General features: G+C 69.4%; 58 protein-coding genes, 4 tRNA genes, 1 other RNA gene and 1 pseudogene (1 of these 64 only partly in view). 31 read left to right on the plus strand and 33 right to left on the minus strand.

Translation table 11 applies throughout. The features are described from left to right. Positions 1 to 335, plus strand: a 335-nt coding sequence (locus KBZ12_RS13155; protein WP_254958437.1) for a transposase, incomplete at its 5' end; no start/stop codon positions are given. 857 nt (positions 336 to 1,192) lie between these two features. Further along, positions 1,193 to 2,347, plus strand: coding sequence for an aminotransferase class V-fold PLP-dependent enzyme (locus tag KBZ12_RS13160; RefSeq protein ID WP_254958438.1), 1,155 nt, complete (start codon positions 1,193 to 1,195; stop codon positions 2,345 to 2,347). A 31-nt stretch (positions 2,348 to 2,378) separates the two neighbouring features. Here KBZ12_RS13160 and KBZ12_RS13165 read toward each other — a convergent pair whose 3' ends face one another. Continuing rightward, on the minus strand, positions 2,379 to 3,185 hold the full coding sequence (locus KBZ12_RS13165; RefSeq protein ID WP_254958439.1) for a mechanosensitive ion channel family protein: 807 nt from the start codon (positions 3,183 to 3,185) through the stop codon (positions 2,379 to 2,381). Between the two features lie 1,015 nt (positions 3,186 to 4,200). Then, complete coding sequence (gene aqpZ / locus KBZ12_RS13170) at positions 4,201 to 4,974, minus strand: aquaporin Z (protein WP_254958440.1); 774 nt, start codon at positions 4,972 to 4,974, stop codon at positions 4,201 to 4,203. Between the two features lie 350 nt (positions 4,975 to 5,324). Between aqpZ and KBZ12_RS13175 the strand changes: the two genes are divergently transcribed. Beyond that, positions 5,325 to 5,720, plus strand: coding sequence for a hypothetical protein (locus KBZ12_RS13175; RefSeq protein WP_254958441.1), 396 nt, complete (start codon positions 5,325 to 5,327; stop codon positions 5,718 to 5,720). Positions 5,721 to 5,748: 28 nt separating this feature from the next. Here the strand turns inward: KBZ12_RS13175 and KBZ12_RS13180 are convergent, their stop codons facing one another. From KBZ12_RS13180 to yidD, 3 genes are read right to left on the minus strand one after another with little or no spacing between them, the layout of a single operon-like run. Continuing rightward, positions 5,749 to 7,257: a UDP-N-acetylmuramoyl-L-alanyl-D-glutamate--2,6-diaminopimelate ligase gene (locus tag KBZ12_RS13180; protein WP_254958499.1), complete on the minus strand. Its 1,509-nt coding sequence runs from the start codon at positions 7,255 to 7,257 to the stop codon at positions 5,749 to 5,751. A 55-nt stretch (positions 7,258 to 7,312) separates the two neighbouring features. Continuing rightward, positions 7,313 to 7,579 carry a glutaredoxin family protein gene (locus tag KBZ12_RS13185; protein WP_254958442.1) on the minus strand — a complete coding sequence of 89 codons (267 nt, stop codon included), beginning with the start codon at positions 7,577 to 7,579 and terminating at the stop codon, positions 7,313 to 7,315. Continuing rightward, positions 7,579 to 7,887, minus strand: coding sequence for a membrane protein insertion efficiency factor YidD (gene yidD / locus KBZ12_RS13190; RefSeq protein ID WP_254958500.1), 309 nt, complete (start codon positions 7,885 to 7,887; stop codon positions 7,579 to 7,581). The genes KBZ12_RS13185 and yidD overlap by 1 nt, the downstream gene beginning before the upstream one ends. A gap of 66 nt (positions 7,888 to 7,953) precedes the next feature. On the opposite strand from yidD, the gene rpsD reads away from it, so the two are divergent. Then, entirely contained in the window at positions 7,954 to 8,562 is a 609-nt protein-coding gene (rpsD, locus tag KBZ12_RS13195; RefSeq protein ID WP_216905624.1) for a 30S ribosomal protein S4, read from the plus strand. A gap of 86 nt (positions 8,563 to 8,648) precedes the next feature. After that, positions 8,649 to 8,912 (plus strand): annotated as a pseudogene (locus KBZ12_RS18710) (SAM-dependent methyltransferase); the annotation flags it as partial. A 395-nt stretch (positions 8,913 to 9,307) separates the two neighbouring features. On the opposite strand, the gene trpC reads toward KBZ12_RS18710, so the two are convergent. The 5 genes from trpC to KBZ12_RS13220 all read right to left on the minus strand — a co-directional run bounded on the left by trpC (position 9,308) and on the right by KBZ12_RS13220 (position 12,938). Next, entirely contained in the window at positions 9,308 to 10,228 is a 921-nt protein-coding gene (gene trpC / locus KBZ12_RS13200; RefSeq protein ID WP_254958443.1) for an indole-3-glycerol phosphate synthase TrpC, read from the minus strand. A 1-nt stretch (position 10,229) separates the two neighbouring features. After that, the gene (locus KBZ12_RS13205; RefSeq protein ID WP_254958444.1) at positions 10,230 to 11,717 is read right to left on the minus strand and encodes a dihydrolipoyl dehydrogenase; all 1,488 of its coding nucleotides are present in this window, start codon (positions 11,715 to 11,717) and stop codon (positions 10,230 to 10,232) included. Positions 11,718 to 11,738: 21 nt separating this feature from the next. After that, positions 11,739 to 12,572 carry an RNA methyltransferase gene (locus KBZ12_RS13210; protein WP_254958501.1) on the minus strand — a complete coding sequence of 278 codons (834 nt, stop codon included), beginning with the start codon at positions 12,570 to 12,572 and terminating at the stop codon, positions 11,739 to 11,741. Between the two features lie 23 nt (positions 12,573 to 12,595). Next, positions 12,596 to 12,844, minus strand: a complete 249-nt coding sequence (locus tag KBZ12_RS13215) for a hypothetical protein (protein WP_254958445.1) — start codon at positions 12,842 to 12,844, stop codon at positions 12,596 to 12,598. 10 nt (positions 12,845 to 12,854) lie between these two features. Continuing rightward, positions 12,855 to 12,938, minus strand: a tRNA-Leu gene (locus KBZ12_RS13220). Positions 12,939 to 13,111: 173 nt separating this feature from the next. Between KBZ12_RS13220 and murA the strand changes: the two genes are divergently transcribed. The 5 genes from murA (at position 13,112) to KBZ12_RS13245 (ending at position 17,601) form a co-directional block, all read left to right on the plus strand. Next, positions 13,112 to 14,419, plus strand: a complete 1,308-nt coding sequence (gene murA, locus KBZ12_RS13225; RefSeq protein WP_254958446.1) for a UDP-N-acetylglucosamine 1-carboxyvinyltransferase — start codon at positions 13,112 to 13,114, stop codon at positions 14,417 to 14,419. Between the two features lie 30 nt (positions 14,420 to 14,449). Continuing rightward, positions 14,450 to 14,531, plus strand: a tRNA-Leu gene (locus KBZ12_RS13230). Next, complete coding sequence (locus KBZ12_RS13235) at positions 14,507 to 15,721, plus strand: aspartate aminotransferase family protein (RefSeq protein WP_254958447.1); 1,215 nt, start codon at positions 14,507 to 14,509, stop codon at positions 15,719 to 15,721. The genes KBZ12_RS13230 and KBZ12_RS13235 overlap by 25 nt, the downstream gene beginning before the upstream one ends. Positions 15,722 to 15,733: 12 nt before the next feature. Beyond that, on the plus strand, positions 15,734 to 17,050 hold the full coding sequence (locus KBZ12_RS13240; RefSeq protein ID WP_254958448.1) for a folylpolyglutamate synthase/dihydrofolate synthase family protein: 1,317 nt from the start codon (positions 15,734 to 15,736) through the stop codon (positions 17,048 to 17,050). Continuing rightward, positions 17,047 to 17,601: a pentapeptide repeat-containing protein gene (locus KBZ12_RS13245; RefSeq protein WP_254958449.1), complete on the plus strand. Its 555-nt coding sequence runs from the start codon at positions 17,047 to 17,049 to the stop codon at positions 17,599 to 17,601. Before KBZ12_RS13240 ends, KBZ12_RS13245 begins: the two co-directional genes overlap by 4 nt. Positions 17,602 to 17,619: 18 nt before the next feature. Here the strand turns inward: KBZ12_RS13245 and KBZ12_RS13250 are convergent, their stop codons facing one another. The 3 genes from KBZ12_RS13250 to KBZ12_RS13260 are packed head-to-tail and all read right to left on the minus strand — an operon-like array spanning position 17,620 to position 20,739. Next, on the minus strand, positions 17,620 to 18,999 hold the full coding sequence (locus KBZ12_RS13250; protein WP_254958450.1) for an FAD-binding oxidoreductase: 1,380 nt from the start codon (positions 18,997 to 18,999) through the stop codon (positions 17,620 to 17,622). Continuing rightward, positions 18,992 to 20,269 (minus strand): amidohydrolase family protein, encoded by a 1,278-nt coding sequence (locus KBZ12_RS13255; protein ID WP_254958502.1) that lies wholly within the window; start codon positions 20,267 to 20,269, stop codon positions 18,992 to 18,994. The genes KBZ12_RS13250 and KBZ12_RS13255 overlap by 8 nt, the downstream gene beginning before the upstream one ends. A 35-nt stretch (positions 20,270 to 20,304) precedes the next feature. Then, positions 20,305 to 20,739 (minus strand): DUF4359 domain-containing protein, encoded by a 435-nt coding sequence (locus KBZ12_RS13260; protein ID WP_254958451.1) that lies wholly within the window; start codon positions 20,737 to 20,739, stop codon positions 20,305 to 20,307. A 42-nt stretch (positions 20,740 to 20,781) separates the two neighbouring features. Between KBZ12_RS13260 and KBZ12_RS13265 the strand changes: the two genes are divergently transcribed. Further along, positions 20,782 to 20,854 (plus strand) — tRNA-His (locus KBZ12_RS13265). Positions 20,855 to 20,868: 14 nt separating this feature from the next. On the opposite strand, the gene KBZ12_RS13270 is transcribed toward KBZ12_RS13265, so the two are convergent. Both KBZ12_RS13270 and KBZ12_RS13275 read right to left on the minus strand, forming a co-directional pair. Next, positions 20,869 to 21,948: a DUF1611 domain-containing protein gene (locus tag KBZ12_RS13270; RefSeq protein ID WP_254958452.1), complete on the minus strand. Its 1,080-nt coding sequence runs from the start codon at positions 21,946 to 21,948 to the stop codon at positions 20,869 to 20,871. Then, entirely contained in the window at positions 21,935 to 23,014 is a 1,080-nt protein-coding gene (locus KBZ12_RS13275) for a dipeptide epimerase (protein ID WP_254958453.1), read from the minus strand. The genes KBZ12_RS13270 and KBZ12_RS13275 overlap by 14 nt, the downstream gene beginning before the upstream one ends. Before the next feature lie 80 nt (positions 23,015 to 23,094). Here KBZ12_RS13275 and miaB point away from each other — a divergent pair, with 80 nt between their 5' ends. The 5 genes from miaB (at position 23,095) to ftsZ (ending at position 28,287) form a co-directional block, all read left to right on the plus strand. Further along, positions 23,095 to 24,504, plus strand: coding sequence for a tRNA (N6-isopentenyl adenosine(37)-C2)-methylthiotransferase MiaB (miaB, locus tag KBZ12_RS13280; protein ID WP_254958454.1), 1,410 nt, complete (start codon positions 23,095 to 23,097; stop codon positions 24,502 to 24,504). Between the two features lie 26 nt (positions 24,505 to 24,530). Then, positions 24,531 to 25,649 (plus strand): D-alanine--D-alanine ligase family protein, encoded by a 1,119-nt coding sequence (locus tag KBZ12_RS13285; protein ID WP_254958455.1) that lies wholly within the window; start codon positions 24,531 to 24,533, stop codon positions 25,647 to 25,649. Further along, positions 25,646 to 26,056: a hypothetical protein gene (locus KBZ12_RS13290; protein ID WP_254958456.1), complete on the plus strand. Its 411-nt coding sequence runs from the start codon at positions 25,646 to 25,648 to the stop codon at positions 26,054 to 26,056. The genes KBZ12_RS13285 and KBZ12_RS13290 overlap by 4 nt, the downstream gene beginning before the upstream one ends. After that, positions 26,053 to 26,982 carry an FtsQ-type POTRA domain-containing protein gene (locus tag KBZ12_RS13295; protein WP_254958457.1) on the plus strand — a complete coding sequence of 310 codons (930 nt, stop codon included), beginning with the start codon at positions 26,053 to 26,055 and terminating at the stop codon, positions 26,980 to 26,982. The genes KBZ12_RS13290 and KBZ12_RS13295 overlap by 4 nt, the downstream gene beginning before the upstream one ends. Positions 26,983 to 27,195: 213 nt before the next feature. After that, on the plus strand, positions 27,196 to 28,287 hold the full coding sequence (gene ftsZ / locus KBZ12_RS13300) for a cell division protein FtsZ (protein WP_254958459.1): 1,092 nt from the start codon (positions 27,196 to 27,198) through the stop codon (positions 28,285 to 28,287). A gap of 16 nt (positions 28,288 to 28,303) precedes the next feature. On the opposite strand, the gene ffs is transcribed toward ftsZ, so the two are convergent. Beyond that, positions 28,304 to 28,400: signal recognition particle sRNA small type (ffs, locus tag KBZ12_RS13305), an RNA gene on the minus strand. Between the two features lie 44 nt (positions 28,401 to 28,444). Here ffs and panB point away from each other — a divergent pair. After that, positions 28,445 to 29,272, plus strand: coding sequence for a 3-methyl-2-oxobutanoate hydroxymethyltransferase (gene panB / locus KBZ12_RS13310; RefSeq protein ID WP_254958503.1), 828 nt, complete (start codon positions 28,445 to 28,447; stop codon positions 29,270 to 29,272). Here panB and hemW read toward each other — a convergent pair. Further along, on the minus strand, positions 29,199 to 30,422 hold the full coding sequence (gene hemW, locus KBZ12_RS13315; protein ID WP_254958461.1) for a radical SAM family heme chaperone HemW: 1,224 nt from the start codon (positions 30,420 to 30,422) through the stop codon (positions 29,199 to 29,201). The two genes, panB and hemW, sit on opposite strands and share 74 nt — an antisense overlap. Positions 30,423 to 30,515: 93 nt before the next feature. Between hemW and KBZ12_RS13320 the strand changes: the two genes are divergently transcribed. The 6 genes from KBZ12_RS13320 (at position 30,516) to cbiB (ending at position 36,307) form a co-directional block, all read left to right on the plus strand. Then, complete coding sequence (locus KBZ12_RS13320) at positions 30,516 to 31,679, plus strand: PIN/TRAM domain-containing protein (protein WP_254958462.1); 1,164 nt, start codon at positions 30,516 to 30,518, stop codon at positions 31,677 to 31,679. A gap of 31 nt (positions 31,680 to 31,710) precedes the next feature. Then, the gene (locus KBZ12_RS13325) at positions 31,711 to 32,382 is read left to right on the plus strand and encodes an ATP-dependent Clp protease proteolytic subunit (RefSeq protein ID WP_254958464.1); all 672 of its coding nucleotides are present in this window, start codon (positions 31,711 to 31,713) and stop codon (positions 32,380 to 32,382) included. Between the two features lie 117 nt (positions 32,383 to 32,499). Further along, a complete protein-coding gene (locus KBZ12_RS13330) occupies positions 32,500 to 33,111 on the plus strand; it encodes an ATP-dependent Clp protease proteolytic subunit (RefSeq protein ID WP_254958465.1) in 612 nt (203 codons plus the stop codon). Positions 33,112 to 33,190: 79 nt separating this feature from the next. Then, positions 33,191 to 34,186, plus strand: a complete 996-nt coding sequence (gene ilvC / locus KBZ12_RS13335) for a ketol-acid reductoisomerase (RefSeq protein WP_254958466.1) — start codon at positions 33,191 to 33,193, stop codon at positions 34,184 to 34,186. A 13-nt stretch (positions 34,187 to 34,199) separates the two neighbouring features. Beyond that, positions 34,200 to 35,261 carry a hypothetical protein gene (locus KBZ12_RS13340; RefSeq protein ID WP_254958467.1) on the plus strand — a complete coding sequence of 354 codons (1,062 nt, stop codon included), beginning with the start codon at positions 34,200 to 34,202 and terminating at the stop codon, positions 35,259 to 35,261. A gap of 2 nt (positions 35,262 to 35,263) precedes the next feature. Then, complete coding sequence (gene cbiB, locus KBZ12_RS13345; protein WP_254958504.1) at positions 35,264 to 36,307, plus strand: adenosylcobinamide-phosphate synthase CbiB; 1,044 nt, start codon at positions 35,264 to 35,266, stop codon at positions 36,305 to 36,307. Between the two features lie 15 nt (positions 36,308 to 36,322). Here the strand turns inward: cbiB and KBZ12_RS13350 are convergent, their stop codons facing one another. Beyond that, positions 36,323 to 37,039, minus strand: a complete 717-nt coding sequence (locus KBZ12_RS13350) for a sugar transferase (protein ID WP_254958468.1) — start codon at positions 37,037 to 37,039, stop codon at positions 36,323 to 36,325. A gap of 65 nt (positions 37,040 to 37,104) precedes the next feature. Next, positions 37,105 to 38,298, minus strand: coding sequence for a glycosyltransferase (locus tag KBZ12_RS13355; RefSeq protein ID WP_254958469.1), 1,194 nt, complete (start codon positions 38,296 to 38,298; stop codon positions 37,105 to 37,107). Positions 38,299 to 38,406: 108 nt separating this feature from the next. Between KBZ12_RS13355 and KBZ12_RS13360 the strand changes: the two genes are divergently transcribed. Continuing rightward, on the plus strand, positions 38,407 to 38,649 hold the full coding sequence (locus KBZ12_RS13360; RefSeq protein ID WP_254958470.1) for a hypothetical protein: 243 nt from the start codon (positions 38,407 to 38,409) through the stop codon (positions 38,647 to 38,649). Positions 38,650 to 39,019: 370 nt separating this feature from the next. On the opposite strand, the gene KBZ12_RS13365 is transcribed toward KBZ12_RS13360, so the two are convergent. Both KBZ12_RS13365 and KBZ12_RS13370 read right to left on the minus strand, forming a co-directional pair. Further along, positions 39,020 to 39,475, minus strand: coding sequence for a type II toxin-antitoxin system YhaV family toxin (locus tag KBZ12_RS13365; RefSeq protein WP_254958471.1), 456 nt, complete (start codon positions 39,473 to 39,475; stop codon positions 39,020 to 39,022). After that, positions 39,472 to 39,819 (minus strand): hypothetical protein, encoded by a 348-nt coding sequence (locus KBZ12_RS13370; protein ID WP_254958472.1) that lies wholly within the window; start codon positions 39,817 to 39,819, stop codon positions 39,472 to 39,474. The genes KBZ12_RS13365 and KBZ12_RS13370 overlap by 4 nt, the downstream gene beginning before the upstream one ends. A gap of 250 nt (positions 39,820 to 40,069) precedes the next feature. Here KBZ12_RS13370 and KBZ12_RS13375 point away from each other — a divergent pair, with 250 nt between their 5' ends. From KBZ12_RS13375 to KBZ12_RS13390, 4 genes are all read left to right on the plus strand, one after another. Continuing rightward, a complete protein-coding gene (locus KBZ12_RS13375; protein ID WP_254958473.1) occupies positions 40,070 to 40,456 on the plus strand; it encodes a hypothetical protein in 387 nt (128 codons plus the stop codon). A gap of 446 nt (positions 40,457 to 40,902) precedes the next feature. Further along, entirely contained in the window at positions 40,903 to 41,424 is a 522-nt protein-coding gene (locus KBZ12_RS13380; protein WP_254958474.1) for a DUF2493 domain-containing protein, read from the plus strand. Between the two features lie 51 nt (positions 41,425 to 41,475). Then, the gene (locus tag KBZ12_RS13385; RefSeq protein WP_254958475.1) at positions 41,476 to 41,628 is read left to right on the plus strand and encodes a hypothetical protein; all 153 of its coding nucleotides are present in this window, start codon (positions 41,476 to 41,478) and stop codon (positions 41,626 to 41,628) included. A 57-nt stretch (positions 41,629 to 41,685) separates the two neighbouring features. Next, on the plus strand, positions 41,686 to 41,976 hold the full coding sequence (locus tag KBZ12_RS13390) for a siphovirus Gp157 family protein (RefSeq protein WP_396101233.1): 291 nt from the start codon (positions 41,686 to 41,688) through the stop codon (positions 41,974 to 41,976). On the opposite strand, the gene KBZ12_RS13395 is transcribed toward KBZ12_RS13390, so the two are convergent. Then, the gene (locus tag KBZ12_RS13395) at positions 41,973 to 42,119 is read right to left on the minus strand and encodes a hypothetical protein (RefSeq protein ID WP_254958476.1); all 147 of its coding nucleotides are present in this window, start codon (positions 42,117 to 42,119) and stop codon (positions 41,973 to 41,975) included. The two genes, KBZ12_RS13390 and KBZ12_RS13395, sit on opposite strands and share 4 nt — an antisense overlap. Before the next feature lie 78 nt (positions 42,120 to 42,197). Here KBZ12_RS13395 and KBZ12_RS13400 point away from each other — a divergent pair, with 78 nt between their 5' ends. Then, on the plus strand, positions 42,198 to 43,184 hold the full coding sequence (locus KBZ12_RS13400) for an RAD52 family DNA repair protein (protein ID WP_254958477.1): 987 nt from the start codon (positions 42,198 to 42,200) through the stop codon (positions 43,182 to 43,184). 68 nt (positions 43,185 to 43,252) lie between these two features. On the opposite strand, the gene KBZ12_RS13405 is transcribed toward KBZ12_RS13400, so the two are convergent. The 9 genes from KBZ12_RS13405 to KBZ12_RS13445 form a co-directional block, all read right to left on the minus strand. Continuing rightward, a complete protein-coding gene (locus tag KBZ12_RS13405; RefSeq protein WP_254958478.1) occupies positions 43,253 to 43,732 on the minus strand; it encodes a hypothetical protein in 480 nt (159 codons plus the stop codon). After that, positions 43,716 to 44,732, minus strand: coding sequence for a site-specific integrase (locus KBZ12_RS13410; protein WP_254958479.1), 1,017 nt, complete (start codon positions 44,730 to 44,732; stop codon positions 43,716 to 43,718). Before KBZ12_RS13410 ends, KBZ12_RS13405 begins: the two co-directional genes overlap by 17 nt. Positions 44,733 to 44,881: 149 nt before the next feature. Then, positions 44,882 to 44,966 (minus strand) — tRNA-Ser (locus KBZ12_RS13415). 23 nt (positions 44,967 to 44,989) lie between these two features. Beyond that, positions 44,990 to 46,996, minus strand: coding sequence for a ComEC/Rec2 family competence protein (locus KBZ12_RS13420; RefSeq protein WP_254958480.1), 2,007 nt, complete (start codon positions 46,994 to 46,996; stop codon positions 44,990 to 44,992). 183 nt (positions 46,997 to 47,179) lie between these two features. Next, positions 47,180 to 48,076 carry a bile acid:sodium symporter family protein gene (locus KBZ12_RS13425; protein ID WP_254958506.1) on the minus strand — a complete coding sequence of 299 codons (897 nt, stop codon included), beginning with the start codon at positions 48,074 to 48,076 and terminating at the stop codon, positions 47,180 to 47,182. A gap of 5 nt (positions 48,077 to 48,081) precedes the next feature. After that, positions 48,082 to 48,468 carry a YidH family protein gene (locus KBZ12_RS13430; RefSeq protein WP_254958481.1) on the minus strand — a complete coding sequence of 129 codons (387 nt, stop codon included), beginning with the start codon at positions 48,466 to 48,468 and terminating at the stop codon, positions 48,082 to 48,084. Next, a complete protein-coding gene (locus tag KBZ12_RS13435) occupies positions 48,468 to 48,899 on the minus strand; it encodes a DUF1622 domain-containing protein (protein ID WP_254958482.1) in 432 nt (143 codons plus the stop codon). The genes KBZ12_RS13430 and KBZ12_RS13435 overlap by 1 nt, the downstream gene beginning before the upstream one ends. Positions 48,900 to 48,902: 3 nt before the next feature. Continuing rightward, entirely contained in the window at positions 48,903 to 49,790 is an 888-nt protein-coding gene (locus KBZ12_RS13440; RefSeq protein ID WP_254958483.1) for a formylglycine-generating enzyme family protein, read from the minus strand. 58 nt (positions 49,791 to 49,848) lie between these two features. Next, positions 49,849 to 51,354, minus strand: a complete 1,506-nt coding sequence (locus tag KBZ12_RS13445; RefSeq protein ID WP_254958484.1) for an arylsulfatase — start codon at positions 51,352 to 51,354, stop codon at positions 49,849 to 49,851. 64 nt (positions 51,355 to 51,418) lie between these two features. Here KBZ12_RS13445 and KBZ12_RS13450 point away from each other — a divergent pair, with 64 nt between their 5' ends. Both KBZ12_RS13450 and KBZ12_RS13460 read left to right on the plus strand, forming a co-directional pair. Then, on the plus strand, positions 51,419 to 52,471 hold the full coding sequence (locus tag KBZ12_RS13450) for a helix-turn-helix domain-containing protein (protein WP_254958485.1): 1,053 nt from the start codon (positions 51,419 to 51,421) through the stop codon (positions 52,469 to 52,471). Between the two features lie 50 nt (positions 52,472 to 52,521). Beyond that, complete coding sequence (locus KBZ12_RS13460; protein ID WP_261360038.1) at positions 52,522 to 53,550, plus strand: porin family protein; 1,029 nt, start codon at positions 52,522 to 52,524, stop codon at positions 53,548 to 53,550. Between the two features lie 3 nt (positions 53,551 to 53,553). On the opposite strand, the gene KBZ12_RS13465 is transcribed toward KBZ12_RS13460, so the two are convergent. Both KBZ12_RS13465 and glyQ read right to left on the minus strand, forming a co-directional pair. Next, positions 53,554 to 53,736 carry a hypothetical protein gene (locus tag KBZ12_RS13465; RefSeq protein ID WP_254958488.1) on the minus strand — a complete coding sequence of 61 codons (183 nt, stop codon included), beginning with the start codon at positions 53,734 to 53,736 and terminating at the stop codon, positions 53,554 to 53,556. Beyond that, on the minus strand, positions 53,733 to 53,904 hold the 3' portion of the coding sequence (gene glyQ, locus KBZ12_RS13470; RefSeq protein ID WP_254958489.1) for a glycine--tRNA ligase subunit alpha. Its footprint extends 707 nt past the window's final position; the window shows 172 of its 879 coding nt (coding positions 708–879); the start codon falls outside the window, past its right edge; the stop codon is at positions 53,733 to 53,735. The genes KBZ12_RS13465 and glyQ overlap by 4 nt, the downstream gene beginning before the upstream one ends.

Below are 53,904 nucleotides of genomic sequence, written 5' to 3' on the forward strand. Positions count from 1 at the left end.
CAGAAAATGAACATGACTATGTCTGGGCAGACTCAGCGTATTCAGGGGAATGCTTTGAGGAGCTTCTCAACCTCGGTAAATTCGAAAGCCTGATCCACGAAAAAGGCGCTCGCAATCATCCGCTCAGCGACGCAGCCAAGAAACTAAATCGGATCAAGTCGGCAATCAGAGCTTGTGTGGAGCATGTCTTTGGCTGTATGACAATGTCGATGGGTGGAAAGCTGACAAGAAAGATCGGAATTGAAAGGAACGAGGCTTGGTGGGGCCTCAAGAACCTAACCTTTAACTTCCTGCGTTTTCTGCAGCGCTCTGGTCATATTGCAGTGGTTGCATGAATGCTGTTGAGAAGGTGCCATGATTCAAGTAATCCTGTCAATAGTAGATATAAGAACCTCTGGCTATGCCGCCTGATTGGCGGCTTTTTCATGTCCGCAGAAGCTCTGGAAGGCGCTTATTTTTCGAGGTGCCCTTAAGCATCTATGAACAGAAAGGTGGACTCAAGGGAGAGCATCCCTCACTGGGAACACAGTGCCGTCTTCAGATCAGATTATTTCTACTGAGCTTGGTTCTGTTTGGCTTGTTCGTCTTCTTTGCACCTCCTGAAACCAAGTAGCCTCTAACTCAGGCTGTCGTGCGAAAACCCACGATGCATCCCGTAGGAGTTAGGTGATCTGGGATTGCTGTACAGCCCACCCTCAATGACTGAAGCAGAACCAAAACCGACAAGACGCGAGCACCACAGAAATCAACGGATTACCCAGCACTAATGAAACGCAGACAGTAAGTTGTAAGCGAAATCCCTCCAGCGATCAGCAGGAAGATAGGCTGCTGATTCAAGGCTGTCAGAATAGCTCCAAGGCGGTGGTCCGGCGGACTTCGATCCCCAGAAGGCCTCCCGGCGCCTGGGACAGGCTCTCCACGGCAAGTTGGCCGCAGAAGTTCCTGTCCCACTGCCGCTGATCGGCATCGGCGTGGCCTTCGGTTAAAGCCGCAAGCTGAAGCTACGGAACAAACTCCGGAAGCCCGCTGGCGTCTAGAGCGCTCCGCTGATCCGGCAGCTGAATCGAAGCGTGTCGCAGCCGGCCGGTGGGAGCCCACTGCCATGCTTCCTGTACGCCACCTCAGAACCCTCTTGAGCATCGAGCTTGGGCCACGCCCAGAGGCCAACTCCCCAGTTCCCCTGCGGGATCTGATGCCCGCCCTGGCCAACAAGACGTACTTCAACTACGGCGGTCAGGGCCCCTTGCCAGGCCCATCGCTGGTGGCGATCAGCGCCGCCTTCGCCACCATCCAGGAGCTGGGCCCGTTCAGCGACAACGTCTGGCCCTACGTCAATCGCACCGTCTCAGCACTGCGCCAGCGGCTGGCGGCCTGGTTTGGCGTCGACACGGCGCGGGTGGCCTTCACCGAGAACGTCACCTCGGGATGCGTGCTGCCGCTCTGGGGCCTGCCCTGGCAGGCGGGCGATGAGCTGCTGGTCAGCGACGCCGAGCACTACGGAGTGGTGGCCGCCCTCGAAGAGCTGGCCCGTCGCCACCAGCTGCGGATCACCTCCCTGGCGGTGGCCGATCTGACCGGCGAGGCCGAGGCCACAGCCGCGGCCGTGGGCCAGCGGCTGGAGGCCGCCCTCACCCCCCACACCCGCCTGGTGGTGCTCTCCCACCTGCTCTGGAACACCGGCCAGACGATGCCGATCGCGGCGGTGGCGGCCCAGCTGGCTGGCCATCCCCGCCATCCCTGGCTGCTGGTGGACGGGGCCCAGTCCCTGGGCAGCCTGCCGCTGGCCGAGGCGGCGGCCGCGGCCGACATCTACGCCTGCACCGGCCACAAATGGTGCTGCGGCCCGGAGGGCCTCGGGGCCGTGGCCCTCTCCGAACGGCTGCTGGAAGCGAGCAGCCCGACGCTGATCGGCTGGCGCAGCCTGGAGCACGATGGGGCCGGTGCCGGGGGCTACCACCGTGACGCCCGCCGCTTCGAGGTGGCCACCTCCTGCACGCCCCTGTTCGCGGGGCTGAACCAATCGTTGGCGTTGCTGGAGGCCGAGGGGGACGCCGAAGCGCGGCTGGCGGCGATCCGCCAGCGCAGCGGCCAGCTTTGGCAGGGCTTGCGTCGGATTCCCGGCGTCCGCACCCTGCTGGCGGTGCCGCCGCCGGCCGGGCTGGTGAGCTTCACCATGGCCGCTGGCTCAGGAGAGCCGCTGGATCCGGCCGTGATCGTGAAGCAGCTGGGGAATAGGGGCACCTGGCTGCGCACCCTGGAGTCCCCCCGCTGCGTGCGGGCCTGCACCCACCTGGTCAGCACCGCAGACGAGGTGGAGAGGCTGCTGGCCCAGCTGGTAGAGGGCTGACAGGCGACCCCGGTCGGCAGCGACTAGCGACTCAGTTGCCGCTCTGCGCCATGGCGACGGGAATCCTCGGCACAGGAAATCCATTTCTACCAAGGACGTCGGCGATCATCCGGTTGGTATCGAAGTAAACCTGCCAGTAGTGGTCCGTATGGGTGTAGGGACGGACCGCCAGCCTGGGGCCTCGCTCGGTGAACTCCAGCACCTCGATATCCGCCGGGGTGTTGGGATCCTGGTTGGGCACCGACAGGATGGCTTCCTTCAGTAGGGCAATGGCCTTGGCGACGTCGGCGCTGTTGTCGAGCTGGGCGACCAGATCAACCCGACGGAAGGGGTGGGAGGAGAAGTTCTGGATCGTGTCAGAAAACAGTTTGCCATTGGGAACAATGTTGCGAACGCAATCGAGCGACTGGACGGAGGTGACGAACATGCCTATCTCCTCCACCGTTCCTGTGACGCCGCCGGCCGTGATGAAGTCGCCGACGCTGAACGGGCGGAAGACCTGCAGGAAGACTCCTGCGGCGAAGTTGCTCAGCATGCCGCTCCAGGCGGCGCCGATGGCGACACCGGCGCCAGCCAGGAGTGCGGCAAAACTTGCTGTCTGAATCCCGAAGAAACCGAGGATGGCGACAACTAGGATGACCCTGAGAATCGCACCCAGAATGTTGATCAAATAGCCAATGACCGTGGGGTCAAGGGTGCCAGAGGAAAGGCCTCTCCTGAGGATGCGCAAGGCGAACTTGATGCACCATCCGCCGGCAATCCAGAGGGCAACAGCCCCAACAAGCTTGAACAGAAAGGGGATGACGACGCTGGCAACGACTGGAAGGCTCGCAGGCATCGGCTCAGGAGATGAACAATTGAGACCGCCACATTGTAACCACGAATCCAACATCCATTGCGTAGTCCTCCCCTGGATTGCCAACGAATCCCAACAGAGGACCTGCCGCAATGCTCCAGATTGATCCTGGCTGCGACGCAGCCGCCTCTATTCTCCTCCCACCCCATGCTTCCTGGCCCCCTCAGTTCCCGGATGCCGGCCCTGGTTCCAAGACCTACTGCAACTACGGCGGCCAGGGGCCTTACCAGACGCCTCCCTGGCCGCGATCACCGAAGCGGTGTGGCCCACCCTCAACCGCACGGTGGCGGCATTAAGGCAGCGGCTCGCGGCCTTGTTCGGCGTCGAGGCCCATCGAGTCCCCTTCACCGAAACGTCTCGTCGGGCTGTGTGCTTCCCCTCTGGGGACTGACGTGGCAGGCCGGCGACGAACTGCTCATCGGTGACGCCGAGCACGACGGGGTCGTTGCCGCCTGCAGGGAACTGGATCGCCGCCATGGCCTCACCATCGCCACCTTGCCGGTGACGGAGAGGATCGACGTCGGCAGCGCCGCCCCACGGCCGTGCTCGAGTGCCTCGAGGACGCCCTTACACCCCTGTTCGCCGGCCACGACACGTCGCTGCAGCTACCGGAGGCCGAGGGAAAGGCCCCGGTCCGTCTGATGGCGAACTAAAGACGCAGCGAATCCCTTTGCAAGGGTTTGCGCCAGCTCGCCGGCATCAGCATCCTGCTGCAGGGCCCCCAGCTGCCGGGTTGGTGAGTTTCACCGCCCACAGGGCCAACGGTGGCGTCATCAATTCCGCCTGAATCGTGGGCTGGCTGGGCGAACAGGAAATCTGTTTGCGCACCCACGATGATCCGGCCTGCGTGCGGGCCGGCACCCACCTGAGCACCACTGACACCGACACGGACCTGCTGCTGGAAGCCCTGGTTGAGATCACGAGCCAAAGCAGGTGGCCGGGGGTTCATGGAACTCCCAGCCACCACCCTGGAGCGGGAAGGCATCCGGGGGATGGTTCAGCGCTCGCCGGAGGCGGAGGGTTCGAAATCCGGTGTCCGGTACAAGTCGAGGAAGTTCCTGTAGAACCAGCCCGCCAGCAGAGCTCCGGCGATCGGAGCCACCCAGAAGAGCCACAGCTGGGCCATGGCATCCCCTCCCACCCAGGCGGCCACACCGGCGCTTCGAGCGGGGTTCACGGAAGTATTGGTGATCGGAATGCTGATGAGGTGGATCAGGGTGAGGGCCAGACCGATCGGTAAGCCAGCGAAGCCCGTGGGAGCCAGGCGATCGGTGGCCCCGAGAATCACGATCAGGAAAATGAAGGAGAGGATCAGCTCGATCAGCAGGGCGGCCCAGAAGCCATAGCCACCGGGCGAGTGGGTCCCCCAGCCATTGGTGGCCAGGGGGTTGCTGCCGGTGAGGGCAAAGCCATCCCGGCCGCTGGCGATCATCAAGATCACGCCACCGGCGATGATGCCCCCCAGCACCTGGGCCACCACGTAGGAGAACAGGTGGGAGCCGGGAAATTTGCCCCCGGCCCAGAGGCCAAAGCTCACGGCAGGGTTGATATGGCAACCGGAGATATGGCCGATGGTGTACACCATCGTTAACAGGGTTAGGCCGAAGGCGATGGAGACACCGAGAAAGCCAAGTCCCAGAGGGTTAGCGGCTGGACTGTCATAGGGGAACACAGCAGCAAGCACGGCACTGCCGCAACCGCCCAGCACCAGCCAGAAGGTCCCGATCAGTTCAGCAAGAAACTTCTTTGAGAGTGGAACAGCAGGGGCCATGCGTGAAAGGGGGATTGATCGTTCCAGATCTTCCCATCTTCCGGGGGGATCTGTCGAAGCCCGGTCGCGTGGGCGACTCCGGGGACTGTGCCAGCCGGTTGGCTGCGGCGTTGTGTTTCAAATCACAGCATCAACTGTCACGCTGCCAATCCTGGAAGGGGTTTCAGTGCAACACTCTTCCAGCCTGGAGCTCTATGCATCCTAGGCCCTGCGCTGCACAGTTGAGCGGTCGCTATGCCTTCATGCCAAAGGCCCCAACGCGAGCCATCCTTTTGAAACAACGAACGATGCATGTCTCCAGAATGCCTCTTTCTCGCTCCCCCCTCTTCCCGCTCCTGATTCCCCTAGCGGTGATCGCCAGCCTCCTGGCTGTTGCCGGCCCGGGCCAGGCCCTGTCTCCTCAGGAGATGATCAAGAAAGCCGAGAAAGGCTGCCTGGAGAGTGCCTCCAAGGAGGGTTGGCGCGCCGACCTGGCCAAGGTGATTTCGACCAAGGCCCTTGACACGGACAAGGTGGAAGTGGTGCTGGATCTCACCAAGGACGGCACCAACACCGCCCGGCTCACCTGCCCCTACAGCGTCAGCCAGGGGGTGGGCAAGTTCGGTGACAACTTCGCCAAGTCCATGGCCACCACGGTCAGCGCCGGTGATGAGTTCAAGCCCACCAGGCTCTGGTGGCTGCTGCTGCCGATCGGCCTGGCGATGATCTCCTGGAATGTCCTGCGGGGCCGGGACAGCGCCGCCTGAGTGTGATCGTTTGCCGGTGGGCTGCTGCTCAGCAACCCCTCCGGCGCAGTGCACTCTCCGCCTGCTCCCGGTCATCGAAATGCACCTTGGTGGTGCCGAGGATCTGGTAATCCTCGTGGCCCTTACCGGCGATCAGCACCAGATCCTGCGGCGTCGCGGCGGCAATGGCGGCGGCGATGGCGGCGGCCCGGTCGCCCTCCACCACCAGCTCGGTGCCGGCGGGAATCCCGGCCACCACGTCATCGAGGATCCGCTGCGGGTCCTCGGTGCGGGGGTTGTCGGAGGTGACCACCACCGCATCGGCCAGGCGGGCGGCAATGGCCGCCATCTGGGGCCGTTTGCTGCGGTCGCGGTCACCGCCGCAGCCGAACACGCAGATCAGCCGGCCATCGGTGAAGGGACGGCAGGCCGCCAGGGCGTTCTCGAGGCCGTCGGGGGTGTGGGCGTAGTCGACCAGCACCGCCGGCAGGGACACTCCCGCCGGGCCGCCCACCCGCTCCATGCGTCCCGGCACACCCCGGAAGCTGGCCAGGCCATCCAGCAGCTGGGCCAGGGGCAGGCCCTGCTGCAACAGCGCCCCCACCGCCTGCAGCAGGTTCATCAGATTGAACCGACCCACCAGTGGGGAGCGGAACAGCCCCTCCCCTGACGGGCTGTGCAGCCGGCCGCTCACCCCATCAGCGCCCATCACCAATTCGCTGATGTGCAGCTCCACCGACGGATCCTCCAGGGAGCAGCGCCAGCAGGGGCCCGCCCCCGCCAGCCGCTCGGCCAGGCGCACCCCCCAGGAGTCGTCCACGTTGACCACGGCGCCGCCGTCGAGCAGCTCAGGAGCGAACAGCCGGGCCTTGGCCTCGAAGTAGGCCTGCATCGACAGGTGGTAGTCGAGGTGGTCCTGGGTGAGGTTGGTGAACACCGCGCCGGCGAAGCGGCAGCCAGCCACCCGCTGCTGGTCGAGGGCGTGGGAGCTCACCTCCATGGCGGCGATGGCGCTGCCGGCCGCGACGGCCTGGGCCAGATCGGCCTGCAGCAGATCGGCGAAGGCGGTGGTGTGGGTCGCTGTGGCGCTGTGACCCGGCCAGCGGTTCTGCAGGGTGCCGAACAGGGCCGCCGGCCGGCCCGCCGCCGCCGCCAGATGCTCGATCAGGTACGTGGTGGTGGTCTTGCCGTTGGTGCCGGTGACCCCGATCAACGCCAGGCGCCCGCTCGGCTGACCCCAGAACTCCGCCGCCAGCTTGCCGGCCCAGAGGGCCAGGGGGGGCTCCACCACCAGCACCGGATCGCCGGGAGCCGGGGGCCGGTCGGCGGCCGCCGCCGGCCCGATCACGGCCGCCAGCGCGCCGGCGGCCAGCACCTCTGGCCAGAAGCTGCCGCCATCCACGGCCGTGCCGGGCAGGCCCACGAACAGGCTGCCGGGAGCGACGCGGCGGGAATCGCAGCTGACACCGCTGACCACCGCCTGGGCCAGGGCACCGGTGGGGTCGGGGAGCGGCGGCAGGCCCACCTGACGCAGGAGCGGCTGAAGCAGCGGTGACATGGCGGCGCCGGCGGCGTCCGGCGGAACGGAGCTGGCGCCTTTCATAGCGTGACGCTCAGCGGACGCCCTGCTTGATCAGCCAGGCCTGTAGCTGGGCACCCGCCAGACGGGGGGAGACACGCGGCAGCTCGCGGAAGGGATCGGAGTCGCTGCCTGCCACCGCCAGCACGGGAACGGCCAGCCCGTAGCGCCCCTGCAGGGCCGGATCTGTGTCCACATCGATCAGCTGCAGGGGCTGGGGGGGATCCAGGGCCCCCAGCTTCTCCTCCAGGCCCTCACAGAGGCAGCAGCCCTGGCGCGTGAACAGCAGCAACTCCTGCATCAATCCGGAACCGGGTCGCAGCCGCAGGGGGTGAAGGGGTGGCAGCGGCCGATTCGCTTCAGGGTGAGCCAGCCGCCGCGCCAGGGCCCATGGCGGCCGATCGCCTCCAGCCCGTAGGCGCTGCAGCTGGGAATGAAGCGGCAGCGGGGGCCGAGCAGGGGCGAGATCCAACGCCGGTAGGCGCCGATCAGGGCCAGCAGCAGGGCGGCCACCGCGGACGAGAGGGTCGACGAAACCGCTGAGGGACCATCGCCGCTTAGGGTGGGTGGTTGGCGCTGCACGCGCGGGCATCCGGGTTCCCCCAGCATGCCGCAACCGTGCACCGCCCCCGTCTGGCCCCAGGGCCGCGACATCCACCTCCGATACCTTCCCTTATGTCTCGCTACCGCGGCCCTCGCCTGAGGATCACGCGGCGCTTGGGGGACCTTCCCGGTCTCACCCGTAAGGCCGCCAAACGGTCTTATCCCCCCGGTCAGCACGGCCAAGCCCGTCGCAAGCGCTCCGAATACGCGATCCGTCTCGAAGAAAAGCAGAAACTGCGTTTCAACTACGGCATTTCCGAACGTCAGCTGGTGCGCTACGTGAAGAAAGCCCGTGCCCAGGAGGGTTCCACCGGAACCAACCTGCTCAAGCTGCTCGAAAACCGCCTCGACAACATCTGCTTCCGCCTCGGCCTCGGTCCCACCGTTCCCGGCGCCCGCCAGCTGGTGAACCATGGCCACGTGACCGTGAACGGCCGCGTGGTGGACATCCCCAGCTACCAGTGCAGGGCCGGCGACGTGGTCGCCATCCGCGAGCGCAAGTGCAGCAAGACCCTGGCCGAAGCCAATCTGGCGTTCCCCGGCCTGGCCAACATCCCTCCCCACCTGGAGTTCGACAAGGCCAAGATGACCGCCAAGGTGGGCGGCCGCATCGAGCGCGAATGGGTCGCCCTCGAGATCAACGAACTGCTGGTGGTGGAGTTCTACAGCCGCAAGGTCTGAGCCCCCCACAATCCATCAACGATGGGCCGTTGGCGTTCCCTGCTGCTAGGCAGGGGCGCAGACGGCATTTTTTTGCCCGTGGGGCGATGTACCAACCCTGCACCGATCACTTCGGCAGCGTCGCCGGCGCCTACGCCCACTTCCGCCCCACCTACCCGCCGCCCCTGTTCGACTGGCTGGCCGCAGTGGCACCGGGCCGGCATCGGGCCTGGGACTGCGCCACCGGTACGGGCCAGGCCGCCGTTGCCCTGGCCGGCCACTTCAGCGAGGTGGTGGCCACCGACGCCAGCTCCGGCCTGGAGGCGGCCAGCTTCGATCTGGCCACCGTGGCCCAGGCCCTGCACTGGTTTGAGCGGCCCCGCTTCTTCGCGGAGGTGGAGCGGGTACTGCGCCCCGGCGTGCTGGCCGTCTGGAGCTACGGCATTCCTCACCTGGAGGGCGAGACGGCCGACGGCCAGCTGCAGCACTTTTACGCCGACATCGTTGGTCCGTACTGGCCAGCCGAAAAGGCGCTGGTGGAGAACGGCTACCGCGACCTGGTGCTGCCCTTTGAGAACCTGCCTACTCCGACCTTCGCCATGGAAGCCACCTGGACCCTGGAGCAACTGCTTGGGTACTGCTCCAGCTGGTCGGCCAGCGCCCGCTACCGCGCCGCCCTGGGCAGCGACCCCATCGACCATCTGCGTCCTGGCGGCCGCCTGGGGGGAACGGGACTCGCCGCGGCGCCTCAATTGGCCACTGACGATCAAGGCGTCGCGACTGGGCTCGGCGTAGGGGGTCCGGAGCCCCCGATCAGGGTCTCCAGGGCCGTCGTCACGTTCTCCTGCCGCATCAGCGCTTCCCCCACCAGCACCGCATCGGCACCGGCGCCCACCGCCCGGTCGAGGTCGGCGCGGCTGAACAGGCCCGATTCGCTCACCAGCAGGGCCCCGCGGGCACGCACCTGCTCACCGAAGCCCTCCATCAGCCGTTCGGTGGTGGCCAGATCCACCGTGAAGCTGGCCAGGTCGCGGTTATTGATCCCGATCAGCTCCACCCCATCGAGGGCCAGCACCCGCTCCATTTCGGTGGCGTCATGCACCTCCACCAGCACCGCCAGACCCAGGCCCCTGGCCACCTTGAGCAGGTAGGACAGATCCTGGTCCGTCAGGATCGCCGCAATCAGCAGGGCCGCGTCGGCTCCGGCGGCACGGGCCTGGAACAGCTGGTAGGGACTGAGGATGAAGTCCTTGCAGAGCAGGGGGCGCTCCACCGCCTCCCGCACAGCCACCAGCACCTCAAAGCCCCCCTGGAAGAAGCGCTTGTCGGTCAGCACCGACAGGCAGCTGGCGCCACCATCCCGGTAGCCCCGGGCGATGGCGACGGGATCGAAATCCTCCCGGATCACCCCCTTGCTGGGGCTGGCCTTCTTGATTTCGGCGATCACCGCCGGTTTACGGCAGCTGGCACGCAGGGCCCCGCAGAAATCCAGGGTGGGGGGCAGATCCGCGATCTGCTGCTTCAGTGCGTCCAGGCTCACCCGTTCCCGGGCGGCCGTCACCTCCCGGTCCTTCTCCCAGACGATCTCCTCGAGGATGTGGCGAGGGCTCTCCTCGGGGTGGGGGGTGCCGAATTCCAGGTGGGCCACCCGGACCGAGGGGTTGGGGGGCCGGCGACGGATGTCCATCTCAGGCACCCACCGCCGTGGCCAGGCTGGCGGCCGCCAGCTTGTAGGCCACTTCCACCACCTCGGAAAGGGTGGGATGGGTGTGCACCTCGCTGGCCAGCTGCCGCACCCCCTGGCGCCGGGCCACCGCGTTGGCGATCTCCTGGATCAGGTCGGCCGCATGCAGGCCGTAGATGTGGGCCCCCAGCACTTCGCCGGTGTCCTTGCGGAACAGCAGCTTGAGCAGCCCGTCGCTCTCCAGCTCGGCCAGGGCCTTGGAGTTGGCCTTGAAGTAGCTGCGCACAGCTCCCAGCTCAAAGCCCTCGGCTGCGGACAGATCCTTGGCGTCGGCTTCCGAGAGCCCCACCGAACTGATCTCCGGATGGGTGAAGGTGGCGGCGGGGATGGAGCGGTAGTCGATGCGGCGGGCGTGGCCGAGGATGTTTTCGATCGCCACCGTGCCCTGGGCAGCGGCGGTATGGGCCAGCATCATCTTTCCGGTCACGTCGCCGACGGCCCAGAGATGGGGCACCGGCGCACCGTTCGCCAGCACCCGCAGGCCGTCGTCCACCGGGATGAAGCCCCGGTTGGTCTCCACACCGACGCTGGCCAGGTTGAGCTCCTTGCTCACCGGCACCCGGCCGGTGGCCACCAGCACCGCATCCACTTCCAGGGTCTCCACCGGCTCGCGGCTGGCCATGTCGACCAGTTCGATTTTCACCGGGCATCCGGGGATGATCTTGCTGGCGAGCACGCCGGCACGGGCATCGATGTCGCGGCCATCAATCAGATGGCGGGCGGCGATCTTGGCGATGTCCGGATCAAAGGTGGGCATCACCCGATCGAGCGCCTCGATCATGGTGACTTCGCAGCCCAGGGCCGTATAGACGTCGGCGAACTCCAGGCCGATGTAGCCGCTGCCGATGATGGTGATCCAGCGGGGCAGCCACTCCAGGTTGATGGCCTCGTCGCTGGTGAACACGGTGCGGCCGTCGGTTTCGATGCCGGGCGGCACGAAGGGGTCGGAGCCGGTGGCGATGATCACCTCGCGGGCCGTGTACACCCGTTCCACCCCGCTGGCTTCTCGAACGGCCACCCGCTGGGGCCCGTCGAGCCTTCCCTTGCCGCGCAGGATCGTGGTGCCGGAACGCTCCAGGGTCTTGGTGAGATTGGTGCGGATCGTGGCCACCAGCTGCGCCGCATGGTCGGCGATCTTCTGGCGCTCGAAGCGCACCGGCGCCGCATGGATGCCGAACCCCTTGAGGTGCTCGGCGTCGGCCAGTTCCCGCACCCGGCCGCTGGCCGCCAGCAGGGCCTTGGAAGGCACACAGCCCCGGTTGACACAGGTGCCGCCCATGTCGCGGGATTCCACGATCGCCACCGTCAGGCTGTGGTCGGCCCCGTGCTTGGCCGCATCGAAACCGCCATAGCCGGCGCCGATCACGATCACGTCGAAATCGAAGCCGGAGGGGGGAGTGGCGGGTGCTGCGGTCACCGGATGGGGCTGCATGGGTAACGGCATTCTCCCCTGTCAGGGCGCGGGCCGGCCGTGGCCCTGGCGGGTGCGCTCCAGCAGCAGCAGGGCGGCCGCCGCCGCCACATTCAGCGACTCCACCGCGGGGCTGTGGGGGATCGTTACCCATTGGTCGGCCAGCCGGGCCAGCTCCGGCGCCAGCCCGGCCCCCTCGTTCCCCAGCAACAGGGCCGTGGGACGGCACCAGTCGAGCTCCCAGTAGGGCCGCACCGTCCCCACCGCCTCGGGCACCATGGCCGCCACCAGCTGCACGCCGCGGGCCTGCGCTTCGGCCAGCCGGATGTGCAGGTCAGGGGCTGGCATCCGCTCGATCGGCAGGGCCAGGACGGCGCCGCTGGAGGCCCGCAGCACCTTGGGCTGCAGCGGATCGGCCCCCTCCGCCAGCCACACCCGCTCCACCCCCGCCGCCAGGGCGGTGCGCAGCAGGGTGCCGAGGTTGCCCGGATCCTGGAGCCGGTCGAGGACCAGCACGAAGTCCGGCGGCGCCGCCGCCGGGGCGGGGAGGTCGGCGGCCTCCAGGGTGAGCAGCACCCCATCGGGGTGGCCGGTGGTGGCGGCGGCGGCCAGGACCTCGGTACTGACGGTCCGCAGCCGGCCAGCGTCCGGCAGCCGCTCCAACAGGGCGCCATGGCGCTCCAGCCAGTCGGGGGTGGCCAGCACCAGTTGGGGCCTCAGGCCAAGCCCGAGAGCTTCCTGGAGCAGGTGGGTTCCCTCCAGCAGCAGCAGGCCCTGCTCCAGCCGGCCACTGGGTCGGTGCAGGCGGCGCACCGCCTGGATGAGGGGATTGCGGACGCTGCGGATCGGCTCGCCGCCCGGGGTCGGGCCGTGCAGGTCAGGGGAGGGGCCCGTTGGCGTCAGATCGTCTTGCGGCGCCGGAGCTTGAGGTGATCTTGAATGACGAGGTCGTCGTCGTTGAGATCGAGACCCTTAAAGGCAGCCACCTCACCGCGGATGCCTTCAGCCTTGAGATTGGCGACCAGACGGTCGATCACGATGTCCTCCACCTTGATCTGGTCGTAGCCATCCGGAGTGAGTCGCTCCAGAAACTTGCCGATGTTCGCTGCGACGACATCGGAGGCGTTGGTGATCTTGAGAACAATCATGGAGTGATCATGCGGATGGGGAGACTTGAACTCCCACGACATTGCTGCCACTAGTACCTGAAACTAGCGCGTCTACCAATTCCGCCACATCCGCGGGCGTTAGCCGCCACGGAAATCCGCGGCGCTTCAGGGAGCATAAATCATCACCGGTGGAGCCACCCCGCTTGACCGGCCAGCGGCAGCGAGACAGTTTGAGTGGCGACCCCCTAGACGAAGGGATCAATCGTTGTCAAGATGCCCCAGAAATTGATACCAGGACTCCCGTCCATGACCGTATCCCCCATGCCTGTCAAGGCCATCGCCGGCACCAGGCTGGAGATCAGTGGTGGACGGCGACTGGAAGGCGAACTGAGGGTCAGCGGCGCCAAGAATTCGGCCTTGGTGCTGATGGCCGCCTGCCTGCTCACCGAAGACGGGCTGCGTCTCAGCAATGTTCCCCCCCTCACCGACATCACGGCGATGGGGGAGATCCTTGCCGCCCTGGGGGTGCGGGTGCAGCGGGGCGGCGACGCGATCGTGCTTCACGGTGACCACATCACCACCGCCGCCCCGCCCTACGAGCTGGTCAACAGTCTGCGGGCCAGCTTCTTCTGCATCGGCCCCCTGCTGGCCCGCATGGGCATGGCCCAGGTGCCCCTGCCCGGTGGTTGCCAGATCGGCACCCGGCCCGTTGTGGAGCACGTCAAGGGATTGAAGGCCCTCGGCGCCCAGGTCACCATTGAGCACGGCGTGGTCACCGCCGTGGTGCCCGGTCGCCAGCGCCGCCTCACCGGCGGCCACATCCACCTCGACTGCCCCAGCGTCGGCGCCACCGAGACCCTGATGATGGCGGCCGCCCTGGCCGATGGCGAGACGGTCATCGACAACGCGGCCCAGGAGCCGGAGGTGATCGACCTGGCCCGGCTGCTGCTGGCCATGGGGGCCAAGGTGCGCGGCGCCGGCACCCCCACGATCACCATCGATGGCGTGGAGCGGCTGCACGGGGCCGACTACGCCGTCATCCCCGACCGCATCGAGGCGGGCACCTTCCTGCTGGCCGGGGCGATCACCCGCTCCCGGCTGCGGGTGTTCCCCGCCCTGCCCGAGCACCTGGGCGCCGTGATCACCAAACTCGAGGAGGCGGGCTGCCGCATCGAGGCCGACGGCCAGGGGCTGATCCTCAGCGCCGACAAGGTGCGCGCGGTGGATCTGCGCACCCAGCCCTTCCCCGGCTTCCCCACCGACCTGCAGGCCCCGTTCATGGCCCTGCTGGCCACCGCCGAAGGCACCAGCATGGTGGTGGAGAACATCTTCGAGAACCGCCTGCAGCACGTGGCCGAACTGCAGCGCATGGGGGCCGACATCCGCATGCAGGGCAACACCGCCTGCGTGGAGGGGGTGGCCCGGCTCAGCGGCGCCCCGGTGCACGGCACCGACCTGCGCGCCTCCGCCGCCATGGTGCTGGCGGGCCTCGCCGCCGACGGCATCACCACCGTGCGGGGCCTGGAATATCTGGATCGGGGCTACGCCGACCTGGAGGGCAAACTCAATGCCGCCGGGGCCTCGATCCGCAGGCTGCCCTCTGTCGCGTCCTAGCCAACGGTCGCGACCTAGAGTCGTCGCTTCGGGAGCGTGCCGGAATTGGTAGACGGACTCGACTCAAAATCGAGCGCCTTCGGGCATGTGGGTTCGAGTCCCACCGCTCCCATCGAACCGGTGATGGACACCTATGCCCGTTACCCCCTGGAACTGAAGCGGGGTCGTGGGGTCTGGGTGTGGGATCAACAGGGCCGGCGCCACCTCGACATGGTGGCCGGCATCGCCGTCTGCACCCTGGGCCACAGCGATCCGGTGCTGCAACGGCGTCTCTGCAGGCAGCTGGGCCGGCTCCAGCACGTCTCCAACCTCTACCGGATCCCGGAACAGGAGGCGCTGGCCGCGGCGATCACCGCCCGCAGCTGCACCGACCGGGTCTTCTTCTGCAATTCCGGCGCCGAAGCCAACGAGGCCGCCATCAAGCTGGCGCGCAAGCACGGCCATCTGGTGCGCGGCATCGCCGAGCCCCTGATCCTCACCGCCCAGGCCAGCTTCCACGGCCGCACCCTGGCGGCGGTGACCGCCACGGGCCAGCCCAAGTACCACCAGGGCTTCGAGCCGATGGTGTCGGGCTTCCGCTACTTCCCCTACAACGACACCGCCGGCTTCGAAGCGCTGCTGGCCGCCTGTGAAGCCGAAGGTCCGCGGGTGGCGGCGGTGCTGCTCGAACCCCTCCAGGGGGAGGGCGGGGTCAACCCCGGTGATCCGGCCTTCTTTCGGCGCGTGCGGGAGCTCTGCGACGCCCACCAGATCCTGCTGATCTTCGACGAGGTGCAGATCGGCGTCGGCCGCAGCGGCCGCTGGTGGGGCTACGAACAGCTGGGGGTGGAGCCTGACGCCCTGACCATGGCCAAGGGCCTGGGCGGCGGCATCCCCATCGGCGCCCTGGCGGTCAAGGCCGCGGTCGACCACTTCCGCCCCGGCGACCACGCCAGCACCTTCGGCGGCAACCCCTTCGCCTGCCGGGCCGGCCTCACGGTGATCGAGGAGATCGAACGCCGGGGCCTGCTGGCCAAGGTGAGCGCCCATGGCGAGCTGCTCCGGTCCCTGCTCCAGGAGCTGGTGGCCCGGCACCCCGAGCGGCTGGCCGGCGAGCGCGGCTGGGGTCTGCTGCGGGGCCTGGTGCTGCGCGAGGGCGGGCCCACGGCTCCGGAGATCGTCAAGGCGGCCATGGCGGAAAGCCTGCTGCTGGTGCCGGCCGGGCCCGGGGTGGTCCGGTTCGTGCCGCCGCTGGTGATCAAGCCCCGCCAGCTGCGCAAGGCTGTGAAGCGCCTGGAGAAGGCTCTCCACAGCCTGGCCTGATCCGTTCTGTCCGTGCCGTCCCCGCTGCCCCCCCCGGTCAACCTGGGCGACCTGCTCGAACCCTTCGCCCGCCGCGGCGTCGACCTGGGCCTGGAGCGGCTAGCCGGCGCCCTGGCCGAGGCGGGCCATCCGGAACGGTGCTTTGCCGCCGCCCAGGTGGCCGGCACCAACGGCAAGGGCTCGATCTGCACCTTCCTGCACGCGATCCTGCAGGCCGCCGGCGTGCACGTGGGCACCTACCGCTCCCCCCATCTGGTGAGCTGGTGCGAGCGCATCCAGATCGATGACGCCTGGATCACGCCGGCCACCCTGCGGGACGAGCTGGCCCGCTGGCAGCCCCTCGCCCGCCGCCACCGGCTCACCCCCTTCGAGCTGATCACGGCCGCGGCCTTCGAGCATTTCGCCCACGAACGGGTGGATCTGGCGGTGCTGGAGGTGGGCCTGGGGGGACGGCTCGATGCCACCACCCTCCACCCCCACCGGCCCGTGATCGGCTTCGGGGCCATCGGCCTCGACCACCGCGAACACCTGGGCGACACCCTGGCCGCCATCGCCGCCGAGAAGGCCGCCGTGATGGGGGCGGGCTGCCGGGCCTTCAGCGCCGCCCAGGAGCCCGAGGCCCGCCGGGTGCTGGAGGCTGAAGCGCTGCGTTGCGGCGCCAGCCTGCAGTGGCTCGACCCCCTGCCTGCCGTGGCCGATGGCGGACCCGAGCTCGGCCTGGCGGGGGAGCTGCAACGCCACAACGGCGCCGTGGCCGTGGCCATGGCCCGGGCCCTGACGGCCCCGGACGGTCCGCTGGCCGGCAGGCCCCTCGACGAGGGCATGGTCCGCGCCGGCCTGGCGGCGGCCCGCTGGCCCGGGCGGCTGGAGCGGCAGCGCTGGCGGGGCCGCGAGCTGCTGATCGATGGCGCCCACAATCCCCCGGCGGCGGCGGCCCTGCGCCGCGAACTCGACCGGCTCGACGGCGGCCTCGAAGGCGCCCGGCCGCGCCGCTGGTTGCTGGGCATCCAGCGCCACAAGGAGGGGGCGGCGATGCTGGAGCTGCTGCTGGGTCCCGGTGATCGGGCCGTGGTGGTGGCGGTGCCGGAGCATGCCAGCTGGTCGCGGCAGGAGCTGGCCGCCGCCTGTCCCGGCCTGGCCGACCAGCTGGAGGAGGCCGCCAGCCTCGAAGCCGGACTGGACAGCCTGCTGGCCCCCGGCCCGCTGCCGCTGGTGGCCGGCTCCCTGTTCCTACTGGGGGCCGTGCTGCCGCTGCTCGCTACGCCCCAGGCTGACGAAGCCCCGGGGCTGGGCCAGCCTGGGGAGGTCCCCGGCAGCCACGGCCCATGACGACGGCCCCCGCCTCCGATGCCCCCAGGCCCACCGGCAGCCACCGTCGGCCGGGCCTGCGCCTGGGCTTGGCCGGCCCGCTGCTGGGTCTGCTGCTGGGTCTGCTGCTGCTGGCCCCCTCCGGCGCCCTGGCGGACTTTCAGGACCGGGTCGACTACACCCTCACCAACCAGAGCGGCAAGGACTTCAGCGGCCAGCAGCTGGCCGGCAGTTCCTTCGCCGGTGCCACGGCCCGCCAGTCCATTTTCAGGGAGGCCGATCTGCACGGGGCGATCCTCACCCAGGCGGCCTTCCCCGACGCCGACTTCCGCGGCGCCGATCTCAGTGACGCCCTGATGGACAAGGTGGACATGAGCGGCACCGACCTGACCGGCGCGGTGCTGCGCGGAGCGATCGCCTCCGGCAGCAACTTCACCGGCGCCACGGTCACCGATGCGGACTTCACCGACGCCCTGCTCGACCGGGTGGACCAGCGCCACCTCTGCCGCGACGCCCGCGGCACCAACCCGGTGACCGGCGTCGACACCCGCCTGAGCCTGGAGTGCGGCTGAGGCGCTGGGCGCCCACCCCTACCCCACCCAGCCCCTGAGTTTGCCGGGGTTCATCAGCCCGGCCGGGTCGTAGGCGGCCTTGGCCGCCACCTGATCGGCGTCCACCACCCCCAGGCCACCGTCCTCGACGGTGATCACGTGGGGGTCGAACGGCACCGCCCCCAGCTCACGGCACTGGGCAACGAGGTCGGCCAGGGCCTGGGGTCCCTGCCAGCGCACCAGGGGCAGGGCCGTCAACCGCGGCGCCCCCAGGTGGCGCACGGCCTCCAGGTGCCAGAGCACGTCGCTGCCCCAGCGCTGGCGCACGGCCTCCAGCAGGGGCGCCTCCGGCCGGGGCAGCAGCAGCTGCAGATAGGTCCAGTCGGGGGCCTGGGCCCGCCAGTGCAGGGTGGTGTGGTTCCAGGTGAGTTCCCCCAGGGGCAGGCCCCGACCCCGGCCCGCCTCCGGGCGGAGGCCCTGCCAGCGGAGCTGGCCGCCCCGGGCCGCCAGCCAGCCGGGCAGCAGCTCGAGGGTGTCGGGGGCGACGTGCAGCAGCAGCCGGTGCTCACCAGGAGCAGCGGCGGGACAGCCGGCAGGCCAGGGCATCCGGGCCGCCACCGGGGCCTCCAGCAGGCAGAGGGCGTTGAGCAGCAGGGCCGTGGTCGGCAGCTCCCGGGAGACCTCCAGGGCCGCCTCCCAGCGACTGAAGCCCACCACCACCTGGTGCCAGGCCACCGCCTCGGTGGTGGCCAGCCGCAGGGCGGTGATGATGCCGTTGGTGCCGTAGGCGTGGTTGAGGGGCGCGCTGGCGGCGGCGTCGAGCCGCAGCAGCCGGGGTTCGGCTTCCAGCGTCACCACCTCCAGACCCAGCAGGTGGCCGGGGTCGCGCAGGAAGCCCCAGCGCAGGGAGCCGAGGCCGCCCGATCCCCCGGCGATGAAGCCCCCCAGGGTGGCGCTGCGGTAGGTGCTCGGGGCCAGCCGCAGGGCCCGGCCCTGGACGGCCAGCTGGCCGTCCAGGTGGGCCAGGGTGCAGCCGGCTTCCGCCTCCACCACGCCACTGTCCGGGTCCACCGACCGCAGCCGGTTGAGGCCGCTCAGGTCGAGCACCAACCCACCGGCCAGGGGCACGCACTGGCCGTAGTTGCCGGTGCCGGCGCCCCGCAGCGTCAGTGGCACCCGGTGGCGGGCGCAGGCCCCGGCCACCACCATCACCTGCTCCGGCCGCTCCACCTTCACCGCCAGCTGGGCGCACCGGCCCTTGAGCAGGGGCTCCAGCACGGGCGAATAGTCATGGAAGTCGGCCGAGAGCCGGCCCAGCTCGGCGGGGGAAAGGATCGGCGTCAACCCCAACGGGCTGGCGCCCAGTTCGTCGACCAGGGCGCGGATTCGATCGGGATCAACCGGTCTGAAGTCATCCATGGCAGGCAGCCAGCAGTGGGGACGGTTCTTCGCAGGGGGGCGGCTCCAGCCAGTGGCCGGCCCGCAGCACCCGCCGCCGGGGGGGACGGGCCAGCAGCTCGCCCCAGGAGGAGGCCCCCAGCACCAGCAGATCGGCCGGGGCCCCCTCCCGCAGGACCCCGTCCCAGTCGAGGCCCAGCAGCCGGGCCGCTGCGGTGCTGAACGGGCTCAGGCCCAGCCGGCGCCAGGGCACCAGGTGGCTGGCCGCCAGGCTGAAGCGCAGCAGGGCGATCGGATCGAAATCTCCCCCCGGAAACCAGGGATCCTGCACGTTGTCGCCCCCCACGGCCACGGTCACGCCAGCCTCCTGGAGCTGGCGGATCGGGGCCTGGGGCCGCAGGGACGGGGTGCGGCGCTGGTGTTTTCCGAGCAGCCACAGGTTGGTGGTGGGCAGGGCCACCACCCCCACCGCCGCATCCGCCATCGCCTCCGCCAGGCGGCGACAGGGCCGATCGGCCAGCAGGGCCATGCTGCTGGCGTGGCTGCAGGTGAGCGGCACCACCATGCGGTGCCGCAGCAGCAGGTCGCTCACCAGGGCCACGCCCCGGCCATGCTCCTCAGCGCTCTCATCGACGTGCAGATCCACCCCGCAGCCGAGGCGCTCCGCCAGCCGCATCAGGGCCAGCAGATCCGCCCGGTCGGCCGGGGTGGAGCGGAAGGGGGCGCCGAGCACGCCGCCCAGCAGACCGCCACGGGCGGCCACCCAGGCGGCGAAGGCCTCACCCTCCGGCGTGCTCCAGTGCCCCACCGGCACCAGGGCCACCAGCTGCAGCTCCACCCGGCTCCGCCAGTGGCGGCGAAGTTCCAGCAGCACCTCCCAGCTGGGGATGGCCCAGGGGCCGAGGCTGTCGATGTGGCTGCGGATCGCCCGCAACCCGTAGCGCCAGGCCCGCTCCAGGGCCCGCTCTCCCCGCCGTCGCACCGCCTCGGCCTGCCGTTCGGCCGCTTCCCTGCCATTGGCCGCCATGGCCCCGGCCATGGTGCCGTCGGGATTGGGGAACGCCTCACCGCTGAAGGCCTTGTCGAGGTGGGCATGGGGCTCCACCAGCGGCGTCAGCGCCAGGGGCAGGGGGGCGCCCCCATCCAGCCCTTCGCCGCCGGAGCCAGCGGGCAGCCCATGAATGGCGCGGATCCGGCCGTCGGCCTGCTCCAGCTGCACCGCCACCAGCCCCTGGTCGTCGGCGGCCGGCAGCCGGGCCAGGGGATCGAGCAGGGCCCTGGGAAAGCGCATCGGCGGCAGCAGGCCGGCTGGCGGCGGCGCGGCGCTCACGGCATCGAGCTCCCCGGCGCGCTTTCGCCGGCGGTGAGCAGCACGAAATGGCCCGCGACCGCCAGGGTGACGGCGTCATAGCGGGGGATGCTCCAGTTGGGCAGCACCTTCTCCCCGCCCAGCCTGGTGCCGTAGAGGCTCAGCAGGCCGAAGTTGTAGCGACGCGAATTCTCCCGGGCCAGGCGGCCCAGCACCTTGCGCTGGGAGCGCACCAGTTCGGGACAGTTCTGGATCAGCAACCGGGCCAGCAGCGGCAGCCCTTCGTTCTGGCACAACTCCTCGCTGGCCAGTTCAGTCAGCTTGTCGGCGGCGAACTCCTCGAAGGCGGCAGGGCCGGGGTTGGTGACGACGAGGCCGATCAGGCCTGCCGAAACGGCGGTCAGGCCCAGGAGGCCGGAAACGGTGCGGGTGGCGGTGGTCGGCGGTGGCAAGGGGGGCCGGCGGGCTCACTTGATACATTGGCAAAGACCGCGGCGGGCGTCGCCAAGTGGTTAAGGCAGTGGCTTGTGGCGCCACCATTCGGGGGTTCGAGTCCCCTCGCTCGCCCTTCAGGCCCGGCGCTATCGCGTCGGGCTTCTTTTTTGGCCCAGCAACAGGTCCAGCAGGGCCTCACCGCCCTGCCGCACCGGATCGACACAGGGCAGCCCCGTTGCCGCCGCCGTTGACGCCAGCGCCTCTACCGCCGCCGGCCCGTCCAGCAGGCCGGTGTTGAGCGCGATGGCGGCCACCCGGGGCGGCGGTCCGGAGCCCCCCGGCCGGGCCAGGGCCGCCAGGGCCTCGACGGCGGCGATCAGCTGGCCCAGGGGGGGGAGGGGGAAGGCCTCCAACCGCTGAAGCGTGCGCTGCCCGGCCCGGTGCACCAGCAGCAGGTCGGTGGGCTGGCTGCCGCGCATCAGGGGCAGGGTGGCGCTGGAGCCCGGGTGGCAGAGGGATCCCTGCCCCTCGATCAACACCAGGGTGTCCGGGCCGGCCCCGTCGGCGGCGGCCAGCACCGCCCCTTCCACGGCGCCGGCCGCGTAGTCGATGCGGACGGCGTCGAGGGCCACCCCGCCGCCACTGATCAGGAGGCCGGCCTGGCCGGTGCCGACAAAGCGGGCGTCGAGGCCACGGCGCCGGGCGGCGGCCTGGAGCTCCAGACAGGCACTCATCTTGCCCACCGCCATGTCCGTGCCCACCGCCAGCAAGCGGCGGCCCGGCAGTCCGGCGGCGCGGCCGGAGGCCACCGACAGACCGGGGGGCTCCCGGCGCAGATCCCAGATCCAGCGCCCCGGCTGCACCAGGGCCGCCAGGGCAGGGTCGTCCCCCAGGCGGCTGTGCAGACCACTGGCCAGCGACAGGCCCGCCGCCAGGGCGGCCGCCACATCGGCGCCCATCCCCTCGGGCAGGCGGCCGCCGGAGGGGGCGAGCCCCACCACCGCCACCTCGGGAGCGAACGGCAGCGCCTCCGCCAGGGACCCCACCACCGGCACGGCCCGGTCGATCCCGGTGAGCTGCCGCAGATCGGCGCCTGGGTGGGCCGGATCCACCACCGCCACGATCGGCCCCTGGCGGTAGCGCAGCATCGCCAGACCCGTCTTGCCGCTGAGGTTGTCGAGGCCCCCGTGCTGCAGCAGCACGATCGGGACGTCAGCCCCGAGCACGGATCACCCCCAGACCTGGCAACGCGGCGGGCCGCAGCCGATCGCCTTCCAGGACGGGCCCGGTGAAGGGGTCGTCGACCAGATTCAGGTGGCTGTCGAGGTCCGGCCAGTGCACCAGCGGCAGCAGCTGGGCGGCGGCGCCGTTGAGCAGGGCGCTGTCGGAGTAGCAGCCCAGCATCACGCCCAGGCCCAGACGTTGGGCGGCTCTTGCCATCAACAGGGCCTCCGCCAGCCCGCCGCTCTTGAGCAGCTTGATGTTCACCCCGTCGACGTAAGGGGCGAGGCGCACCAGGTCGGCCAGGTTCCAGCAGCTCTCATCGGCCACCAGGGCGATGGGGCAGTCGAGCTCCAGGGCGGCGAAGGCGGCACAGTCGGCCTCCGGATCCTCCAGGGGGGCCAGCGGCTGCTCCACCAGCACCACGCCCTGGGCGTCCAGCCAGCCCAGCATCGGCAGGGCCTGCTCCAGGCTCCAGCCGCCGTTGGCATCCACCTGCAGCTCCCAGGCCACCCCATGGCTCTGGTGGCGCCGCTCCAGCGCCTGGGCCACCGCCCGCACCAGCGCCCGGTCGTGGTCGAGGCCCTCCGGGCTGCCCAGCTTCAGCTTGATGCGGCTGGCCGGCAGCTGGCCCCACCAGCGCTCCAGCCGCTCCAGCACCGCCGCCTCGCTGCCCAGGCCAAGGGTGACGCTGGTGGGGACGATCGCGCCGGCATCGAGGCCCCAGAGCCGCCACAGGGGCTGGCCCAGCCGCTGCCCCCACCAGTCGTGCAGGGCCAGATCGACGGCGCAGCGGGCCGGAGGCGACAACGCCTGCAGCAGGGGCTCCAGGGCCTGGAACGGTGCCGGTTCAAGCCCTTCCAAAGCCGGCAGGATCGCCTCCAGTTCAGCCGCCAGGGCGTCCGTGGCGTAGGCCCTCAGCCCCGTGTCGAAGCCACCGGTTTCGCCCAGGCCGGTGCAGCCGTCGTGCTCCAGCTCCAGCAGCAGGTGCTCCACGGCAGCGGTGGTGCCGCGGCTGATGGCCAGGGGCACCGCTTTGGTGAGGGGAAAGCGGCTCAGACGGCAGCGCATTCCAGAAAGGGGCCGGGGAAAATCACGCTGCCACAGCCTCCCCGCTGGCGGCGACGGGGCGATAGCGGAAACTGGATCCCATGACAGCCACCGTTTCCGGCCCACAGGCCGACCAGGCGCCCTCGGCACGGCGCGGCAGCTACTGGATCACCACCTTCGGCTGCCAGATGAACAAGGCCGATTCCGAGCGCATGGCCGGAATCCTCGAAGCCATGGGCTACAGCCCTGGCGACGACGAGCACACGGCCGATCTGGTGCTGTACAACACCTGCACGATCCGGGACAACGCCGAGCAGAAGGTCTACAGCTACCTGGGGCGGCAGGCCCAGCGCAAACGGGCCAACCCCGGCCTCACCCTGGTGGTGGCTGGATGCGTGGCCCAGCAGGAGGGGGAGTCCCTGCTGCGGCGGGTGCCGGAGCTGGATCTGGTGATGGGCCCCCAGCACGCCAACCGGCTTGAGGCCCTGCTCACCCGGGTGGAGAGCGGCCAGCAGGTGGTGGCCACCGACGAGCACCACATCCTCGAGGACATCACCGCGGCCCGGCGGGACAGCGCCGTCTGCGCCTGGGTGAACGTCATCTACGGCTGCAACGAGCACTGCACCTACTGCGTGGTGCCGGCGGTGCGGGGCCGGGAGCAGTCGCGCCTGCCCGAGGCGATCCGCCTGGAGATGGAGGGACTGGCGGCGCGGGGCTACCGGGAGGTCACCCTGCTGGGCCAGAACATCGACGCCTATGGCCGCGACCTGCCCGGCATCACCGCCGAGGGCCGGCGGGCCCACACCCTCACCGACCTGTTGCGGGCGGTGCACGACGTGCGGGGCCTGGAGCGGATCCGCTTCGCCACCAGCCACCCCCGCTACTTCACCGACCGGCTGATCGACGCCTGCGCCGACCTGCCCAAGGTGTGCGAGCACTTCCACATCCCCTTCCAGAGCGGCGACGACACCGTGCTGCGGGCCATGGCCCGGGGCTACACCGTGGAGCGCTACCGGCGGATCATCGACCGCATCCGCCAGCGCCTCCCCGATGCGGCCATCAGCGCCGACGTGATCGTGGCCTTCCCCGGCGAAACCGACGCCCAGTACCGCCGCACCCTTGAACTGATCGAGGCGATCGGATTCGACCAGGTCAACACCGCCGCTTACTCGCCGCGGCCGGGCACACCGGCGGCCGACTGGCCCGACCAGCTGCCGGAGGCGGTGAAGGTGGAACGGCTCCAGGAGCTCAACGCCCTGGTGGAGAGGGTTGCGGCGGAGCGCAGCGCCCGCTACCTGGGCCGCCGGGAGCAGGTGCTGGCCGAGGGGGTCAACCCGCGGGATCCGGATCAGCTGATGGGCCGCACCCGCACCAATCGGCTCACCTTTTTCGCCGCCGACTCCGGCGATGGCCGGCCCTACGTCCCCGGGGACCTGGTCGACGTGCTGATCGAGGCGGTGCGGCCGTTCAGCCTCAGCGGCCGGCCCCTGGGCCGGGAACCGGTTCACTGATACGTTTGGCCCTCTTTCCTGTGCCGATGGCCCCCCACCCCACCCGCGTCGGCCTGGTGTTCGGGGGAGCCTCCGGCGAACACGCCGTCTCGATCCGCTCGGCCCAGACCGTGCTGCGAGGACTGCGCAGCGGCGCCAATGGCGAGCGCTACCAGGTCAGCTGCTTCTACATCGATCGCCGCGGCGGCTGGTGGCCGGAGGCCGTGGCGGCGGCGGTGCTGGAGCGGGGCCTACCGGCCGAAGCCGGGGATCTGCCAGGACCGGAGGAGCCAGGGGGCTTCCGGGGTTTTCCGGAGGGGGCCCTGGACATGGAGGTGTGGTTTCCGGTGCTGCATGGCCCCAACGGCGAGGACGGCACGATCCAGGGACTGTTCACCCTGATGGGGGTGCCCTTCGTGGGCTCCGGCGTGCTGGGATCGGCCCTGGGGATGGACAAGCAGGCCATGAAGGCCGCCTTCGCCGCCGCCGGCCTGCCCCAGGTGCCCTACGCCTGTGTCGACGCGTCCGAGCTTGACGCCAACCGCCCCGGCGCCCGGGAGGCCCTGCTGGAACGGCTGGAGAGCCAGCTGGGGTACCCCTGTTTCGTCAAGCCGGCCAACATGGGCTCCTCGGTGGGCATCAGCAAGGCCGGCGACCGAGCCGCCCTGCTCGCGGGCCTGGAGCTGGCCGCTGGCCTCGACCGACGCCTGGTGGTGGAGCAGGGCGTGAAGGCCAGGGAACTGGAATGCGCCGTGCTGCAGCGCCACGACGGCCAGGGGGACGGGCTGGGTGCCTCGGTGCTGGGCGAAATCCGCTTCGATGCCGACTGGTACGACTACGAGACCAAATACAGCGAGGGGCTCAGCCACACCGTGATCCCCGCTCTGGTGAATGAGGCGGTGAGCGAACGGGCCCGGGCGATGGCGCTCGACGCCTGCCGGGCGGTGGCGGCTGGGGGGCTGGCCCGGGTCGATTTCTTCTACGACGAGGCCACAGGAAGCCTCTGGCTCAACGAGATCAACACCCTCCCGGGCTTCACGAGCCAGAGCATGTACCCCATGCTGTGGGAGGCCAGTGGATGTCCACTCCCCCACCTGGTGCACGAATTGGTGCTGGGCGCGGGAAGATCGGAGCACCGGATGAACGTGGAAGGAACGGCGCCATGATCCATGGCCTGCTGTGGCTGCCCCTCCTGGCGGCCTTCGTGCTTCTGGTGGCCCTCGGCTGGATCGAGCGGCGACGGCAGCAGCTGTTCCGCGACTGGGCCAGCGGCGCCGAACTGGCCAAGCTGGATGGCTGTGGGGCCGCCCGTCTCATCAACGGGGAACTGAGCTGGACCAGGTTCGTGGCCGGCAGCTTCGAGCCGGTGGGCTCCTTCACCATCAAGCGCCTGGAAATGGTCGAGCTGCTCTCGCTCAGCTCCGGTGAGGCCCCCCTGACCGAGGAGAGCGAAGGGGCCTGCCGGCTGCGGCTGGTGGGCGGTGGCCAGCAGGCGGACCTGCCCTTCGCCGACGCCCGCCGGGCCCGGACCTGGATGGATGAACTCATGGCCCGCTCCCGCTGCGAGCTGTGAAGCAGGCCCCCTCTTCGCGCGGAGCACCCCTGGCACCGGGAGCGCCGCTGCCTCCCGGGGTGCTGCGCCGCAAAGAACTTCGCCGTCAGCGCCGCAGCGAGCGGCTGCGGCTGCTCTGGCGCATCCTGGTCTTCAGCGCCGTCTCCGCCGGCCTTGGCTATCTGCTGTTGCGGCAGGGCTGGACCCTGCGGGAACCCACCCAGGTGGAGGTGATGGGCAGTGCCGTGGTCAGTCGCGACCAGGTGATCACCGCGGCCAGGCTGCGCTTCCCCCAGCCCCTGATGGCCCTGCAGCCCCGCCAGGTGGCCAGCGACCTGATGGGCGCCCTGCCCGTGAAGGAGGTGAGGGTGAGCCGGCTGATGCTGCCGCCGCGGCTGCGGGTGGAGCTCAAGGACCGGGAGGCGGTGGCCCGGGCGGAGCGCCGCACGGACCGCGGCCCTGAAATGGGCTTTGTGGATGGCCTGGGCAACTGGATGAGCATGCGCCAGCACATGGGGGTGCGCAGCCAGGGCGACCTCTCCCTGCTGGTGATCGGCTGGAACGCCCGCCACCGGGCCGTGCTGGCCAGGGTGCTGAAGGAACGGGAGGTGCTGGGTCCTGGTCTGCGCGAAATCCGCTTCGAACCGGACGGCAGCCTGTGGCTCTCCATGACCCAGCTGGGGCAGGTGCGGCTGGGCCCGCCGGATGCCCGCCTGCCCCGGCGGCTGGAGGTGGTCGGCCATCTCAGCCGCACCCTGCCCGGCAGCATGAAAGGGGCACCACCGCTACTGATCGATCTGAGCGATCCCGAACAGCCCGAACTGAGCCTGGGCGTCGGGGGCAGAAGCTCCGCAACGGCAAGGCCCACCCAGGCCAGTCCCCCATCCCCAGGGTCAGCGCCGCCCCCTCCCGTAACGGCCCGCCCTGCCCCAGCCGGCGCCCAGTAGGCCTACGGGCCCGCCGCAGGAGCCAGGCAATCCTCACAGGCCGTTGCGCCCTGAGGCGATTCAGTCCAATGTGATCTATCGGCAACTTCAGCTGAGCTGCCCACCGACATAATGCAGCCGCAGATCAACGGCCACACCCCCCCTCCCGCGATGTCGCGCGATCAGGACCGCCTTCAATACGTCGATCTTTCGTCCCCGCAGGAGCCCAACGCGATGAGCCAGATCTCGCCCAGCAGCAACGGGATCGTCCCGAGCCAGTCGGCCCGGATCGAGGTGATCGGCGTTGGGGGAGGCGGCAGCAACGCGGTCAACCGGATGATCGCCACCGACCTCACCGGGGTGGGCTATCGGGTGCTCAACACCGACGCCCAGGCCCTGCTGCAGTCGGCGGCCGGCCAGCGCATCCAGCTGGGCCAGAAGCTCACCCGGGGTCTGGGGGCCGGTGGCAACCCGGTGATCGGCCAGAAGGCGGCCGAGGAATCCAGGGCCGACCTGCAGCAGTCGCTGGAGGGCGCCGATCTGGTCTTCATCGCCGCCGGCATGGGCGGCGGCACCGGCACCGGCGCGGCGCCGATCGTGGCGGAGGTGGCCAAGGAATGCGGCGCCCTCACCGTGGGCATCGTCACCAAACCATTCGGCTTCGAGGGCCGCAAACGGCTGCGTCAGGCCGAGGAGGGCATCGCCCGCCTGGCCGAACATGTCGACACGCTGATCATCATTCCCAACGATCGCCTGCGGGATGCCATCGCCGGGGCGCCGCTCCAGGAGGCCTTCCGGGCCGCCGACGACGTGCTCCGCATGGGCGTGAAGGGGATCACCGACATCATCACCAGGCCGGGCCTGGTGAACGTCGACTTCGCCGACATCCGCTCGGTGATGGCCGATGCCGGCACCGCCCTGCTGGGCATCGGCGTGGGCTCGGGGCGTTCACGGGCCATCGAGGCCGCCCAGGCCGCCATGAGCAGCCCCCTGCTGGAGTCGGCCCGCATCGACGGTGCCAACGGCTGCGTCATCAACATCAGCGGTGGCAAGGACATGACCCTGGAGGACATGACCACCGCGTCCGAGGTCATCTACGACGTGGTCGACCCCGATGCCAACATCATCGTCGGGGCCGTTGTGGACGAATCCCTCGAGGGGGAGATCCACGTGACGGTGATCGCCACCGGCTTCCAGAGCGGTGGCCACTACCGGCCGGAGCGCACCCCCACCGCGAGCTTCGCCGACAGCCTCACCCACACACCCGAGGAGCGGGGGGCCATGATCCCGCCGTTCCTGATCAATCGCCAGAACCGGGTCGACTGACACCCGGTTCGAAGAGGGTGACCCGGAATCCACGCCTGCCCTGAGCATCCCGTGTGGCTGCTCCCTTCCGGTCCTGACCAGATTTGGGCGTCAGAGCCGCGTGGGTCCGAGTCCAGCTGATGCTAGCAATGCCCTCTCCGCACTCTGTGCCGTGCCCCTGCGACCCGCTGATCTGACACGGCGCAAGCAGGGCGGTCTGCCGATCACCATGCTCACTGCCTGGGACGCCCTCTCCGCCGCCGTCGTTGCCGGCGCCGGGGTGGATGCGGTGCTGGTGGGCGACTCCCTGGCGATGGTGGTGCTGGGCCACGCCACCACCCTGCCGGTCACCCTCGAGGAGATGCTGCACCACTGCCGCGCCGCCGGCCGGGGGCTGGCGGCTGCGGCAGCGCAGCATCCCCCCCTGCTGATCTGCGACCTCCCCTTCCTCAGCTACCAGTGCGGCGCCGATGCGGCGGTGGCCGCGGCGGGCCGGGTGCTGAAGGAAACGCCGGCGGTGGCGGTGAAGCTGGAGGGGGCCGAACCCGAGACCCTCACGGTGATCGATCGGATGGTGCGCAGCGGCATTCCGGTGATGGGCCATCTCGGGCTGACCCCCCAGTCGGTGCACCAGCTGGGCTACCGGCGCCAGGCGGGTGATCCGATCAGCCAGGAGCGACTGCGGCGGCGGGCCCTGGCCCTGCAGGAGGCCGGCTGTTTCGCCCTGGTGATCGAGCACGTTCCGGCGGAGCTGGCCAGCGAGCTGAGCGCCACCCTGGTGATTCCGGTGATCGGTATCGGTGCCGGTGACGGCTGCGACGGCCAGGTGCGGGTCACGGCCGATCTGTTGGGGCTCACGACCCGCCAGCCCCCCTTCAGCCCCCCCCTGATACAGGGCCGGGCCCTGGCGGTGGAGGCCCTCGGCCGCTGGGTCAGGGAGCAGGCGCCGGCAGCGGCTCCTGCTCCAGCCACCAGGCCAGCAGCTCCCGCAGCACCCCATTGCTGAGGGCCAGCCCCTGGGGGTCCGCCAGGCGCCAGCGGGGCCCTTCGATGCACAGCAGGCCCCTCGTCTCGTAGGTGGCAAGCCGCTGCCGCAGCCCCTCCAGCTGGGACGCCCTGAGGTTCTCCTGGCGGGCCAGCCGTTCCAGGTTCACCCCCTCCCGGCAGCGCAGCCCCACCATCAGCCGCTCATCGAAGGGCATGCCCTCCCTGTCGGCCTCCCCGTCCGTCGCATCGGGCACCTCCACCCCGGCGGCCCGGGCCGCCAGGACCTCCGCATAGCCGGCGCGGGTGCGGGGGTGGGCCCGCCGGCGGCCGCGGGGGGCCGCCGTGGCGCCCATGCCGAACCCCCACCAGCCCGCCCCGCTCCAGTAGACGCGGTTGTGGCGCGAGGCGTGGCCGGGCAGGGCGAAATTGGACACCTCGTAGTGGCCGTAGCCAGCGGCCGTCAGCCGGGCCCAGGTCAGGTCCATCAGGTCGGCGGCCAGATCCTCCGGCGGCAGGGCCAGCTCCCCCTGCGCCAGGCGCCGCTCGAAGACCGTGCCGGGCTCGATGCTCAGGTCGTACACCGACAGATGGGGGGGCTCCAGGGCCAGGGCCTCACGGAGCTGGCCGTCCCAGTGGGCGGTGTCCTGCCGCGGCAGCCCCTGGATCAGGTCCAGGCTCCAGCTGGCCAGGTCGCCCCGCCGGCGGGCCAGGCCCAGCCAGCCGGCCGCCTCGCGCAGGTCAGCGCCGCGGTGGCGACGGCCCAGGTCCGCCAGCACGCCGTCGTCGAAACTCTGCCCCCCCAGGCTGACCCGGTTGATGCCGGCGGCCAGGTAGCCCGCCAGGCGGGCCTGATCGAAGCTGGCCGGATCCAGCTCCAGGCTCAGCTCCGCCCCCGGCGCCAGACCGAAGCGGCCCTCCAGGGCCTCCAGGATCCCCGCCACCTGGGCACTGCTGAGCATCGACGGGGTGCCACCGCCCAGGTACACCGTCGCCAGCGGTGGGCCGCCGGGGGAGGCGGCGATCTCCTGGTGCAGCAGGGCCAGGTAGGCGGCAACGGAGCCGGAGCTGGCCCCGTCGGCCCTGTCCCCGAGGGGCACCACCGGGAAATCGCAGTAGAAACAGCGCCGGTGGCAGAAGGGAATGTGGACGTAGGCGGATCGGGGATCCATCACGGGCGGTAATCCCTGGAACCCAAACGGCGGAAGATCGGCCAAGCTTCTCTTCGTATCTGCAGGGCGGCCAAGGCGTCGGGACTTCGAAGCATGGTGGACACCCTCATCTTGCTGCTGTTCCTGATTTCAGGGGCAGCCACCGGCTGGCTCGGCGTCGACCTTCTGCCGGAGCAGCTGCTGCTCCAGGTCACGAACCAGGAGGGGCTGCGGACAGTGATGGGCGGGTTCGGCGCCTTCTTCGGTCTGATCGCGGGCATCTTCTTCCAGCAACTGCGCCGGCGCCTGATGGCCCAGGTGCGCAGCATGCCCACCGATCTGCTGATCAGCCGGGCGGTGGGTCTGATTCTCGGCCTGCTGGTGGCCAACCTGCTGCTGGCGCCGATCCTGCTGCTGCCCCTGCCCTGGGAGGTGGTGCTGGTGAAGCCCCTGGCGGCGGTGCTCAGCAACGTCTTCTTCGGGGTGCTCGGGTACAACCTGGCCGAGGTCCATGGCCGCACCCTGCTGCGGCTGTTCAACCCGGCCAGCACGGAGGCCCTGCTGGTGGCCGATGGCGTGCTGCTGCCCGCCAGCGCCAAGATCCTCGACACCAGCGTGATCATCGATGGCCGCATCCGGGGCCTGCTGGCCTCCGGCCTGCTGGAGGGCCAGGTGATCGTCGCCCAGGCGGTGATCGACGAGCTCCAGGCCCTGGCCGACTCCTCTAACAGCGAAAAGCGCGCCAAGGGCCGGCGGGGGCTGAAGCTGCTCACCGAGCTGCGGGAGAACTACGGCCGCCGGCTGGTGGTCAACAGCACCCGCTACAGCGGCAATGGCGCCGACGACAAACTGCTCAAGCTCACCGCCGACACCGGTGGGACCCTGCTCACCGCCGACTTCAACCTGGCCCAGGTGGCCCAGGTGCAGGAGCTGAAGGTGCTCAACCTCAGCGAACTGGTCATCGCCCTGCGGCCCGAAGTGCAGCCCGGCGACGGGCTCCAGCTCAAGATCGTGCGGGAGGGCAAGGAGGCCGACCAGGGCGTGGGTTACCTGGAGGACGGCACGATGGTGGTGGTGGAAGATGCCCGCCGCCGCATCGGCGAGCGTCTGCCCGTCACCGTCACCGGTGCCCTGCAGACGCCCACCGGCCGCATGGTGTTCGCCCGCTGCGACCGCAACCAGGACCGCCCCGGCGAGCGGGGCAACGGCCGGGGGCTCGACAAGCCGGGCGGGAAACCCGTCGCCCTGCAGGAGCACCAGCCTCCTGGCCCCGGCTAGGCTCCTGCCTCAAGACTGCTGGTGAGCGCGGATGACGGTGTCGGCCCCCTACTACGGCGATTCCGCAGTGATGCGCACGCCGCCGCCGGATCTGCCGTCCCTGCTGCTCAAGGAGAGGATCGTCTATCTCGGCCTGCCCCTGTTCTCCGATGACGACGCCAAGCGTCAGATGGGCATTGATGTCACCGAGTTGATCATCGCCCAGCTGCTTTATCTGGAGTTCGACAATCCCGAGAAGCCGATCTTCTTCTACATCAACTCCACCGGCACGAGCTGGTACTCCGGCGACGCCATCGGCTTCGAGACCGAGGCCTTCGCCATCTGCGACACCCTCCGCTACGTGAAGCCTCCGGTGCACACCATCTGCATCGGCCAGGCCATGGGTACCGCCGCCATGATCCTCAGCGCCGGCACGAAAGGGCAGCGCGCCGCTCTGCCGCATGCCTCAATCGTGCTGCACCAGCCCCGTTCCGGCGCCCGCGGCCAGGCCAGCGACATCCAGATCCGGGCCAAGGAGGTGCTGCACAACAAGCAGAGCATGCTGGAAATCCTCTCCGAGAACACCGGCAAGAGTGTCGAGGACCTCTCCCGCGACTCCGACCGGATGACCTACCTCACGGCCGAGGAAGCCATGGCCTACGGCCTGATTGACCGGGTGCTGACCAGCCGCAAGGACCTGCCGACGGCCGCCCCAATGGCGTGACGCACCAGCTGGGCTGAGCCCACCGGAGGGTCCTCTCCGACCCTCACCGACACCCGGCCCCCGGCCGACCCCCTCCACCACCTCTTCACCCCGGCTCCGAACGAGAGCCTTCCCGCCATGCCCATCGGCACCCCCAGCGTTCCCTACCGCCTCCCCGGCAGCCAGTACGAGCGCTGGGTTGACATCTACACCCGTCTCGGGGTGGAGCGGATCCTGTTCCTCGGCCAGGAGGTGACCGACGGCATCGCCAACAGCCTGGTGGCCCAGATGCTGTACCTCGACTCCGATGACAGCTCCAAGCCGATCTACCTGTACATCAATTCGCCGGGCGGGTCGGTGACCGCCGGCCTGGCGATCTACGACACCATGCAGTACGTCAAATCGGACGTGGTGACGATCTGCGTCGGGCTGGCGGCCTCCATGGGCGCCTTCCTGCTGGCCGCCGGCACCAAGGGCAAGCGGCTGGCCCTGCCCCACAGCCGGATCATGATCCACCAGCCCCTGGGCGGCACCAGCCAGCGCCAGGCCAGCGACATCGAGATCGAGGCACGGGAGATCCTGCGCATCAAGGACATGCTCAACCAGTCCCTGGCCGGGATGTGCGGCCAGTCCCTGGAGAAAGTCACCAAGGACACCGACCGCGACTACTTCCTCAGCGCCGCCGAAGCCAAGGAGTACGGCCTGATCGACCGGGTGATCGCCCACCCCTCGGAAGCGGCGGGCGGCTGAGGCCCATGCAAACGCACGCCTGCTGAGGTCCGTGCGGACGCACACCTAAAGTCTGCGTTTGCCCTGCCCGCCGCCCGGAATGGCCCAGCTCTTCTACGACTCCGACGCCGATCTCGGCCTGCTGAACGGCAAGACGGTGGCCATCATCGGCTACGGCTCCCAGGGCCATGCCCATGCCCTCAACCTCAAGGACAGCGGTGTCAACGTGGTGGTGGGCCTCTACGACGGCAGCCGCTCGGCCGCCAAGGCCCGGGCTGACGGCCTCGAGGTGTTGAGCGTCGCCGACGCCTGCGCCAAGGCCGACTGGATCATGGTGCTGCTGCCGGATGAGGCCCAGAAAGCCGTCTACGCCACCGAGATCGCGCCCCACCTCAGCGCCGGCAAGGTGCTGAGCTTCGCCCACGGCTTCAACATCCGCTTCGGCCTGATCCAGCCGCCCGCCGACGTGGACGTGGTGATGATCGCCCCCAAGGGCCCCGGCCACACCGTGCGCTGGGAGTTCCAGAACGGCCAGGGCGTCCCCGCCCTGTTCGCCATCCAGCAGGACGCCTCCGGCAATGCCCGCGCCCTGGCGATGGCCTACGCCAAGGGGATTGGCGGCACCCGTGCCGGCATCCTCGAAACCAACTTCAAGGAAGAGACCGAAACCGACCTGTTCGGCGAGCAGGCCGTCCTCTGCGGCGGCCTCAGCGAACTGGTCAAGGCCGGCTTCGAAACGTTGGTGGAAGCGGGCTATCAGCCCGAGCTGGCCTACTTCGAGTGCCTGCATGAGGTGAAGCTGATCGTCGATCTGATGGTCAAGGGCGGCCTCACCGCCATGCGTGATTCGATCTCCAACACCGCCGAGTACGGCGACTACGTCAGCGGCCCCCGGCTGATCACCGCCGACACCAAGGCGGAGATGCGGCGCATCCTGGACGACATCCAGGATGGCACCTTCGCCCGCAACTTCGTGGCCGAGTGCGAGGCGGGCAAGCCCGAGATGGCGAAGGCCCGCGAACGCGATGCCGCCCATCCGATCGAACAGGTGGGCAAGGGTCTGCGCTCGATGTTCAGCTGGCTCAAGGCCGCCTGAACCAGGAGCGGCCATGAGCAACCGTGCCGCCCTTCCCTCGCTTGTCTGGTTCAGCCAGAGCACAGCCCAGTCCCTCGCCGGGGCCTCAGCGGGCTGGCTGCTCAGCGGTCTGAGCCAGGCGCCGCTGGTCAACGGTCTGCTGCCGGCCCTCACCGCCTCCACCACGCTGTTACCGCTGCGCCCCCGCGCCCGCCTCGGGATGGTGCTGCAGCTGGGTGGCCTGCTGCTGCTGCTGGCCGTGGCCCTCAAGCGCCTCGGGCCTTCGCCGGTCTGGCCTCTGGTGGCCAGCGGCCTTGTGGGTCTGGGCCGCACCGCCAGCCTGCTGCCGCTGCAGCGCTGGCTGCTGGCCCCCCGGCGCCTGAGCCTGAGCTGGCTGCAGCGCCTTGGCGATGCCGGCGGGCTGGCGGGCAGCCTGCTCACCGCCCTGCTGTTCCCGCTGTTGCGCAATACCGCTCCCCAGTTCGCCATGGCAGCGCTGTTGCTGCTGCCCGGCCTGCTGCTGGTGTCCTCCCCGCGCTTCCGACCGCCGCCGGCGGAGAGCACCCCGGTGTCCCCGGTCGCGGCCTCAGGCCTGGATCTTCGCGGCGGCGCCCAGGGCGTGCTGTTCGGTGCCTTGTTCGCCCTGCTGCCGCTGTGGGTGCGCACGATCGGCGGCGGCGACTGCGTGGATTTAGGCCTGGTGCTGGCCGCCTATGGACTGGGCCGGATGCTCACCCTCCCCCTGCTGTTGCCGGGGTGGAGCCTTTATGCCGCCATGGCGCTGCTGCTGCAGGCCACCACCTGGCTGCCCGCCTGGGGATCCACAGCGCTGTTCATGCCACTGGGGGCCCTGGCCGCCGGCAGCGATGGGCGCCTCGCCGCCTCCCGCATCGCCGGGGAAGGGGAAGGGAGCGTCGGCGCTGCGGAGGGACTGGCACGGATCGACCGGTCAATGGCCATCGGCAGCCTGGTGGGAAGCCTCGCCATGGGCGCCGGCAGTCAGCTGCTGGGCCTGCCCCATGCCCGGATCCTGATCGTGGCCGCCTACGGGCTGGCGGCCCTGGTGCTCCCCCGCCGCCACGCCCCCACAGCGTGACGCTGCCCGTGCTGCTGCTGGTGCCGGCGGCCGCCACCCTCGACCGGCTGGTGGGTGATCCGCCGGACTGGTTCCATCCGGTGCAGGCGATGGGGGCGATGATCAGCGGGCTGAGGGGCCCCGCCGAAGCCTGGGCAGGCGAGCGTCCGGGGCGCCTTCGTCTGGCCGGAGTGGTGATCACCCTGGTACTGGTGGGCGGCAGTGGCGCGGCGGGCTGGGCCGTGGAACGCCTGGCGGAGAGCCTGCCCCCGGCGGGGCTGCCGCTGCTGCTGGTGGGCCTGGCCAGCGCCCTGGCGGGCGGCAGTCTGGGGCGGGCCGTGCGGGCCGTGCTGGCGGCACTGCCCGACCTGCCCCTGGCCCGCTCGCGCCTCGCCCGGATCGTGGGCCGCCAGGTGAGCCACCTGCCGGAGGCGGAGATCCTGCGGGCCGCCGCCGAAACCGCCGCCGAAAATGCCGTCGACGGCCTGTTTGCACCGCTGTTCTGGATGCTGGCCGGGGCGGTGCTGGTGCAGCTGGGGCCGGCACTGCCTTCGCTGCACCTGCCTTCGCTGCACCTGCCTGCGTTGCCCCTGCCGGGCCCCCTGGCCCTGGCCTGGGGCTACAAGGCCGCCAGCACCCTCGATTCGATGCTTGGTTACCGCCACGGTCGCCTGCGCTGGCTGGGCACCGCCGGCGCCCGCCTCGACGACCTGCTCACCTGGCTGCCCACCCGGCTGGTGGCCCTCAGCCTGCCCCTGGCGGCAGGCCGGCCCGGGCAGTCGGTCCACTGGCTGCGGGCGGCCCTGCGGGATGGGGCCCCCGACCCGTCCCCTAATGCCGGTGTGTCGGAGGCGGCTTTCGCCCACGCGGCCGGTGTGCGCCTGGGCGGGGCCAACACCTACGCCGATGGGGTGCGCATCAAGCCCACCCTGGCTGCCGCAGGCCGTGCCCCCGACAGGGCCGGGGTCGAGCGGATCCTGGCCCTGGGCGATCGGCTGGAGCTGCTGTGGCTGCTGGTGGCCCTGCCGGCCCTGGCCCTGATCGGTGCCGGATGGACGCCAGGCTGAGGCGCTGGGCTGGCCTCAGTAGGCGCCGCGGTCGCGGGGGTCGAGCATCACGCCGATCGTGCGCAGGATGATGCGCAGATCCATCAGCAGGGTGCGGCGGCGGGCGTAGCGGACATCCAGCCGAACCCGCTCGGGGTAGCTGAGGTTGTTGCGGCCGGAGACCTGCCACAGGCCGGTCAGGCCGGGCCGCACCGCCAGCACCTCATCCATGCGGTTGCCGTAGCGCTCCAGCTCGCTTTTCACAATCGGACGGGGGCCCACCACGCTCATTTCGCCGCGCAGCACGTTGAGGAACTGGGGCAGTTCATCGAGGCTGGAGCGGCGCAGGAACTTGCCCAGGCGGGTGATGCGGGGATCGTTCTTGAGCTTGAAATCGTTGCGGAACTCTTCGTCGAGGTCGGGAGATTCGGCCAGGAGTTTGGAGAGCAACCGATCGGCATCCCGGCGCATGGTGCGGAATTTGATGCAACCGAAACTGCGGTAATCCCGGCCCACCCGCTGCTGGACATAGAACACAGGTCCGCGGGAGGTGACCTTCACCAGCAGAGCCAGGGCGAGCAGCACCGGAGACCCGAGGGTGAGCACCGTGAGGGAAAAGAGGATGTCGCCGCTTCGCTTGACGACGCGATCCCGTTTCGACTGGAAGGCAATCAGCTCTTCAGCGGTGAACACCTCTGCCGGAGCCGTCACGAGCTGGCGAGAGGCGTAGGGGGTCCCGATGGAAGAGAGCATGGGGGACGGCTTCGACACAGGAAGTTAAGGATCAGCCCGACCGGAACTCCATGGTGAAGGGTCACTCAGATCAGAGGCACAGGACGGTGGAGGCGGCGGCGATGCTGCTGCCACAGCGTCTCCAGCAGCGTTTGCATGCGTTGCCGGAAGATGTCCGGGGCGAAGCCCTCCGCCCATTGCCGCTGCCCCTCCGCCGGCAGGGATCGCCACAGCCGACCTGCCTCGAAGTACTCCAGCGCCGCCGCCAGGCTGGCCGGGCTCTGCTCAGGGAACAGCAGGCCGGTGGGGCCAGGCTCCCCCTCCCTGAGGCAACGCACGCTGTCGAGCACCCCGCCCTGCCCGAAGGCGATCACCGGGGCGCCGGCGGCCATCGCCTCCACCGGCGCGATGCCGAAATCCTCCAGGCCGGCGTACACGTAGGCCCGCGCCCGCTCCAGCCAGGCGGCGGTCTCCTGGTCCGGCAGGCGACCGAGGAAGCGGACCTGGGGCCCGGCCATCGCCTCCAGGCGCCGCCGCTCGGGGCCATCGCCGAGCACCACCAGGGGCAGCCCTGTGCGGTTGAAGGCCTCCACCACCACATCCACCCGTTTGTTGGGCACCAGCCGGCAGAGGCTGACGTAGACGTCGTCACGGGGCCGATCCCAGCGGAACCGCTCCACGGCCACGGGGGGATGCAGCACATGGGCACGCCGGCGCCAGAAACAGCGGATCCGGCGGGCGGTGAAACGGGAGTTGGCCACCAGGGCATCCACCCGGGCGCTGCTGATCACATCCCATTGACGCAACTGGTGCAGTTGCAGCCGCACCAGGGGACCCAGGGGTCCGCGGGCCAGGGCGGAACGGGCCAGGTAGGGGTGCATCTGATCCCAGGCGTAACGGGCCGGGGTGTGCACATAACTGACGTGCAACTGGTCTGGGCCGGTGATCACCCCTTTGGCCACCAGATGGCTGCTGCTGATCACCAGGGGGTGGCCCGACAGGTCGAGTTGCTCGATCGCCAGGGGCAGTAGCGGCAGGTACTGCTGGACGTGGCTCACCCCCCAGGGCAGCCGCTGGATGAAGCTGGTCTGGACCCTGCGCCCGCTGAGCCAGCTCCCGGGCCGGCCGCTCTCCCCATCCACCAGCGCGTAGAGCTCGGGCGGAGCTCCCAGCGCCGCCAGAAGCCGGTCGAGTTCGGCCACCACCTGCTCGGAGCCACCCACGGACCGGGGGGTGAACCACTCGTGCACCAGGGCGACTGGGGTTGGGAAGGCCTCCATGGCAGGCAGGGTAAGGCGCCAGTATCACGAAAACTCTCAGCCGATTGCCCAGACGGAGCTCCCTGCCGAAGCTAAGGCGACGACTGGGATGGCGAGAGCCGGGACACGATGGCGATCCGCGAGCTCCTCGAAGACGCCCTGCAGGAGCCTTCCATCGGCGAGACCGCCTGCTTCCGGTGGCATGCCACCTCGGTGGGCATTGCGGCGCTCTGGTGCGACGGCAAGCCGCCACCGGCCCCGCCGTTCGATGTGGCGCTCCGGGAGGGGCTGCAGGTGGGACTCGACCTCAGCCGGGAGGAACGGGAGTTTCACCAGGTGAAATCCGGCCTGGTGCTGCTGTTCCATTCCTGACGCACCCACGCCAGGCATGACGAAACGGAGAGGGTGTCTTCTGAACCAGCTTTGAGAGTGCCTGCAAAAACTAGATTATGGGCGAGGGAGCTCGGCAAATACACCACCATTTGCACCACCACTTTGCCGGGCTTGTGGGGGATGCGCTGGGATCTCGGGGGACGACAAGCCGGATCAATCTTCCCGACCTTGTTCAACGCATGGGACCCGTAAAGCCAGGGATCTGGAGGTCATTCAGCCCGGTTGTCGGTCCGACGGGGCCCCAGTCAATCCGCACCGGATTGCTTGCATCGGACGTTTGAAGGGGCTCGACACTTCCAAGGCGCTGCGGCCGGCAGGGTCATGTCCTCCCTTGCCAGAGTCCATCCGCTCAGCCGGCGTCGAGCTCGCGCTGCAGGCTCTGCCAGTCCTCCGGCAGCTCACCGCTCTGCACCAGGCGCGAGAACACCGCGTAGCAGTCGTTGCGATCGCCGTCCCTGCGCGGGAACCCCAGCCAGAGGATCAGGAGCAGGCGCCGACCCTCCGCTTCAAAGGGGCGGAAGAACAGGCGGTAGCGATCCGGCAGACCCAGGCCCTTGAGCCGGCCATAGCGGCGCAGGGGGCCCGTGAGAGCAAAGCGGCTGGCGTAGGGATCGGCAGCGATCCGCTCCTTGATCCCCTCCATCACCGCCGCCAGCAGCTTCACCTGGGGGTGCTGAACGAACGACTGAGGATCGAGCTCCTGCTTGAGCCGTCTCACCTCGGCCTTGAGCTCGGCGTACTGCCGCGCGAAGAGCTGAGGCTGAAAGGCGATCGTCCAGCCATGACGCACCAGCGGCGCACTCATGCCCCGAGCAGCTCGCCTGCGGCGTCAACCGTCACGCCGGCCAGCAGCTCGTCGTCGTCTGCCGCCATAGCCTCCGTGTAGAGCACAGGGCCTTGATCGGCCGTCAGTGCCTGTCGGCTGAGGAAATCGAGGAACAGCCCGAGCATCAGGGTGTCTTCTTCTGCCTCGTCCTGCTGCTGCTCTTCTGGCTCCAGGCGCAGCAGCAGCGTGCTGTCGTCCAGCACCTCCACCTGACCCGCAGCACCGGCGAACTGGGGATGGTCGCGGTAGAAGGCTGCCGGCAGCCGCAGGCCGGAGGAGTTACCGATCCGGGCCGGGGTGACGCGGTAAGGAGTGACAGCCATGGCAAGCAGCGCCGCACGGCAGGACTTACATGATGTTAGTCCGTTTAGTCGTGATTCTGACCGCCGCCTTGCCAACGAGCCCCAGCTTTGGGATCTGCTTGAGACCCGGACCGGAGGGTTCAGGGGAGACGGCTGAGCCGGCGCTGGTTGGGGCTGAGAGCTGATCCGCAGTCAGACTGACGAGCACCATCGCTGGATTGACCCATGCGGCGTGATCACGCGACAGGAAGGGGCTGAGGAGAACCCTTTCATGGGCAACCGATTGATCATCTCTGACAACCGTGAGGACCCGGGCAACCCGCTGGTGCTCGACGGCGAGGCTATCGACGCTGCGGCGCAGGACCCGCTGGCGATCGGAAAGCTGATGGTGGATCAGGTGTGGGCAGAGGGAACCGACCCCACCGGTGGAGGCCTGTACTACGAGCGCAACAGCAACCAGCACCGCCGGTTGCAGGTCTTCGAGACAGGTAGCGAGGACTTCATGACCGGCGGCTGGGTGCGGGTGCTGGCCAGCGCCGAGCAGGTGCGCAAGGAGCGTCCTGGCATGGAGCGTGCTGCCAAAGCGGGACTGGTGAGGATCCATGGCACCCACCGAGGCGTGCTGCTGGTGGAGTTCCTGGACGTTCCCTGGGGCTGAGCAGGCACCGCAGGGCTCCGGTCGGCGACGGCCGTGCTTCAGCGTGCCACGGCGCTGCCGTGGCGTGCATCGGCCAGCCGCCGCCGCCCTCCGCTCCGGGCCGGTGTGGGGGTGGGCAGGCATGGCCGTTCTCCCGCGGCTGCGGTGGCGGAGCCGCCTCCAGCCGGTAGGGGTTGGGGCGAGGCCCCAGGTTTCCTCGCACGGCTGCGCGGCCAGCTTGGCATTCAACGCTGAATCTGGCGGCCTTGCTTATCAGCTTTCTGATCGATCAGCGGATGGCTTTACTTTGCGTAGATCCATTGCCCCACAGCCGCTCTGCCCGCTCCTCAGTGCGTTTGCACTGGTAGAATAAGAGCTGCGCCAAAGGCCACGAGCCCATCGCCTGCGGCACCTCTCCGAATCAGTAATCCTCGGACAACTTGCCCCGTTCGTTTGCTCTGTAGCCCATGAGCTTGTCCTCTGCTGCAGTGGCCCAGGCCGCTGCATTGCCACTTCCACCTCTCCTGCCGCCGCCGGTGCTGGCCCATCGCTCGGTCGTCATCGTCGCGGCCGATGGTCGCGATCTCTCCTGGCCTCAGGAGCGCATCGCCGCCGCTCTCCTCCAGCGCAGTGCCGGCCGGCCTGTCCATCTGTTGCTGCATGGCGGTGCCCGTGGGGCCGATCAGGCCATCGGCCGTGCCGCCCATCAGCTCGGCTGGCGGGTCCAGTCCCTCGCGGCCGAGTGGCGTCGTTATGGCCGCTGTGCAGGGCCCATCCGCAATCGGCGCCTGCTTGAGCAGGCCCTGGTGGAGGCCCAGGCCCACACCTCCCCAGCGTTCAGCGCCTCAGTGCTGGTGATCGCCTTCCCCGGTGGGCCGGGCACGGCCTCGCTCGTCCAGCAGGCCCGCCGCTGCTCCTCCCGGTCCCCAGTGCCGGTGGTGGTGATGGAAGTGCCGCCGCCCTTCTCGCCGGAGCCGCGCGCCGCCTGAGCGGCGGTCGCCGCGCCGTTCTTCCCGTTCCCTCCTCACATCCCCATCCCCATGGCCGTTCTCACCGCCCCCGCCGTACCTCTCACCCCAGCTCTCCCCCAGGCCGCCGGCCCGTCCTGTTCCCTGCAGCGTTCCGGCTCGCTCTGGAAGCTGGGCATCGAGGCCCAGGATCTCACCACTGCCATCGGCCAGCTCGCCGAGTAGCTGGAAGCCGATGACGACGACAGCCGCGCCCAGGCCCTCAGCGAGCTCGAGGCTGCCCTGCTTGCAGAAGAGGGCATCAAGGCCGCCCTGGCGGCCAAGGCCGATGCCACCTACTGGGTGATCGAGCACCTGCGTGGTCAGGCCGCCTACCGCCAGCAGCACGCCAAGCGGCTCACCGAGCTGGCCTGCTCCGATGCCGGCCGGGCCGATGCCCTGGAGGACTCGCTGGTTCTGGTGCTCACCAAGCTGCAGCCCAGCGCCACCCGCTTCTCGTTCCCCCACCACGAGCTCAGCAGCCGCAAGTCACAGGCGGTCGAGATCGAGAACGAGGCCCTGCTCGATCCCTAGTGGCTCAGCGTCAAAACCACCTTCTCGGCCGACAAGGCCGCCATGAAGGCGGCTCTCAAGGCAGGCCAGCAGATCACCGGCGCCCAGCTCGTCTCCCGCCGCTCCTGGCGCATCCACTGACGGCCATAGGCCGTAGGGGCCATAGGCCCCCTCGCATGTGGGGTTCCGGTGGTGCAGCCGGGCCCCTTCTCCTTCCTCCTCACACCATTGCGTCCACCGTCATGACCGTCGCCGCTCCCTCTGCCAACGGCACCAGCCGCACGGCAGCGCCTCGACCCATCCAGCGGCCGCCCTCGGCTCTGGAGCTGATCCGCTCCGCTGACCGCACTGAGGCGCTCCCTCCAGCCGCGCTCGAATCCGCGTCGGCCGCTGTCTCGGTTCAGCCCCCTGGCTTCTCCCCCGAGCAGCTCGCCGCTCTTTCCGCCCCCCTCGATCGGGCCAACGTTCGCCAGCGGGAGCAGGGCCGCAGCCGCGGGAGCTATCTGGAGGGGTGGCAGGTGATCGCGGAAGCCAACCGCATCTTTGGTTTCGATGGCTGGCAGCGGCAGACCATCGCGGTCCGCTGCGTCGCCCAGGCCGAGCGGTTGATCGGTGCCAGAGGCACGAGCCGAGACCAGAAGCCCGGCTGGGGCGTCACCTACACCGCCCGCGTTCGCGTCACCGTCACCGCCGGAGGCCTGACGCCCCTGGTCCGAGAGGGCAGCGGCGCCGGCCACGGCATCGACATGGACCTGGGCCAGGCCCATGAGTCCGCCCTCAAGGAAGCCGAGACCGACGCCATGAAGCGGGCGTTGATGACCTTCGGGAACCCGTTTGGCCTTGCCCTCTATGACATTCATAGTCAGCGGGAGGTGACCAGCTCAGCGGCACCAGAACGCCCAATGGCTCACCCGCGTCAGGCCCAGCAAGCTCCCCAGCACCAGGCAACGGCATCGACACCGGCAGAGCCCCCGGCTCAGGCTGCTGTCCCTGCAGCCCAGCAGGATCCGGGGCTGCTCCCCCTCGATGCGGCCACGATCCGCACGTTGCACGGCGCCATCCGCCAGCTCCCTCGCCCCCTGCTGGAGGCCCTCACCCAGGGCATCCGCAAGCGCTTCTCCATCCCTGAGGAGGCCACGACGATCGCTGATCGGATCCTGCAGAAGCGTCATCACGATTGGATTGAGGCGTTTTTAGTGCAGCACCAAGCTGGTCATCAGCCCGGTTGAGGTCGTCGGTTGCAACCAGCCCGCAGCCGCATCACGACATCGTCTGTGGCTGCGGGGCGCATTCCATTTCAGATCGGCCAGCCATCCTCAAGGAGGTCAACATCCGGGTCGTTGTATCTCTCGACAGCGGCCAGCCAGTCAGGCAGCTCGTCTTTGATCTGCTGCTTCAGCGAGGCAAACTCCTCGGGCTTGACCCACCCTCGCTCGGCCATGAAGGCATAGAACTTCTTGAGGCTGGCGGCATTGGCCTTGACGGTTGTCTTGTTGGACCACATCGCCTTGTGGATGAACCAGTCGCCAAGAAACTCTCCGACAGTGCCAACCCCTTCAGCTGGGGTCACCGTGTCGGCGTAGAGAAGGAAATGATTCAGGTAGAAGTCCAGGTTGGTGCAATGGCTTCTGATTGTTGTCTCGCCAAGGCCAGCCTTTTTGAGCCAACGCCTGAAGTCACCGAGAAGAGCAGCATTCTCCTGGCGGAGCTGTTGACACCGGCTGTCGTAATCCGACTCATCGTCGATCATCAGAGTTCGCTCATCGGTGCTGGCCATGCCGATGCCGGTCGCATCGGCCCTGGTATTCCATCTCAGCTGCCGTCAGAGCGTCAGCAGCTGAGGTGAGCGTTGCAACAGCCTGCAAGCATGGCCCGGTGGCACCGCGGGGAGGCATGAACAAGCCGATCGCTGGCCAGTCCTCCGGAGTGCCGGACAACACAGCCCAGCCCACTGAGGTCCTGGCCGGCTCGATCGAGCGCGTCACCTTCCACAACCCGTCCAACGGCTTCTGCGTGCTGCGGATCAAGGCCCGCGGCCACCGTGATCTGGTCACGGTGGTGGCCGCCAGCAGCTCGGGCAGCTCGTTCCAGGCGATGCAGGGGTAGTGGCTGTTGGTCTGCTTGACGGGGGCGTGGCGCTTGAGGGAATGGGCCGGATTGATCGTGCAGTGGCCGATGGCGACGGCGTAATCGAGCACCTGGCTGATCACGCCTAGGGAGCGCTTGGCGGTTTCGTTGGAACCGCACTTACCGATCCACGGGGGCACGGCCAGGCAGTCCTGAGCGGTGATGGCATCAATGGCCATGCCGCCGATGGCGGGAAAGATGTCCTTGTTCAGCTTCTTGATGACGTCATCGCTGTGCCGCTCCGTCCAGGTGCCGGCCGTTTTGGTGGCGTGCCAGTCGAGTGCGACGGCCTCAAAGGTGAGCTGGGCATGTTTGCCCCAGCGCTGATCTTTGGTGCGTTTCTTGGCATCACAGGGATTGATTCCGTCTTCATAGAGAAGACGTTTCTGCTCATCGCGAATGTCGCGTGCAGCCTTGAGCGAAATCCTGGGGTAGGGCCCGATGCGCAAATCCTGCCGACGGCCGTCCTTGGTGGGCGGGAAGCGGTGCCGCCATAACCAGTACTTGCCGCCGGCGGGGTCGACCTCAAGAAGCAGGCCGCCGCCGTCCGAGACCCGGTACCGCCGAGATCCCTCTGGCAGAGCGCGAACTTCCTTGTCGGTTAGAGCCAAGACCCCATTTACACCACCACCCCAGTTTTTCACCACCACTTACACCACCACAATTTTTTGCTTGCCTGGGTTTTGCCGGGATGCCATGGGACGCCCAAACAGCAGAAAACCCACTGCAGGGCAGTGGGTCTCGGGAATCAGTGGGACGTCACGGGAACCCTTGGGAATCCCCGTTTTGAGCTCTGAAACGGAGAGGGTGGGATTCGAACCCACGGAAGGTTTCCCTTCAAACGATTTCGAGTCGTTCGCTTTCGACCACTCAGCCACCTCTCCAGGCCCCTGGGCCAGCCTGCATCTTACGGAGCGGTCAGCGCGCCGTTCGGCCCGCTGGCCCGCCAGCCTGGCGGCAGGGAGGCTCCGGTTGGCCCAGGTCCACTGAGCCACACCTGCCGCGGCCCGTGGGCCAGCAGGGCGCGATGGTCGGCGGGCCGGGGGCGGAACCCCAGCCACACAGATTCCGCGGCCCTCTCTGAGGAGGCCGCCGGCAAGCCCGCTCGCCAGCTCGCCAGCGACTGCCGATCAGGCAGCAGCAGCCAGCGCTGACGGCCCAGCTGCAGGCGCAGGGCGTGGCTGTCCATGGCCAGAGCCTCCACCGCCAGCCCCCGGCTCGCCAGCCGCTGCCCGGCCGCCAAAGGGGCCGCCCCATCGCCGTAGGCCACCACCCGGGCCGCCAGACGGCTCCAGCAGGCCGGATCAGCGCCCGCCACCGGATCCAGCAGCAAGGTCCAGTCGAAGCGGGCCACCCCGAGGGCCTGGGCCAGCTGGCCGGCCTGGCGGCAGCTGAACCCGTCGGCGCGGGTGCTGACCAGGGCGGCGCGGCCGCGGTGCCGGGCGAGCACCAGGTCACGGGCGGGGCCCCCCACCCCCTGGTGCACCAGCAGCAGCTGGTCGCCGCCCAGCAGCACCAGATGCACCGCCAGCACCCCGACGCCCAGGCCGGCGGCCAGAAGCCGCCGGCGCCGGCCCAGTCCGGGCAGCACCAGGCCCAGCAGGGCCAGCGTGAACAGCAGCACCAGCAGGGGCAGGGGCCGGCCGCTCTGCCACTGGGCCAGGGGAAGGCCGGCGACGGCGTGGGCGAGCTGGTGGAGTAACCCGGCCAGCCAGCCGAGGGGCAGCAGCAACGGCGCCAGCAGGGCCGGCAGCAGCACGGCCACCAGCGCCAGGGCCATGGCCCCGAGGGTGAGTGGCGTGAGCAGCGGGGCCGCCAGCAGGTTGGCCGGCACGGCATAGAGCGGCACCACACCGAAGTGAAGCAGTTGCAGCGGCAGGGTCCAGAGGCTGGCCGCCACCGGCACCGCCAGGGCGGGCGCCAGCCAGGCCGCCCACCGGGGGGCGGTGTTCGAGGAACCACCAGGAAGTCGCCGGACCAGGGCCTGCTCCAGGGGCCTGGCCGTCAGCACCAGGCCGGCGGTGGCGGCGGCGCTCAGCTGGAAACCGACGTCGTGCAGCCAGGCCGGCCGCAGCAGCAGCATGCCCGCCAGGCTCAGGCCCAGGAGTCCGAGGGGGCGGGCCCGCCGGCCGCTTTCGAGCAGCACCAGGGCGATGGCCCCCATCAGCACCGCCCGCACCACTGAGGGCTGGGCCCCGGCCAGCATCAGGAACAGGGCAATGGCGCCACCGCCCAGGGCCAGTCGCGTCCAGCGGCCGAGCCCCCTGCCGATGGCCAGCACCGCCCCCAGCAGGACGCTGAGATGGAATCCCGAGGCCGCCAGAGCATGGGAGAGGCCGGCAACGCGGAAGTCGGCGCGCAGCTCCGCCGGCAGGGGCACCACGGCACTGCCCAGCACCAGGGCCGCCAGCAGGCCGCCCCGTTCCGGACCCGCCCCGACCACGAACCGGTCGGCGATGCTGCGGCGCAGGTCGGCGATCGGGGTGGCGGGCCGGCGCAGCACCTCCAGATGCTCCACCGCCAGGCGGGTCCAGCTGCCCTGGCGGGCCAGGCGCTCGGCCGGCCCGGCCAGCAGCGGATGGGGGGCCGGCCGGGGGCGCCGCAGCTGACCGCTCACCCGCACGCCCCAGCCCTCACGCAACGCCGGACAGGTGCGGAAGCTCAGCTCGCTGCGGCCCCCCGCCGTCTGCAGCAGGACCCGACAGGGTCCGGCCTGACCGGCGGGGGCGGCCTCGGCAGCCGCGCTGGCCACCGGATCACTCAAGAGCTGTCCCGTCAGGATCGCCGGCTGGGGCCCATCCCCACCGGCGAGCAGCCGCAGCGGATCCCCGGCGGTGGGCTGGAGCGGCCGCAGCTGGGCCTGCAGCAGCACCAGGAGCAGCAGCAGCAGCGGCAGCAGGGGGGAACGGAGCATGCTCCAGGGTTCCCGCCGGCGGCGATGGCCCCCGGCGATCGTGCCCCCAGGGGGCGGTGCCGCCGACCAGGCTGGAGAGACTTCTTTACAGCCTGTACAGGTTGGCGAACCACGCCGAAGCACAGGCGCCACCGTCGAGGCAACGCCGGCACCGTTCCCAGGACCGGCGAGGCGAACGCCTGATCAGCCAGAGGGCTGGCCGGAGGGCGCCAGCTGCCCCTGCTGCCATTTCAGGAACAGGCTGGTGACGATCACCGTGATCAGCACGTAGGAGAGGATCCCGGGAACCAGATCGGGCAGGCCTTTGCCGTAGGTCAGGGCCAGCTGGGCCGCCAGACCCGTGTTGCGCATGCCCGTCACCAGGGCCACGGTGCGTCGCTCCAGTGGGTCCGCGCCGGCCAGGCCATAGCCGATCGCCAGGCTGAGCGCGCAGAGGGCGGCCATGGCGACCAGGCCCACCAGATTCTGCTGCAGAAAGGGCAGCAGCTGCTTACCGCTGAGCACCACCAGCGCCACCATCATCAGCAGCAGCAGCACCGTGGCCAGGCTGCCGAGGGCCTGGCTGCAGCGCTGGGCCAGCTGCGGCTTCCATTGGCCCAACAGGATGCCGGCGATCACCGGCAGCACCTGCACCTTCAGCACCTGGGCCGCCACCTGGGCCGGGGTGATTCCCCACTCCACCATCTCCCAGCCGCGCAGTCCGGCGCCGGTACGGAACACGACCTCCAGCAGCGGAATCGTGACGATGGCCAGCAGCGCCGCCGCAATCTGCAGCCGCGCCGCGAGCTCGGCGGTGCCGCCACTGCTGCGCACCCGGAACAGGATCAACGGGGCGCTGGGACAGGCCAGCATCAGGCCCATGGCCACCCAGGCCGGCCGGCTCACAAGGCCATGCAGGGGCAGCAGCACCAGCGCCAGACCCGCCAGGGGCACCAGCAGGCAGGTGCCGAGCACCACGCGCCAGAGGAAGGCGGGGCGATCCCTGAGCAGCAGGAACGGGTACTGCTTCAGCCCCAGACCGAGGCTGAACATCAGGGTCACGATGGTGGCCGTGACAAGAAGGGAGGCGGCCTGGGGCATGGAGGTCAACCGAGAGGGGAACCGATCACCAGCAGCGCAAACGCGACAACACCGATGAGTGTGAGTGCGATGGCCGTCAGGGTGCTGATCGAACGCTGATCGGCATAGAGAAAGTCGTCACGCCGGATTAGCTTGAGTGTGCGCAGGTGCTGGCGGGTGGCCGCCGCCATCGCCAGGATGCCGACCAGAATGAACCCCATGGACACCAGCCGCACACTCAGGCCGGCATGGGCACTGCGATCGAAGCGGCTGCTGTTGATGGCGCCGATGATCTTGTCGAGGCCGAAGCCGAAGCTGATCAGCGAGAGGCAGGTGCGGATCCAGGCCATCAACGTGCGCTCGGCGGCCGCCCGGTTGCGCTCCTTGGCCAGTTCGTTGTTGAGGTTCGCCATCAGGAATAAGAGGTGTCGGTGGGAGAACCCGGCTGGTTCTGTTGGCGCTGGGCCTCCTCGAACTTCAGCTCCAGTTCCACTTCCCGGCCCAGGAAGATGTTGAGGAAGGTGCGGATCACGGCGATGACTCCCAGTTGGATCAGGTTCTGGTTGGAGGGTGCCGTGGTGGTGGCGACGATATCGGCGGCCAATTGAAACTCCAGGGCCATCGACAGCCAGCTGCCGAAGGTGAGCCGGAGGCTGTTGAATCGCCGCCCCTGGGATTGGCGCCCGTGGCCCAGGAGCTGCGACTGGCGCAGGGTCTGACGAACGCTGAGGCGCAGCGTGGCCGCAAACCCCAGCGCCACGCACACCAGCGACACGCCCTCCAGCAAGACCCGCAGTCCGATGGCGAAGCGGTCGATCCACTCCAGCAGCGGGATGTCCAGCATGGTTCAGCTCCTCACGAGACAACGAAAGCCCATGTGGCAGGTGGAGGTGTCGATCCCCTGGGCCATGCGAGCGGCGGGCCGGTAGCGGCGGCAGTAGCTCGGAGCACAGAGAAAGGACCCGCCCTTCACCACCTTGCGGGGAAGACGGCCGTGCTGGGAGCCGAGATCGATGCTGGCTTGCCGGCAACATCCCCCGGGCTGGTCGACGGTGGCGGCGTGGGTGCCGTACCAGTCGTCGGTCCACTCCCAGACGTTGCCGATCATGTCGAGCAGGCCGTAGCCGTTCGGCGGGAAAGCCCCCACCGGCGAGGTGCGCTCCCAGCCGTCGAGCAGGCTGTTGTGGTGCGGGAAGTCCCCCTGGAAGGTGTTGGCCATGGGCCGGCCGCCGGGATGCAGCTCGTCCCCCCAGGCGAATTCGCCCTGCTCCCTGCCGCCGCGGGCGGCCCATTCCCACTCGGGCTCAGCCGGCAACTGCTTGCCGGCCCAGGCCGCATAGGCCGCCGCATCGGCGTGGGCCACGTGCACCACGGGGTGGTGGTCCCGGGCCCTGATGGAGCTGCCCGGGCCTTCGGGATGGCGCCAGCAGGCCCCCGGCAGGTACTGCCACCAGCGGTAGGGATCACCCGTGCCGATCGGTCCGGGCGGTGGCACGAACACGATCGAGGCCGGCGCCAGCAGCTCCGGCAGGGCGTCGGGATAGGCGGCCGGATCGGCCGGCTGCTCGGCCACGGTGACGTGGCCGGTGGCCTTGACGAACTTGCGGAACTGGGCGTTGGTGACCGGAGCGCGGTCGATCCAGAACCCCGCCACCGCCACCCGGTGGGCCGGGGCCTCCTCCGGGTAGTGGTGGTCGGAGCCCATCAGGAAGGAACCTGCGGGGATCCAGACCATGTCCCGCGCCGGGGGGCGCCCCGGCGTCATGACAGCGGCCTGCACAGTGACGGGCCCCTCAGTGGCCGCCGCTGGCGGCGGAGGCCAGCTTCTCCATCACATCCCCCAGCGAGAAGCTGGCCGCTTTCTGGCGGGGTGGATAGGCCTGGAACGTGGCCAGGAAGCGACCCACGATCGTCTGGGCCGGCACCAGGGCAAAGGCGTGGTCGAGCATCCAGTCCCAATAGGTGTTGGAGGTGACGTCCGCCCGTTCGTAGGGGTCGGTGAGCAGGTTGAAGATCTTCGGCAGGCGCAGAACGATGAACGGCTCGGCCCAGATCTGGCAGGTGCCGGGCTGGCGCTGCTCCATGAACACGAACTTCCAGTTGTCGTAGCGCAGGCCGGTGAGATCGCCGTCGTCGGAGAAGTAGAAGAATTCCACCCGGGGGCTCTTGTCGCTCTGGCCGGTCCAGTAGTCGAGCATGTTGTAGCCGTCCAGGTGGATCTTGAAGGTCTTGGCGCCCACCGTGTGGCCCTCAAGGAGCTTCTGCTTGATCTCCGGTTCGCCAGCGGCCGCCAGCAGCGTGGGCAGCCAGTCGAGATGGCTGACGATGCCGGTGAACAGGGTTCCCGGGGCGATCTTGCCTGGCCAGCGCACCAGGGCCGGCACCCGATAAGCCCCTTCCCAGTTGGAGTTCTTCTCGTTGCGGAAGGGGGTCATGCCGGCATCGGGCCAGCTGTTCATGTGGGGCCCGTTGTCGGTGCTGTACATCACGATCGTGTCATCGGTGACGCCCAGCTCATCGAGCAGGTCGAGCATCTCGCCGATGCAATTGTCGTGATAGATCATCACGTCGTGGTACTCCGACTGCCACCGCCCCGCCTGGCCGACGTCCTGGGGACGGGCATGGGTGCGGAAGTGCATGTGGGTGGTGTTGAACCACACGAAGAAGGGCTCTCCCGAGGCCACGGCATCGCGGATGAAGCGCTTGGCTTCGACGAGGAACTCCTCGTCGCAGTTCTGCATCCGCTGCTTGGTGAGCGGACCGGTGTTCTCGATGCGCTGGGTGCCATCGCCGTTGGCCCAGCTGTGCAGCACGCCGCGGGGGCCGAAGTTCTTCTTGAAGTCGGGGAAGTCTTCCGGCTTGGGATAGTCGGGCAGTTCCGGCTCCTCCTCGGCGTTGAGGTGGTAAAGGTTGCCGAAGAACTCATCGAAACCGTGCATCGTCGGCAGATGCTCGTCGCGGTCGCCGAAGTGGTTCTTGCCGAACTGGCCGGTGCGGTAGCCCAGGGGCTGCAGCAGCTCGGCGATGGTGGGATCCTCGGCGCGATAGCCGATTTCGGCACCCGGCAGACCCACCTTGCTGAGGCCGGTGCGGAACACGCTCTGGCCGGAGATGAAGGCCGCCCGGCCGGCGGTGCAGCTCTGCTCGGCGTAGTAATGGATGAAGCGGCCGCCCTCGGTGGCGACCCGGTCGATGTTGGGGGTCTGGTACCCCATCAGGCCGTCGCTGTAGCAGCTGAGGTTGCTCTGGCCGATGTCATCGCCCCAGAGGATGAGGATGTTGGGCTGACCGTTGGGCATGGCGGGGAACACCCGGCGGGTGAGGAAGTGGGCTAGGAAGAGGGCTCAGGTCCCCCGATGTCACGTGACGGACGCCACGCCTTCGGGGGACATGCCCCTAAAGGATGCACAGAGCGGAGCGATCCGAACACTCAAAAAGTGCGGTTCCGCTGCTCCCGTCTCCCGTTCCATCCAGGACATCGCCCGCCTGGAAGGGGTGCTCAGCAGCCTGCTGCCCGTGCAGCTCACCCAGCTCGCCGGAGGACAGCTCCGTAGCGAGCTGCTGGCCCTCGACCTCGGTGCGCTCCAGGTCCTGCGGCTGCGCTTCGACCGGCCCCTGCACGGGGGTGGGCCCAAACCCAAAGGCCGCCAACTGATCGCCCTTGACCTCGAGGAGAACCCCGGCCAGAGCGTGATGCGCTCCCATGGGCTGGAGCTGCCGGCCACGGCGTTCTTCGGCCTGGCCGCCGGCGGGGAGATCCACCTCACCACCCCCGAACGCTGCAGCCTGGCGTTGCTGAGCCTGGATCGGGAGAGGTTCCTGCAGTGGGCCTGCGAGCTGGGCGCGCCGGGCCTGGAGGAGCCGCTGGAGGGTGTCAACTGGCAGGCGATCGATCCGCGGCGCTTCGAACGGGTGAAGGCCTGCCTGCGCCGGATCTTCCGCCTTGCCGTGCGGTCTCCCGCCCTGATGGAGGATCCGACGACCCGCCGGCGGCTGTGCGGAGATCTGGTGCCCCTGCTGGTGGAGGCCCTGGTGCACCGCAGCGGCCACGGCGGGCGGCTGGCCCGGCCGCCGGCTCGGATCGAGCTGGTGAAGGCCGCCCAGGCCTGGATGGCGGAGCATCCCCACGAGCCGATCAGCCTCGATGGGCTCTGCCGCCAGGTGGTGGCCGGTCGGCGCAGCCTGCTGCAGGGATTCCAGGAGCACCTGGGCATGGGCCCGATGGCCTACCTCAAGATCCGTCGCCTGCACGGCGTGCGCCAGGCCCTGCTGCGTGCCGATCCGCAGGCGACGACGATCTCCCAGCTGGCCGCTCAGTGGGGATTCATGAACGCGGGGCACTTCGCCCGCGACTACCGCGCCCTCTTCGGCGAGCCTCCCAGCACGAGCCTCAGGGCAGAGGGTGCCAACCGCTGAGACGCGCCCGGGCACCGCCGGTGCCGGCGAGTCTGCTTAAGATCCCGTCCATGAATGACCGACCCAGCCGCCTGGTTCGAATCCTGGCGGGCCTGGCCCTGGCCTCGCCTGCCCTCTGGGCGGAGGCCGCTCAAGCCGCACCGGCACCGGAGCGCCCGTCCCAGGCCACCTGGATCGGCCAGGAGCTGCGCCTGCCGACTGGGGCCCCAGCCTTCGCGGCCGCGCCTGAGACGGCCCAGGCCGATCCGGTACCAGGGGAGTCGGCCCCGGCCGTGAACCCCTGGAGCGGCACCGTCGAGCTCTACGGCTTCGCACCCCTGCGCACCCTTGGCACCACCACGATCCGGGGCCAGGAGGCGGAGGTGGACCAGGACCTGGGGGAAGTCCTCGACATCCTGCGGTTCGCCGCCTCCGCCCGCGGCAGCATCGAAAAGGACCGGGTGGGCCTGCAGGCCGACCTCTGGTACACCAGCCTGGGCGACTCGGCGGCGCGCCTGGTCGGCCCCCGGCAGTTGTTCACGACGACGGCCGATGTGGGCCAGACCCTGGGGATCTACGACGTCGCCCTCCGCTACCGGTTCGGCGAGCGGGAATCGGCGATCGGCAAGCCCGGCACGTACTCGGTGATCCCCTATGCCGGTATCCGGCTCATCGATGGCCGCCTGAATCTGGCCGCCTCCCTCGATGGCCCCTTGGGCCGCACCCTGCTGGAGCCCACCCGCAACTTTCAGCGCACCTGGGTGCAGCCCCTGGTGGGCACCCAGGCCACCGTCTTCCTCTCCCCGCGGCTGCGGGCCTTCGCCCGGGGCGATATCGGCGGCTTTGGTCTGGCCGGCCAGCAGGACCTCAGCGGCAATGCCCAGGTGGGCCTGGGCTATGCGATCGGGGACAACACCGATCTGAACCTGTCCTGGCGCTACATGGGCCTGAAATGGAACAACGGGGACCAGCAGGCCAACGGCTTTTCCGTCAACATGAATGGCATCGAAGTGGGCGTGAAGTTCTTCTTCGGCGGCGCTCCCAGGGGCACGGCGGTGGCCAGCACGCCGGCGACCCAGGCCACGCCAACGGCACCCTGAGCCTCAGAAACTCGGCAGCTTGAGCATCAGCTCACACAGCTGGGGGCTGGGCAGCTCCTGACCCAGAAGGGGGGCCACCAGGGCGGCCAGGGGCCGCAGCCGGCAGGGCCAGATGGCCCGCTCGGTGAGGCGGCCGGCCTGGAAGGCGCCGAGCACCAGCACCCCCACCAGCAGGGTGCGCTTCACGCCGCCGGCGGGGTCAGCAGGGGGAAGCCCAGGGCCCGGCGCTCCTCCAGCCAGGCCTCCGCCACCTGCCGCGCCAGATGGCGGATGCGGCCGATGGTGGCGGTGCGCTCGGTCACCGAGATCACGCCGCGGGCCTCGAGCAGGTTGAAGGTGTGGCTGCACTTGAGC

The organism is Cyanobium sp. Cruz CV13-4-11 (genome assembly GCF_024346055.1).
Lineage (GTDB): Bacteria > Cyanobacteriota > Cyanobacteriia > PCC-6307 > Cyanobiaceae > Cyanobium.

Coding starts and splice junctions, on each gene's coding strand:
- KBZ12_RS13160 (WP_254958438.1), top strand. CDS start 1,193: ATGCCCGCCCTGGCCAACAAGACGTACTTCAACTACGGCGGTCAGGGC.
- KBZ12_RS13165 (WP_254958439.1), bottom strand. CDS start 3,185: ATGCCTGCGAGCCTTCCAGTCGTTGCCAGCGTCGTCATCCCCTTTCTG.
- aqpZ (WP_254958440.1), bottom strand. CDS start 4,974: ATGGCCCCTGCTGTTCCACTCTCAAAGAAGTTTCTTGCTGAACTGATC.
- KBZ12_RS13180 (WP_254958499.1), bottom strand. CDS start 7,257: ATGTCACCGCTGCTTCAGCCGCTCCTGCGTCAGGTGGGCCTGCCGCCG.
- KBZ12_RS13185 (WP_254958442.1), bottom strand. CDS start 7,579: ATGCAGGAGTTGCTGCTGTTCACGCGCCAGGGCTGCTGCCTCTGTGAG.
- yidD (WP_254958500.1), bottom strand. CDS start 7,887: ATGCTGGGGGAACCCGGATGCCCGCGCGTGCAGCGCCAACCACCCACC.
- rpsD (WP_216905624.1), top strand. CDS start 7,954: ATGTCTCGCTACCGCGGCCCTCGCCTGAGGATCACGCGGCGCTTGGGG.
- trpC (WP_254958443.1), bottom strand. CDS start 10,228: ATGGACATCCGTCGCCGGCCCCCCAACCCCTCGGTCCGGGTGGCCCAC.
- KBZ12_RS13205 (WP_254958444.1), bottom strand. CDS start 11,717: ATGCAGCCCCATCCGGTGACCGCAGCACCCGCCACTCCCCCCTCCGGC.
- KBZ12_RS13215 (WP_254958445.1), bottom strand. CDS start 12,844: ATGATTGTTCTCAAGATCACCAACGCCTCCGATGTCGTCGCAGCGAAC.
- murA (WP_254958446.1), top strand. CDS start 13,112: ATGACCGTATCCCCCATGCCTGTCAAGGCCATCGCCGGCACCAGGCTG.
- KBZ12_RS13245 (WP_254958449.1), top strand. CDS start 17,047: ATGACGACGGCCCCCGCCTCCGATGCCCCCAGGCCCACCGGCAGCCAC.
- KBZ12_RS13250 (WP_254958450.1), bottom strand. CDS start 18,999: ATGGATGACTTCAGACCGGTTGATCCCGATCGAATCCGCGCCCTGGTC.
- KBZ12_RS13255 (WP_254958502.1), bottom strand. CDS start 20,269: ATGCGCTTTCCCAGGGCCCTGCTCGATCCCCTGGCCCGGCTGCCGGCC.
- KBZ12_RS13275 (WP_254958453.1), bottom strand. CDS start 23,014: ATGCGCTGCCGTCTGAGCCGCTTTCCCCTCACCAAAGCGGTGCCCCTG.
- miaB (WP_254958454.1), top strand. CDS start 23,095: ATGACAGCCACCGTTTCCGGCCCACAGGCCGACCAGGCGCCCTCGGCA.
- KBZ12_RS13285 (WP_254958455.1), top strand. CDS start 24,531: ATGGCCCCCCACCCCACCCGCGTCGGCCTGGTGTTCGGGGGAGCCTCC.
- KBZ12_RS13290 (WP_254958456.1), top strand. CDS start 25,646: ATGATCCATGGCCTGCTGTGGCTGCCCCTCCTGGCGGCCTTCGTGCTT.
- ftsZ (WP_254958459.1), top strand. CDS start 27,196: ATGAGCCAGATCTCGCCCAGCAGCAACGGGATCGTCCCGAGCCAGTCG.
- hemW (WP_254958461.1), bottom strand. CDS start 30,422: ATGGATCCCCGATCCGCCTACGTCCACATTCCCTTCTGCCACCGGCGC.
- KBZ12_RS13320 (WP_254958462.1), top strand. CDS start 30,516: ATGGTGGACACCCTCATCTTGCTGCTGTTCCTGATTTCAGGGGCAGCC.
- KBZ12_RS13325 (WP_254958464.1), top strand. CDS start 31,711: ATGACGGTGTCGGCCCCCTACTACGGCGATTCCGCAGTGATGCGCACG.
- KBZ12_RS13330 (WP_254958465.1), top strand. CDS start 32,500: ATGCCCATCGGCACCCCCAGCGTTCCCTACCGCCTCCCCGGCAGCCAG.
- ilvC (WP_254958466.1), top strand. CDS start 33,191: ATGGCCCAGCTCTTCTACGACTCCGACGCCGATCTCGGCCTGCTGAAC.
- KBZ12_RS13340 (WP_254958467.1), top strand. CDS start 34,200: ATGAGCAACCGTGCCGCCCTTCCCTCGCTTGTCTGGTTCAGCCAGAGC.
- KBZ12_RS13350 (WP_254958468.1), bottom strand. CDS start 37,039: ATGCTCTCTTCCATCGGGACCCCCTACGCCTCTCGCCAGCTCGTGACG.
- KBZ12_RS13355 (WP_254958469.1), bottom strand. CDS start 38,298: ATGGAGGCCTTCCCAACCCCAGTCGCCCTGGTGCACGAGTGGTTCACC.
- KBZ12_RS13360 (WP_254958470.1), top strand. CDS start 38,407: ATGGCGATCCGCGAGCTCCTCGAAGACGCCCTGCAGGAGCCTTCCATC.
- KBZ12_RS13365 (WP_254958471.1), bottom strand. CDS start 39,475: ATGAGTGCGCCGCTGGTGCGTCATGGCTGGACGATCGCCTTTCAGCCT.
- KBZ12_RS13370 (WP_254958472.1), bottom strand. CDS start 39,819: ATGGCTGTCACTCCTTACCGCGTCACCCCGGCCCGGATCGGTAACTCC.
- KBZ12_RS13375 (WP_254958473.1), top strand. CDS start 40,070: ATGGGCAACCGATTGATCATCTCTGACAACCGTGAGGACCCGGGCAAC.
- KBZ12_RS13380 (WP_254958474.1), top strand. CDS start 40,903: ATGAGCTTGTCCTCTGCTGCAGTGGCCCAGGCCGCTGCATTGCCACTT.
- KBZ12_RS13385 (WP_254958475.1), top strand. CDS start 41,476: ATGGCCGTTCTCACCGCCCCCGCCGTACCTCTCACCCCAGCTCTCCCC.
- KBZ12_RS13395 (WP_254958476.1), bottom strand. CDS start 42,119: ATGGCCCCTACGGCCTATGGCCGTCAGTGGATGCGCCAGGAGCGGCGG.
- KBZ12_RS13400 (WP_254958477.1), top strand. CDS start 42,198: ATGACCGTCGCCGCTCCCTCTGCCAACGGCACCAGCCGCACGGCAGCG.
- KBZ12_RS13405 (WP_254958478.1), bottom strand. CDS start 43,732: ATGGCCAGCACCGATGAGCGAACTCTGATGATCGACGATGAGTCGGAT.
- KBZ12_RS13420 (WP_254958480.1), bottom strand. CDS start 46,996: ATGCTCCGTTCCCCCCTGCTGCCGCTGCTGCTGCTGCTCCTGGTGCTG.
- KBZ12_RS13425 (WP_254958506.1), bottom strand. CDS start 48,076: ATGCCCCAGGCCGCCTCCCTTCTTGTCACGGCCACCATCGTGACCCTG.
- KBZ12_RS13430 (WP_254958481.1), bottom strand. CDS start 48,468: ATGGCGAACCTCAACAACGAACTGGCCAAGGAGCGCAACCGGGCGGCC.
- KBZ12_RS13435 (WP_254958482.1), bottom strand. CDS start 48,899: ATGCTGGACATCCCGCTGCTGGAGTGGATCGACCGCTTCGCCATCGGA.
- KBZ12_RS13440 (WP_254958483.1), bottom strand. CDS start 49,790: ATGGTCTGGATCCCCGCAGGTTCCTTCCTGATGGGCTCCGACCACCAC.
- KBZ12_RS13445 (WP_254958484.1), bottom strand. CDS start 51,354: ATGCCCAACGGTCAGCCCAACATCCTCATCCTCTGGGGCGATGACATC.
- KBZ12_RS13460 (WP_261360038.1), top strand. CDS start 52,522: ATGAATGACCGACCCAGCCGCCTGGTTCGAATCCTGGCGGGCCTGGCC.